Below are 57,671 nucleotides of genomic sequence, written 5' to 3'. Positions count from 1 at the left end.
CAGGGCTGCTTGCCGCGGCCCGGGATCAGGTGCTCGTCCTTGCCGGAGCCGCTGCCGTCGGCGAGGTGGATGTGGGCGAGCCGGTCGCCCATCCGCTCGACCATGGCGAACGCGTCGATCCGGGAGGTGGCGACGTGCGAGAGGTCGATGGTGAAGTGCCGGTACTCCTCGTCGGTGACGTCCCAGCCCGGGGCGTAGGCCAGCACCTCGCGGTCGCGGTAGCGCCACGGGTACATGTTCTCCACCGCGAAGCGGACGTCGGTCTCGCCCGCCATCCGGTTGATGCCCGTCACGAAGTCCCGGGCGTACTGGCGCTGCCAGCGGAACGGCGGGTGGACCACGACGGCGCTCGCGCCGAGCTTCTCGGCCGCCGCCCGGGCCCGGACCAGCTTGGTCCACGGGTCGGTGGTCCACACCCGCTGGGTGATCAGCAGGCAGGGCGCGTGCACGGCCAGGATCGGCATCTGATGGGCGTCGGAGAGACGGCGCAGGGCCTCGACGTCCTGGCTGACCGGGTCGTTCCAGACCATCACCTCGACCCCGTCGTAGCCGAGCTTGGCGGCCAGCTCGAAGGCGACGGCGGTACTCGCCGGGTACACCGACGCGGTGGACAGGACCACCTTGGTGTCGGGGATGTGCAGGGCCGGGTGCGAGGGCAGCACCAGCCGGTCGGTGGTGCGCAGCAGCGGCGGGCGGGCGGCGTCGCGCCGGGCGGCCTTGACCGAGCGCACCGACTGGACGGCGGCCTTGGCGGCGCCGGCGGCCCGGGCGGTGCGGGTCTCCCGGGGGGCGGCGGTCGCGGCGGCCTTCCGCGTCCCCGCGGACTTCCGCGCCTCGGGCTTCGTCCCGGCGGGCTTGCTCGCTTCGGACTTCGTCCCGACAGGCTTCGCCCCCGCGGGTTTCGTCCCGGACGCGCCTCCCGCAGGCTGCTTCGGCTCCGCCGCGGACGGCTTCTCGGCGGCCTTGCGCGCCGTGCTCTTGCGCCCGGTGCGCCGGGCCGCCTCGACGGCCTTCGCGGCCTTCGCCCCGGTGGCGCCCTTGACGGCCTTGCCGAGTTTGCGGCGCGGGCCGTCTGGCCGCGGCTGCCCGTCCCCGGGAGCGCGGCCCTCCCGCGTCCCGTCCTCGCCCGCTGGTTGCGCCACGGGAGACAGCGTAAGCGGACCGCGCTCCGAACGGGACCGGATCCCCGGCCGGCCCCGGCGGGAGCCGCCGGACGGGCCACGGGGCCGACGGTGTGGCGCCCTGCGGCGCGAGGGCCCTACGGGGTGAGGGCCCTACGGGGTGAGGGCCGGGCGGCGACGGTCGGCCGAGCCGTCCATGGCGTCCAGGCGGCGCAGGATGATGCCCTCGCGCAGCGCCCACGGGCAGACGTCCAGCTCGTCGAGGCCGAACAGGTCCATCGCGGCGTCCGCGACCAGCGCCCCGGCCAGCAGCTGCTTGGCGCGGCCCTCGGAGACGCCGGGGATCCGCGACCGCTCCTCGACGGTCATCGAGGACAGCCGCGGCAGCCAGGCGGACAGCCCGCTGCGGGTGAGCCGGCGGTCGGCGTACGGGCCGGCGTCGGCGGGGGCGGCGCCGGTCATCCGGGCCAGCTGCTTGAAGGTCTTGGAGGTGGCGACGGCGTGCTGCGGCGCGCCGAGCCGGGCGACCTCGCCCACGACGGTGGCCATCTCGGCCCGGATGTGGCGTCTCAGCCCGCGCAGCCCGTCCGGGTCGGCGACGTCGCCGGGCAGCCAGCGGGCGGTGAGCCGGCCGGCGCCCAGCGGCAGCGAGCAGGCGACGTCGGGCTGCTCGTCCAGGCCGCAGGCGATCTCCAGCGAGCCGCCGCCGATGTCCAGGTTGAGCAGTCGGCCCGAGGACCAGCCGAACCAGCGCCGGACGGCCAGGAACGTGAGCCGGGCCTCGTCCTGCCCGGACAGCACCTGCAGCTCCACCCCGGTCTCGGTGGCGACCCGGCGCAGCACCTCCTCGCCGTTGGCGGCCTCCCGGACGGCGGAGGTGGCGAACGGCAGGATGTCGACGACGCCCTTGTCCTCCGCGACCCGCAGCGACGAGGCGATGTGGCCGACCAGCCGCTCGACGCCGGCCTCGCTTATCGCGCCGTCGTCGTCGAGCAGTTCGGCCAGCCGCAGTTCGGCCTTGTGCGAGTACGCGGGCAGCGGGGCGGCACCCGGATGGGCGTCCACCACGAGGAAGTGGACGGTGTTGGAACCTACGTCGAGTACACCGAGTCGCATAACTCTCCACGCTACGCGATCCGGCCCCGGGCGAAACCGGTCTCGACCGTCTTCACACCGGCCCCGGCCGTACCTGGCCTCCGGCGGCCGGACGCGTCAGTGGCCGCGCGGTCCGGCCCGGCGCTCGGGGCGGCAGTTGGTGTCCACCCAGCGGCGGGCCCGGCCCGGGGTGTCGGTGATCAGGCCGTCGGCGTCCCGGGCCGACATCAGCTGCCAGGACTCCTCGTCGTCGAGCGTCCAGACGTACACCTCGCGGCCCGCCCTGCGCTCGGCGGCGATCCGGGAGGCGCTGGCCAGCGCCGCGTCCAGGGCGATGCCGCGCAGCGGCAGGTCACCCGGGTCCTCGGCGATCGCGGAGCCCTGGATCAGCACGACCGGCAGGGCGGGCGCGGCGGCGTGGGCCTGGCGCAGGTGCTCCGCCGAGAACGAGTAGAGGACGACCCGGGCACCGCTGCCGGCGGCGATCCGGGCGATCCGGGTGACGTCCTCGGCGCGCTGCCACTTGATCTCCATCAGCAGGGTGGCGTTGCTGTCGGAGAGGCGTTTGAGCAGTTCCTGGAGGGTGGGGACGGGCTCGGTGGGGCCGGGGCCGACGGTCACCCGCAGGGCGGCGATCTGGGCGGCGGTGAGGTCGGCGATGGCGCCCTTGCCGTTGGTGGTGCGGTCCACCGTGGGGTCGTGCATCAGCACCGGGACGCCGTCCCTGGTGGTCTGGACGTCGGTCTCCAGCCAGTCGGCGCCCTGGTCGAGGGCGGTCTCGAAGGAGGCCATGGTGTTCTCGGGGGCGCTGCGCGGGGCGCCCCGGTGGCCGATCACCACCGGGGCGTCGCACAGCGGAGCGGCGGCGGCCGACCGGGCCCGCAGTGCGGGCGCGGAGGCGCACCCGGCGGCCAGGACCGCGAGGGCGGCGAGGACGGCCGTCTGGGCGGCGCGGGGCGAGGCGGTCACGGCTCGGTGCTCCAGTGGTGATCCGGGGTGTTCCAGGGCATCCAATACGGGTCAACGCGAGATCATCAAACTGATCTGACAACCCGACAGTGCCGCGCGGTTCCCTCCAGCCTGCGGTCGGCCGGCCGCCACCGGCGCCGCGGCGCACCCCGGATCACCCGGACGGGTCCGGGCAGGCCGGCCCGAAGGCTCTACCCTTGCCGGGTGGCACCAGCAGAAACGTCCAAGAAGAAGTCCAAGGCCTCCCCCGCCCCCGTCGACCTGGCGATGCCGACCCTGCGCGGCGAGGCCCCGCTCGGCGGCATCCCCCGTGACGAGGTCCCGCTCGACTTCCCGCGCGCCTGGGTCGAGTTCGCCGACCCCGACGACGAGGAGCAGGTGTTCCGCTGCGACCTCACCTGGCTGACCTCCCGCTGGGGCTGCGTCTTCGGCCAGGGCTGCCACGGCATCCGCGAGGGCCGCGGCGAGTCGGACGGCTGCTGCACGCTGGGCGCGCACTACTCGGACGAGGACGACGAGAAGCGCGTCCTCGGCCACGCGAAGCGGCTGACGCCCGAGCTGTGGGAGAACTTCGCGCACGGCACCGACGCCGCTGGCCGGATCAGGTCCGACGGCGGCATCACCATGCTCGACGAGGACGGCGACCGCCAGACCCGCCGGGTGAACGGGGCCTGCATCTTCGTGAACAGCCCCGGCTTCGCGGGCGGCGCCGGCTGCGCGCTGCACGCGCTGGCGCTCAAGGAGGGCCGGGAGCCGCTGGAGACGAAGCCGGACGTCTGCTGGCAGCTGCCGGTCCGCCGCACCTACGACTGGATCGACCGGCCGGACGACACCCGCTACCTCCAGGTCTCGATCGGCGAGTACGACCGCCGCGGCTGGGGCCCGGGCGGCCACGACCTGCACTGGTGGTGCACCGGCAGCCCGGCGGCGCACCAGGGGCCGGACCCGGTGTACGTCAGCTACCGCCCCGAGCTGACCGAGCTGATGGGCAAGGCGGCGTACGACGTGCTGGCCGGCCTGTGCGCGGAGCGGATCGCCACCAAGGGTGACCGCAAGGTGGCCCCGCACCCGGCCGACCCGGTCAAGCGGCCGAAGAAGGGCTGAGCCCGGGAAGCACCGGCCTGCGCAGGCCCGGCCCGCGAAGGGCCGGGCCCTACTTGTCGATGTCCCCGACGACGAAGAACATCGACCCGAGGATCGCCACCATGTCCGCGACCAGCGTCCCGGGCAGCAGCTCGGTCAGCGCCTGGACGTTGTTGAAGGACGCCGAGCGCAGCTTGAGCCGCCACGGCGTCTTGTCGCCGCGCGAGACCAGGTAGTAGCCGTTGATGCCGAGCGGGTTCTCGGTCCAGGAGTAGGTGCTGCCCTCGGGGGCCTTGAGCACCTTGGGCAGCCGCTGGTTGACCGGGCCGGGCGGCAGGGTGGCGATCTTGTCGAGGCAGGCGTCGGCGAGGTCCAGCGAGTTGAGGGTCTGCTCCAGCAGGCACTCGAACCGGGCCAGGCAGTCGCCCTCCTCGCGGGTGACCACGGTGAGCACCTGCCGCAGCTCGTCGGAGCCGTACGCGAGGTAGGGCTCGTCGCGGCGCAGGTCGAAGTCGAGGCCGCTGGCACGGGCGATCGGGCCGCTGACGCCGTACGCCTCGGCCTGGGCCCGGGTGAGGGTGCCGACGCCGGCGGTGCGGGCACGGAAGATCTCGTTGCCGAGGACGAGGTCCTCGAAGACCGGCAGCTGGGAGCGGACGGTGGCGACGGCGGTGCGGACGCGGCCGAGCCAGCCGGCCGGGATGTCCTCCTTGAGGCCGCCGACCCGGTTGAACATGTAGTGCATGCGCCCGCCGGAGGCCTCCTCCAGGACGTGCTGGAGGTCCTCGCGGCCGGTGAAGGCGTGGAAGATCGGGGTGATGCCGCCGAGTTCCAGCGGGTAGGAGCCGAGGAACATCAGGTGGTTGAGCACCCGGTTGAGCTCGGCGAGCAGGGTACGGATCCACACCGCCCGCTCGGGGACCTCCATGCCGAGCATCCGCTCGACGCCCAGGACGACACCGAGCTCGTTGCCGAAGGCGGAGAGCCAGTCGTGCCGGTTGGCCAGCATGATGATCTGCCGGTAGTCGCGGGCCTCGAACAGCTTCTCCGCGCCCCGGTGCATGTAGCCGATCACCGGCTCGGCGGTGATGATCCGCTCGCCGTCGAGCACCAGCCGCAGTCGCAGCACGCCGTGCGTGGCGGGGTGCTGCGGGCCGATGTTGAGCACCATGTCGGTGGTGCCCGCCTCGCCGGTGAAGTTCTCGGCTCCCGCCCCGATGCCGACCGTGGTCTCCCTCATGAGGTCAGAGTCTGCCACCCCGGGAGGGCGGCCAGGGCCTCCGGTACCGGCATGCGGACGGCCTGGGCGAGCCAGCCGAAGGCGCCGAGCCCGGCCGGGTCGGTCAGTTCGGCGCCCTCGCCGGCCCCGCCGAGCGCCCGCAGGTAGCCGACCGGGTCGGTGGAGGCGAGCGCGAGCGGCGGCCGGGCGCCGCTCACGCCGAGGGCGCGCAGGGCGTCCCGCTGGGTTGTCCACAGGCTGTGGAGACCGGGTGCGGCGATGGAGTCCAGGGCGACGTGCGCGGTGACGTCGCAGGAGCCGTCCGGCACCGGCGCCACCTCGCGGCCGCCCCGGAAGCCGGTGAGGGTGCCGAACAGCGGGCGCCGGTCGGCGGTGTGCCCGTAGTCGACGGCGACGGCCAGGCCGCGCTCCAGCCCGGCGACGGCCCGCGCCCAGGCGGCGTCCCGGGGGCCGCCGAGCTCCACGAAGTCCCCGGGGTGCCCGACCGGCCACCAGCGCTCGGCCCAGGCCGCGTCGGCCGCCGAGACGGGCCCGCCGAGCCGCTCCCCGCCGGTCTCGGTGTCCACCTCCCGGTAGCGCAGCACCCCGTCCTCGTCGACCTCGCCGACGTCCAGCGGCACGTTGTCCAGCCATTCGTTGGCGAACAGCAGCCCGGTGAGGCCGCGCGGCACCTCGTCCGTCCACAGGGCTGTGGACGGCAGACCCGCCGGGCGCCCCGCGATCTCCACGCCGTACGGGCGCAGCCGCGCCAGCACCTCGCCGGGCAGTTCAGCCAGCACCCCGGTGAGCAGTTCGCCGCGTCCGGCCCCGACGTCGACGAGGGCCAGCTCCTCCGGACGGCCCAGGGCGGCGTCAACCTCCAGTAGTAGCCGGGCCACCGCGCGGGCGAACCGCGGCGAGGCGTGCACCGAGGTGCGGAAGTGCCCGGCGGGGCCCTCCGGCCTGCGGTAGAAGCCGCCGTCCGGGTCGTACAGGGCCTGCTCCATGGCGGGCGCCCACCGCATCCAAGTCATAGCGCGGGACGCTACCCGGAGCCGTCCGCGCCCTCCCCACCGGTACGGTGCGTCTCCGACCTACGGAGTAGGACGGATCGCCCTACCGGCGGACCTGAACACGCCAGGTGACTGCCTAGGCTGGAGACGTGCATCGACTCAACGCCTGGCTCCGCCGTCACCCCGTGGTGGTCGACGCCGCCTGGGCGGCGGCGGTGCTCTTCCTCGGCCTGCTGCCGAACGACAGTTTCAGCGACGGCTGGCGCTTCGACGCACAGGTCCTGATCGCGGTGCTGCTGCCCGCGCTCATGGTCTTCCGCCGACGCTTCCCCGACGTCACCGTGGCGGCCGCCACCGGCCTGGGCCTCGGCCAGGTGGCCGCCGACGTCCTCCCGGCCGCCTCCTCCATCGCCTACCTGGTGTTCGCGTACACCGGCGCCGCCTTCGGCCAGAAGTGGACGTCCCGGCTGGCGCTGGTCGCCGGGCTGGCCGCCGGGCCCCTGGTGTTCTGGCAGGTCCACCCGCTGAAGACGGTCTCCAACGGCGCCGGGGACTTCCACACCCGCCCGTACTCCTTCGGCGAGGCGGCGCTGATCACCCTGCTGATGAGCACCCCGTTCATCCTGTGCTGGGCGTGGGGGCGGCTGACCAGGGTGCGCCGGGCCTACCTGACCGAGCTGGAGGACCGCGCCGCCCGGCTGGAGCGCGAGCGGGACGCCCAGTCCAAGGTGGCGGTGGCCGCCGAGCGCGCCCGGATCGCCCGCGAGCTGCACGACGTGGTCGCGCACAACGTCTCGGTGATGATCGTCCAGGCCGACGGCGCCGCGTACGTGCTCGACAACTCGCCGCAGCAGGCGAAGGAGGCGCTCGGCACGATCGCGTCCACCGGTCGGCAGGCGCTGGTCGAGATGCGACGCCTGCTGGGCGTGCTGCGCACCGCCGACACCGCCGAGGAGTACGTGCCGCAGCCGGGCGTCGAGGAACTGCCGGAGCTGCTGGAGCAGGTCCGCACGGCCGGGCTGCAGGTGGACTACGCGACCTCCGGGCATCCGCGCGAACTGCCGCGCGGCGTCGAGCTGACGGTCTACCGGATCGTCCAGGAGGCGCTGACCAACGTCCGCAAGCACGGCGGCCCCGACGTGCACGCCCGGGTCGCGGTCGACTTCGGCGAGCGCGAGCTGGCCGTCCTGGTCGAGGACGACGGCCGCGGCAGCACCGACGAGCACCTGGCCACCGGCGGCACGGACGGCCTCGGCCACGGCCTGATCGGCATGCGCGAGCGGGTCGGCATGGTCAGCGGCAGCCTCGACGTGGGCCCCCGCCCCGGCGGCGGCTTCCGGATCCGCGCCATCCTGCCGCTCAAGGCGGCCCACTAACCCCCGGTCCCCCCGACGCCCCCTGAAGGAGCCACCTTGACCATCCGCGTGATGCTCGTCGACGACCAGGAACTGCTGCGCACCGGTTTCCGGATGATCCTGCAGTCGCAGGGCGACATCGAGATCGTCGCCGAGGCCGGCGACGGCGCCCGGGCCCTGGAGCAGCTGCGGCACACCGAGGTGGACGTGATCCTGATGGACGTGCGGATGCCGCGCCTGGACGGGGTGCAGACCACCCGCCGGATCTGCCTGGCCGAGGACGGCAGCCCCGTGCCCAACGCCCCGCACGTGCTCATCCTGACCACCTTCGACCTGGACGAGTACGCCTTCGCCGCGCTCAAGGCCGGCGCCAGCGGCTTCCTGCTCAAGGACGTCCCGCCGACCGAGCTGGTGGCCGCGATCCGCGCGGTGCACGGCGGGGACGCGGTGGTCGCGCCGACCACCACCCGCCGCATGATCGACCGCTTCGCCGAGGTGCTGCCGACCCCGCAGAGCGCGCCCGGTGCGGACGCCCTCGGGCCGCTGACCGAGCGGGAGCGGGAGGTGTTCCTACTGGTCGCCCAGGGGCTGTCGAACGGCGAGATCGCGGCCCGGCTGGTGCTCTCCGAGGCCACCGTGAAGACCCACGTCGGCCGGATCCTGGCCAAGCTCGGCCTGCGCGACCGGGTCCAGGCCGTGGTGCTCGCCTACGAGGCCGGGCTGATCCGGGCCGGGGCGACGGACTGAGCGCCCCGGGGCATCCCCGCGCATCCCCGGGCATCCCGTGGAGCACCCCGTGGAGGACCGGCCGAGCGCCCGTAGAATGGGCCGGTACGTCCGGTACCCGAAGAGGACCGGAACGAGGAGCTAAGGACGAGGGCCGGGCCGTGAACACGTCCGACAGTGCCGACCACGCCGCCGACGGCGGGTTCGCCCCGCTCGCCGACGGCTTCGGCGATCCGCGCCACCTGAACGACCCGAGCCACCCGGGCCACCCCGACGACCCGACCGACCCCGGCAACCGCCCGGCCCGGCTGGCCGTCGGCGTGGTCGGCACCGGCCGGGTCGGCCCGGCGCTGGGCGCCGCCCTGCAGCTCGCCGGGCACACCGTGGTCGCCGCCTCCGGGGTGTCCGCCACCTCCCGCCGCCGCGCCGAGGCACTGCTGCCCGGGGTGCGGATCGTCACCCCGCCGCAGGTGCTGGCCGCCGCCGACCTGGTACTGCTCACCGTGCCGGACGACACGCTGGCCGACCTGGTGGCCGGCCTCGTCGCGACCGGCGCCGTCCGCCCCGGGCAGCTGCTGGTGCACACCTCCGGCGCGCACGGCGTCGGCATCCTGGAGCCCGCCACCCTGGCCGGGGCGCTGCCGCTGGCCCTGCACCCGGCGATGACCTTCACCGGCACCTCCGTCGACCTGGACCGGCTGGCCGGCTGCCCGTTCGGGGTGACCGCCCCCGAGGAGCTGCGGCCGGTCGCCGAGGCGCTGGTGGTGGAGATGGGCGGCGAGCCGGAGTGGGTGCCTGAGCAGGTCCGCCCGCTCTACCACACGGCCCTCGCGCACGGCGCGAACCACCTGGTCACCCTGGTCGCGCAGGCGATGGACCTGCTGCGCACGGCCGGCGTCGCCGAGCCCGGCCGACTGCTCGGCCCGCTGCTCGGCGCAGCCCTGGACAACAGCCTGCGCTCCGGCGACGCGGCCCTCACCGGCCCGGTCGCCCGGGGCGACGCGGGCACCGTGCGGCGCCACCTGGCGCAGCTCAGTACGGTGTCCCCGGACATCCCGGCGGCCTACCGGGCGATGGCCCGCGCCACCGCGCAGCGGGCGCTCGCCAACGGGACGATCGACGAAGCGTCGGCGGCGGCGCTGCTGGACGTACTGAACGAGGAGAATCGCTAATGGCACGCGGAAAGCAGCCGGTCAGGACCCAGCGGGCGCCGAAGGTCCACCGGGCCGTCGTCACCCGCACCGTGGACGACTTCGAGGCCGCGTTCTGGCCGGACGAGCGCCCGGTCGACAACGCCGTCGTGATGACCATGGGCGCGCTGCACGAGGGCCACGCCGCGCTGATCCGGGCCGCCCGCAAGCAGGTCGGCCAGGAGGGCCGGGTGGCGGTGACGGTCTTCGTCAACCCGCTGCAGTTCGGCCCGGCCGAGGACCTGGAGCGCTACCCGCGCAGCCTGGACGAGGACGTGAAGCTGGCCGAGGAGAACGGCGCCGACGTGGTGTTCGCGCCCTCCGTCGACGAGGTGTACCCGAACGGCCAGCCGCAGGTGCGCCTGTCGGCCGGCCCGATGGGCGAGCGCTTCGAGGGCGCCACCCGCCCCGGCCACTTCGACGGCGTGCTGACCGTCGTCGCCAAGCTGCTGCACATCACCGACCCGGACTTCGCGTTCTTCGGCGAGAAGGACGCGCAGCAGCTCGCGATCATCCAGCGGATGGTCGCCGACCTGGACTTCGACGTCGAGGTGGTCGGGGTGCCGACCGCCCGCGAGGAGGACGGGCTGGCGCGCTCCTCGCGCAACCGCTACCTCTCCGCCGACGAGCGCGAGCAGGCCCTCGCCCTCTCCAAGGCGCTGTTCGCCGGCCGGGACGCCGCCGCCCAGGGCCCGAAGGCCGTCCGCGAGGCCGCCTCGGCCGTCCTGGACGCGGCCGAAGGCATCACCCTCGACTACCTCGCCCTGATCGACCCGCACGACTTCAGCGAAGCGGCGGACGACTTCCAGGGCGCGGCGGTGCTGGCCGTCGCCGCGAAGGTGGGTTCCACCCGCCTGATCGACAACGTCCACGTCATCTGCCGCTAGGCCCTGTCCGGCCCCAGGCAGCCGGCCACCCAGCACGGAACCGTTCGGCAAGAGCTCCCCCCTTCAGGCATGCACTCACAGGAGGCGTGACCCGCAATGCTCCGCACCATGCTCAAGTCCAAGATCCACCGGGCCACCGTGACCCAGGCCGACCTGCACTACGTCGGCTCCGTCACGGTGGACGAGGACCTGCTCGACGCCGCCGACCTGCTCCCCGGCGAGCTGGTCCACATCGTCGACATCAACAACGGGGCCCGGCTGGAGACCTACACCATCGCCGGCCCGCGCGGCTCCGGCGTGATCGGCATCAACGGCGCCGCCGCCCGCCTGGTCCACCCCGGCGACCTGGTCATACTCATCGCCTACGGGCAGATGGACACCGCCGAGGCCAAGGGCTACGAACCGAGCATCGTCTTCGTGGACGAGCGGAACCGGATCACCGGCCTGGGCGGCGACCCCGCCGAGGCCCCGGAGGGCACCGGACTGCTCCGCGGCGACGAGGCGTACGGTGACGGCAACGGCGCGGCCCCGACCGCCGCGCGCTGAAGGAGCTACTGACGCCATGTCCGCCACGCACCGCCTCACCGCCCCGGCCCCCGGCTGGACCGCCACCACCGACGTGGTCGTGGTCGGCTCCGGAGTGGCCGGCCTCACCGTCGCCCTCAACGCCCGCAAGGCCGGCCTGCGGACCCTGGTGGTCACCAAGGCGATGCTGGACGACGGCTCCACCCGCTGGGCCCAGGGCGGCATCGCGGCCGCCCTGGGCGAGGGCGACACCCCCGAGCAGCACCTGGACGACACCCTGGTGGCCGGCGCCGGGATCTGTGACGAGGAGGCCGTGCGCACCCTGGTCACCGAGGGCCCGGACGCCGTCCGCCGGCTGATCGCCGTCGGCGCCGCCTTCGACCGCAGCGCCGACGGCGAGATCCTGCTCACCCGCGAGGGCGGCCACCACCGCCGCCGGATCGCGCACGCCGGCGGGGACGCCACCGGCGCCGAGATATCGCGCGCCCTGGTGGAGGCCGTCCGCAGCGACCCCGGCGTCGAGCTGATCGAGCACGCCCTCGTCCTCGACCTGCTCACCGACGCCGACGGGCACGCCGCCGGCCTCACCCTGCACGTGATGGGCGAGGGCCAGCGCGACGGCGTCGGCGCCGTCCGGGCCCGCGCGGTGGTCCTCGCCACCGGCGGCATGGGACAGGTCTTCTCCGCCACCACCAACCCGGCGGTCTCCACCGGTGACGGCGTGGCGCTCGCCCTGCGGGCCGGCGCCGCCGTCACCGACCTGGAGTTCGTCCAGTTCCACCCGACCGTGCTCTGGCTCGGCCCGGAGGCCGAGGGCCAGCAGCCGCTGGTCTCCGAGGCCGTCCGCGGCGAGGGCGCCCACCTGGTGGACGCCCACGGCACCCGCTTCATGCTCGGGCAGCACGAGCTGGCCGAGCTGGCCCCGCGCGACATCGTCGCCAAGGCGATCACCCGGCGCATGCAGGAACTGGGCGCCGAGCACATGTACCTGGACGGGCGGCACTTCGGCGCCGAGATGTGGCAGCAGCGCTTCCCGACCATCTTCGCCTCCTGCCGCGCGCAAGGCATCGACCCGGTCACCGAGCCGATCCCGGTCGCCCCGGCCGCGCACTACGCCTCCGGCGGCATCCGCACCGACCGGCACGGCCGCACCAGCGTCCCCGGCCTGTACGCCTGCGGCGAGGTCGCCTGCACCGGGGTGCACGGCGCCAACCGGCTGGCCTCCAACTCGCTGCTGGAGGGCCTGGTCTTCGCCGAGCGGATCGCCGCCGACCTCGCCGACCGGCACCACCGCGGCACACTGCCCGAGCGCACCGTGGACGTCGCCGCCGCCCGCGCCGCACAGCCGGTCCCGCTGCCCGCCCCCGAGTCGCGCGCCGAGATCCAGCGGCTGATGTCGCGCGGCGCCGGCGTGCTGCGCTCGGCCGCCTCGATGGCCGACGCCGCCGCCGGGCTGGCCCTGCTCGCCGAGCAGGCCCACGCGCACGTCGCCGAGGAGAAGCCCGCCGACCCGCGGGTGGAGACCTGGGAGGCCGCCAACCTGCTGCTGGTCGCCACCGCGCTGGTCGCGGCCGCCGCGCAGCGCGAGGAGACCCGCGGCTGCCACTGGCGCGAGGACTTCCCCGAGCGCGACGACGCCCACTGGCGGCGCCACCTGATCACCACCCTCACCGCCTCCGGCGGCCCCGTCAGCACCCCTGAGGAGCAGTAGAACCATGACCCACTCCCACGAGGAACTCCCCCTGGCCGACGCCCAGGGCGGCTGCGGCGACGGCTGCGCCTGCGGGGACGGCGAGGGCTACGAGACCGGCCTGGACCCGCAGCTGGCCGAGCTGCTGGAGCAGGCCGGACTGGACCCGATCGAGGTCGAGGACATCGCCACCCTGGCGCTGGCCGAGGACCTGGCCGGCGGCGAGGACGTCACCTCGGTGGCCACCGTGCCCGCCGAGGCCGTCGCCACCGCCGACTTCACCGCCCGCCAGGCCGGCGTGGTGGCCGGCCTGCGGATCGCCGAGGCGGTCGTCTCGCTGATCTGCGAGGAGGAGTTCGAGGTCGAGCGGCACGTCCAGGACGGCGACCGGGTCGAGGCCGGCCAGGTCCTGCTGTCGGTCCGCTCCCGCACCCGCGACCTGCTCACCGCCGAGCGCAGCGCGCTCAACCTGCTCTGCCACCTGTCCGGCATCGCCACCGCGACCCGCGCCTGGGCCGACGCCCTGGAGGGCACCGGCGCCGTCGTCCGGGACACCCGCAAGACCACCCCGGGCCTGCGCGCGCTGGAGAAGTTCGCGGTGCGCTGCGGCGGCGGCGCCAACCACCGGATGGCCCTGTCCGACGCCGCCCTGGTCAAGGACAACCACGTGGTCGCGGCCGGCGGCGTCGCCGAGGCCTTCCGGGCCGTCAAGGCCGCCTACCCCGACCTGCCGGTCGAGATCGAGGTCGACACCCTGGAGCAGATCCCGCCGGTGCTGGCGGCCGGTGCCGACCTGATCCTGCTGGACAACTTCACCGTCCCGCAGCTGAAGGAGGCCGTCGAGCTGGTGGCCGGCCGGGCGAAGCTGGAGGCCTCCGGCGGCCTGACCCTGGCCACCGCGCGCGAGGTCGCCCAGACTGGTGTCGACTACCTGGCGGTGGGCGCGCTCACCCACTCCTCGCCGATCCTGGACATCGGCCTCGACCTGCGCGCCTGACCTCTCGTCCCGACTCGCAGAAAGCGCCCCATGCTCCTCACCATCGACGTCGGCAACACCCAGACCACGCTCGGCCTGTTCGACGGCGAGGACGTGGTGGAACACTGGCGGATCTCGACCGATTCGCGCCGCACCGCCGATGAACTGGCAGTGCTGCTACAGGGGTTGATGGGCAACCACACCGCGGTCCGGGAGGCCGCGGTGGAGGGCCTGGCGATCTGCTCGTCCGTTCCCGCCGTGCTCCACGAGCTCCGCGAGGTGACCCGCCGCTACTACGGCGACGTCCCCGCGGTGATCGTGGAGCCCGGCGTGAAGACCGGGGTGCACGTCCTGATGGACAACCCCAAGGAGGTCGGCGCCGACCGGATCGTCAACGCCCTGGCCGCCAACCACCTGTACGGCGGCCCGTGCATCGTGGTCGACTTCGGCACCGCCACCACCTTCGACGCCGTCAACGCCCGCGGCGACTACGTGGGCGGCGCGATCGCCCCCGGCATCGAGATCTCGGTGGAGGCGCTCGGCGTCCGCGGCGCCCAGCTGCGCAAGATCGAGCTGGCCCGGCCCCGCAACGTGATCGGCAAGAACACCGTCGAGGGCATGCAGTCCGGCATCCTGTACGGCTTCGCGGGCCAGGTCGACGGCCTGGTCGACCGGATGGCCAAGGAGCTGTCCAAGGACCCGGACGACGTCCAGGTGATCGCCACCGGCGGGCTGGCCCCCCTGGTCCTCGGCGAGGCCTCCACCATCGACGTCCACGAGCCCTGGCTCACCCTGATCGGCCTGCGCCTGGTCTTCGAGCGCAACCGCCCGGCCTGACCGGCCCCCAGGGCACGCCCTGGGCCCACCGTCGGCGCCCCCCGGTCCGTCCGGGGGGCGCCGACGCGCGTCCTCCCCCACCCCCGCGGCCGATTCCGCCGGGCCGAACGTGGGGCGTCGGCGCGACGTTACCGACAAATCGGATATTCCTCACGTAGTGTCAGCCCATGCCTACGCCACACGGATCGCGCGGCGGCATGGCCTTCAGCGCCGACGAAGTCCGCGTGCTGCGCCGCGCCCTCGCCCAAGCCCTGCACCCCGCCGTCCCCGTCCACCTCCAGCTCCCCGACCGTCCGGTGTTCGCCGGCCCGGGCGCCGAGCTGTGGGCGGAGGACGTCCAGGACGCGCTGCGTCTGACCGAGGCGATCGACGAGGCCGTCCAGGAGGGCGGCCGGCTGCGCGCCTTCCTGCTCGCCGACCTCGGGCGCTACCGGGCGGCCCTGCCCGGCAGCGCCCCCGGCTACCTGGAACGCCTGGAGGAGGCCGTGACCGACGGCTACCTGCCCGGCCCGGAGGACCTCACCGCGCTGCGCGGGCTGACCCGCCAGCCGTGCGGCCACGGCGAACGCGCCCGCCGCTCCCGGCTGGCCGGCCGCTGCCACGCGCTGGCCGAGGCCGCCGTCCGCGAGCGGCTCGCCCTCACCACCGGGCAGCCCCGCCACCTCGTCGTCGTACCGAGCCCCGCCGCACCCCCGAGCAGTCTCCCCACCCCTGTTGGAGGACGGATCACGATGAGCAGCACCGACTCCCCCGCCGAGCGGCCCACCGCCCCCCAGAACCCGCCCCGCCCGCACCGGATGCCCACCCCGGCCGAACTCTTCGGGCGCCGCCCCAAGCCCCCCGCCCACCCCGCGCCCCCGGCCGCGCCGGACCCCGACGAGATCGAACTCGCCACCGGCACCGGCTGAGCCGCCCGCGCCCGAGGAGGGGGACCGCCGACGCGGTCCCCCTCCCGCGTTATCCCGTGGCGGAGCACGGTGTGTGGCTGGCTACCCTTGTGGGGTGAGCGATCAGAGCCCCATCCCCGCGACCGACGACCTTCCCGAGCAGATGCGCGTCCGGCGCGAGAAGCTGGACCGGCTCCGGGCGGCCGGTGTCGACCCCTACCCGGTCGGCTTCCCCCGCACCAGCACCATCGCGGACCTGCGTGCCAAGCACCCGGACCTGGAACCCGACACCGCGACCGGTGAGCGGGCCGGCGTCACCGGCCGGGTGATCCTCTCCCGCACCGGCGGCAAGCTCTGCTTCGCCACGCTGCGCGACGGCACCGGCGACCTCCAGGTGATGTTCTCCCTGGACAAGCTGGGCGCGGAGCGGCTGGCGGCCTGGAAGACGGACATCGACCTGGGCGACCAGGTCGGCGTCGAGGGCGAGGTGATCACCTCCAAGCGCGGCGAGCTGTCCGTGATGGTGGACCGCTGGGAGCTCACCGCCAAGTGCCTGCGCCCGCTGCCGGACAAGCACAAGGGCCTGACCGACCCGGAGGCCCGGGTCCGCCAGCGGTACGTCGACCTGATCGTCAACCCCGAGGCCCGCGAGATCCTGCACCTGCGCAGCAAGGTGGTCCGCTCGATCCGCCGCACCTACGAGGACCGCGGCTACATCGAGGTCGAGACCCCGATGCTGCAGCCGGTGCACGGCGGCGCCAACGCCCGCCCGTTCAAGACGCACATCAACGCGTACGACATCGACCTCTACATGCGCATCGCCCCCGAGCTGTACCTCAAGCGGCTGGTGGTCGGCGGCGCCGAGAAGGTCTTCGAGATCAACCGCAACTTCCGCAACGAGGGCGCGGACTCCACCCACAACCCGGAGTTCACCTCGCTGGAGTCGTACGAGGCGTACGGCGACTACGACACCCAGGCCGAGCTGATCCGCGAGACGATCGTCAACGCGGCCCGGGACGCGCTGGGCACCACGGTGATCAAGGGCCTGGACGCGCACGGCGTCGAGCACGAGATCGACCTGGCCGAGCCGTGGGAGGAGGTCTCCGTCTACCCGGGCATCTCCGCCCGCCTGGGCGTCGAGGTCACCCCGGAGACCGGCGTCGAGGAGCTGCGCAAGCTGGCCTTCGACCACGGCATCCCGTTCGACAAGGACTGGGGCCACGGTCAGATCGTGCTGGAGATGGTCGAGCGCCTGCTGGAGGAGAACGCCGTCCGGCCGACCTTCATCAAGGACTACCCGACCGAGGTCTCCCCGCTGACCCGCCAGCACCGCTCGGTGCCGGGCGTGGCCGAGAAGTGGGACCTGGTGATCTTCGGCACCGAGATCGGCACCGCCTACTCCGAGCTGGTCGACCCGGTCGAGCAACGCGCCCGCCTGACCGCGCAGTCCCTGCTGGCGGCCGGCGGCGACGTCGAGGCGATGCAGATCGACGAGGACTTCCTGCGGGCCCTGGAGTACGCGATGCCGCCCACCGGCGGCCTCGGCCTCGGGGTGGACCGCCTGATCATGCTGCTGACCGGCAAGAACATCCGGGAGACCGTGCTCTTCCCGTTGGTGAAGCCGGAGGCGAAGGCTTCCGCCGCGACGGCGGAGAAGACCGAGGAGGAGTGACTGATGGACTACGTCAGCGCGATCGTGCCGCCGCTGGTCATGGCGATCGGCTTCGGATTCCTGGTGCGGGCCATCATCCGCAGCCAGGGCGGAGCCCAGAAGGCCAAGGAAGACCTCGACTGACCCGCGAGCGAACCCGCGACTGACACCGTCAGCCGCCGAACCACCGACGCGCCGCCATTCCCGATTCCGGGGGTGGCGGCGCGCCGGTTTGGCGCACTTCACAAGATTTGCCCCATTCACTCCCTATCCTGGCCGCACTATGGTCCGGCAACTCGGTGAACTTGAGAACGCCATCATGACCCGGGTGTGGCAGTGGAACCGGCCGGTGACGGTTCGCGAGGTTCTCCTGGATCTGCAGTCGGAACGCGAAATCGCGTACACCACGGTGATGACCGTCCTGGACAAGCTCCACAGAAAGGGCTGGCTGCGCCGCGAGCGGGTCGGCCGGGCCTATCGATATGAACCGGTCTCGTCCCGCGAGGCGTACACCGCTGCGCTGATGAACGACGCGTGGGCCACCAGTGACAATCCGGCCGCGGCCCTGGTGCACTTCTTCGGCCTGATGTCGCCCGGGCAGCGCGAGGCACTGCGGGACGCCTTGCGGGTCACCGCTCTGTTCCCGCCGGATCCGCCCCCCGCCGAATCCGCGGAGCCGGGACCGGATACCGGGGAGACCCCGCCGGGCGCGACACGATAACGTCCCGGCCATGGAGGTCACCATCCGCCGTGCGCGGACCACGGACGTGCGGACCGTACGCGGGCTCATCGACGCCTACTCACGCGACGGCATTCTGCTCGACAAGCCCACAGTCACACTGTTCGAATCCGTCCAGGAGTTCTGGGTCGCCGAACGCGACGACACCGGTGCGGTGGTGGCCTGCGGCGCCCTGCACGTGATGTGGGAGGACCTGGCCGAGGTCCGCACGCTCGCCGTCGATCCGTCCTGCCGGGGCTTCGGGGTCGGACATCTGCTGCTGGAGAAGCTGCTGCAGACCGCGCGCTGGCTCGGCGTCCGTCGGATTTTCTGCTTGACGTTCGAGGTTCCGTTCTTCGCGAAACACGGTTTCGTCGAGATCGGAGAGCTTCAGGAAACCGATGATGGTACGACAGACCCGGCGGCGATCGCTACGGATGTCTATGAAGAACTTCTCCGCTCGTACGATGAAGGTGTCGCGGAGTTCCTTGACCTGGAGCGGGTGAAGCCCAACACACTGGGCAACTCGCGCATGCTGCTGCACCTCTGAGCGGGTCCGCGCCGGTCAAGGGTTTGTGTTTTCCGGAGAAAGGCGCTTTCCTTTCCTTAGGCAATGGGTCGTTTAGCGGAAAGGGAAGCCCGTGGCACAGAGGGTGCAGGTCATTCTTGAAGACGATCTCGACGGTGGTTCGGCGGACGAGACGGTGACGTTCGCGCTCGACGGCGTTGCCTACGAGATCGACCTGAAGAGCGTCAACGCGGACAAGCTGCGCGGTCTGCTGGCGCCGTACGTGGAGAAGGGCCGCAAGCAGAGCGGCCGGCTCGCCGGCCCGCGGCGCCCGGGTCGCGGCACCGCGCCGCGCCCCTCCGGCAGCGCGCCGGACACCGCGAAGATCCGCGCGTGGGCCAAGGAGCAGGGCATGGAGGTCAACGACCGCGGCCGGGTGCCGAGCACCGTCCGCGAGGCCTACGACAAGGCCAACGCGTCCTGACCCCGGCGCCGCCGGAACGCCGGAGCGGATGCGGGGCCCCGGCGGCCGCACACGGCGCCGACGACACACGCGCGGGGCGCGGAGGACTCTCCTCCGCGCCCCGCGGCGCGCACCCCGGGGGCCGCAGGGCCACCGGTACCGGGGGGCGTCCGGGGCGCGGGCTCGGGCGGCGGAACAATCACGAGCTGTGCAACGCTGTAAGGGCGAAGCGGTAACGCCGGCACCACCGGGCGGCGTACCTGCCGCACCGGCCGTGCCGAACCGCCGTCGCCGCGACGCGACTTCTCGCCAGGCGAACACCGCCACCGCGGAAACTGCGCGAGAAGCGCCCCGATACCGGGTATGAATGCAGGTGGACGGGTTCTTCGACCCGTCCAGGGGCAGTATGCGTGACCGGCCGGAGACGGCCCGGCTCCGCCCCGGCGGCTCCTGTTCGCCGATGGCGTAGCGGTATCCGGTGCATCCGGGCCACCTGTGGGAACACCGTTTCCCAGCATCAGGTTGGGATTGGTGTCGGCTGGTCGCGCAGCATCTCGCTCCCGTACCGGGGAGTGAATCCGTGGGCCGCGCCGCTGAGCGGGACTAGCATGCGGAAGGACAGGGCGGGGACCGACCCCGAACTGCCCGACCGCTCTGAGGAGCGATAAACGATGTTCGAGAGGTTCACCGACCGCGCGCGGCGGGTTGTCGTCCTGGCTCAGGAAGAAGCCCGGATGCTCAACCACAACTACATCGGCACCGAGCACATCCTCCTGGGTCTGATCCACGAGGGCGAGGGCGTCGCCGCCAAGGCCCTGGAGAGCCTCGGGATTTCCCTTGAGGCCGTGCGCCAGCAGGTCGAGGAGATCATCGGCCAGGGGCAGCAGGCCCCGTCCGGCCACATTCCCTTCACCCCGCGGGCGAAGAAGGTCCTGGAGCTGTCGCTCCGGGAGGCACTGCAGCTCGGCCACAACTACATCGGCACCGAGCACATCCTGCTCGGTCTGATCCGCGAGGGCGAGGGCGTCGCCGCCCAGGTCCTGGTCAAGCTGGGCGCCGACCTCAACCGGGTGCGCCAGCAGGTCATCCAGCTGCTCTCCGGCTACCAGACCGGCGGCGGCAAGGAGTCGGCCACGGCCGGCGGGCCCGCCGAGGGCACCCCGTCGACCTCGCTGGTCCTGGACCAGTTCGGCCGCAACCTCACCCAGGCCGCCCGCGAGGCCAAGCTCGACCCGGTCATCGGGCGCGAGAAGGAGATCGAGCGGGTCATGCAGGTGCTGTCCCGCCGCACCAAGAACAACCCGGTCCTGATCGGCGAGCCCGGCGTGGGCAAGACCGCCGTGGTCGAGGGCCTGGCGCAGGCGATCGTCAAGGGCGAGGTCCCGGAGACGCTCAAGGACAAGCAGCTCTACACGCTGGACCTGGGCGCCCTGGTGGCCGGCTCGCGCTACCGCGGTGACTTCGAGGAGCGCCTGAAGAAGGTGCTCAAGGAGATCCGCACCCGCGGCGACATCATCCTGTTCATCGACGAGCTGCACACCCTGGTCGGCGCGGGCGCCGCCGAGGGCGCCATCGACGCCGCCAGCATCCTCAAGCCGATGCTGGCCCGCGGCGAGCTGCAGACCATCGGTGCCACCACCCTGGACGAGTACCGCAAGCACCTGGAGAAGGACGCCGCGCTGGAGCGCCGCTTCCAGCCGATCCAGGTCGCCGAGCCGTCGCTGCCGCACACCATCGAGATCCTCAAGGGTCTGCGCGACCGCTACGAGGCCCACCACCGGGTCTCCATCACGGACTCCGCGCTGGTCGCCGCCGCCACCCTGGCCGACCGCTACATCTCGGACCGCTTCCTGCCGGACAAGGCGATCGACCTGATCGACGAGGCCGGCTCCCGAATGCGCATCCGCCGGATGACCGCGCCGCCGGACCTGCGCGAGTTCGACGAGAAGATCGCCGACGTGCGCCGCGAGAAGGAGAGCGCGATCGACGCGCAGGACTTCGAGAAGGCCGCGTCCCTGCGCGACGACGAGAAGCAGCTCCTCCAGGCCAAGGCCAAGCGCGAGAAGGAGTGGAAGGCCGGCGACATGGACGTCGTCGCGGAGGTCAACGAGGAGCTCATCGCCGAGGTCCTGGCCACCGCCACCGGCATCCCGGTCTTCAAGCTGACCGAGGAGGAGACCTCGCGGCTGCTGCGCATGGAGGACGAGCTGCACAAGCGCGTCATCGGCCAGAAGGACGCCATCAAGGCGCTCTCCCAGGCCATCCGGCGCACCCGTGCGGGCCTCAAGGACCCGAAGCGCCCCGGCGGCTCGTTCATCTTCGCCGGCCCGTCCGGCGTCGGTAAGACCGAGCTGTCCAAGACGCTCGCCGAGTTCCTCTTCGGCGACGAGGACGCGCTGATCGCGCTCGACATGTCCGAGTTCTCCGAGAAGCACACCGTCTCCCGGCTCTTCGGTTCGCCCCCCGGGTACGTGGGCTACGAGGAGGGCGGCCAGCTGACCGAGAAGGTCCGCCGCAAGCCGTTCTCCGTCGTCCTCTTCGACGAGGTCGAGAAGGCCCACCCGGACATCTTCAACTCGCTGCTGCAGATCCTGGAGGACGGTCGCCTGACCGACTCCCAGGGCCGCGTGGTCGACTTCAAGAACACCGTCATCATCATGACGACCAACCTCGGCACCCGGGACATCTCCAAGGGCTTCAACCTGGGCTTCGCGGCCACGGGTGACTCCACGACCGGGTACGAGCGGATGAAGGCGAAGGTCGGCGAGGAGCTCAAGCAGCACTTCCGCCCCGAGTTCCTGAACCGCGTCGACGACATCGTGGTGTTCCACCAGCTGTCCGAGGAAGACATCATCCAGATCGTCGACCTGATGATCGAGAAGGTGGACGGCCGCCTCAAGGACAAGGACATGGGCCTGGAGCTCAGCGTCGAGGCCAAGAAGCTGCTGGCCAAGCGCGGCTACGACCCGATCCTGGGCGCCCGGCCGCTGCGCCGCACCATCCAGCGCGAGATCGAGGACCACCTCTCCGAGAAGATCCTCTTCGGCGAGCTGCGGGCCGGCCACATCGTGGTCGTCGGTGTCGAGGGTGAGGGCAAGGAGGCCAAGTTCACCTTCCGCGGTGAGGAGAAGTCGGCCGTCGCGGACACCCCGGCCGCGGTCGCCTCGTCCGGTCCGGACCTGACGAAGTAGCAACATTTAACAGACAACTTCACAGCTACCGAGCCCCCGGCGTCAGCGCCGGGGGCTCGGCGCGTTCCGGGCGGCCTGACCGGGGGCGCCCCTGGACGAGGGCGGATGGCCCCGCGGCGGGCTGGTGCGGGTGCGTCCGATTTCTCAGTAAGCTTTAACGGACATACGGTTGACATATGGTCAGCTGATGGGAAGTTGCGCAGGATAGCGCCGTGGCCATGTCATGGTCAAGGGCTATCTTTTCTGTCCACGCTTGTATCAAATGACGTCCACCTGTCTTTCATTTTGGTTTGCCGGGCTTTGGCCAAGAGCTGGCCCCGGTCGGGGAGGACGTCACAACGTTGAAGAACATCAGGAGATCCGCTGCGGCTGCCACGGCCGCAGCGGTCATAGTCACTCTCGGCGCGGGCCTGTTCCCGGCCACCGCCGTCGCCGCGGGCTCGGCTCCCGCGCCCAGGGACCCGGCCGACGCCGTCCAGTCCGCCAACATCGAACACAACCTGCCGGGCCCGCTGACCGAGAAGGTCGAGGCCGAGCAGAAGGCCGCCACCGAGCAGCTGATCGCGGGCACCGCCCAGGTCGAGCAGCACAACGGCAGCAGCAGCATCAAGCTGGGCAAGGACAAGTACGTGGAGCTCGGTCGCGAGCGCACGGACAAGATCTTCACCATCCTGGTCGACTTCGGCGACCAGGTGGACAACACCACCAAGACCGCCGACGGCAAGGTCATGTACGGCGGTGAGCCCGGCCCGAAGCACAACGAGATCGAGAAGCCGGACCGCGCCAACGACAACTCGACCGCCTGGCAGGCCGACTACAACCAGCAGCACTTCCAGGAGCTGTACTTCTCCAAGGACAAGCCCTCGCTGAAGACCTTCTACGAGAAGCAGTCCTCGGGCCGCTACTCGGTCGACGGCGTGGTCTCGGACTGGGTGCGGGTGCCGTGGAACGAGGCCCGGTACGGCTCGGACTACTGCGGCTCCAACGTCTGCGACAGCGCCCAGGACCTGATCCGCGACGCCGTGGACATCTGGTACAAGGACCAGATCGCCAAGGGCCAGACCAAGGAGCAGGTCAAGGCCACCCTGGCGTCGTACGACCAGTGGGACCGCTACGGCTCCCACAACGACGGGAACTTCAACCAGCCCGACGGGTACATCGACCACTTCCAGATCGTGCACGCCGGTGAGGACAAGTCGGCCGGCGGCGGCAAGCAGGGCAACAAGGCCCTGTGGGCCCACCGCGCGTACGCCTACGGCAACCTGAACGGCCAGGCGGGCCCGGCCGACAACAAGCTCGGCGGCGTCCAGGTCGGCGACTCCGGCTTCTGGATCGGCGACTACACGATGCAGCCGGAGAACGGCGGCCTCGGCGTCTTCGCCCACGAGTACGGCCACGACCTCGGTCTGCCGGACCTCTACGACACCGCCGGCACCGGCATCGACAACTCGGTCGGCTTCTGGTCGCTGATGTCCTCCGGTTCCTGGCTCGGCGAGGGCAAGGGCGCCATCGGCGACATGCCGAACGACCTCGACGCGTGGAGCAAGCTCAAGCTCGGCTGGCTGAAGTTCGACAAGGCCAAGGCCGGCACCGAGTCGACCCACCACATCGGCCCGGTCGAGTACAACAGCAACCTGCCGCAGGCCCTGGTCGTCGAGCTGCCGAAGAAGACCATCCCCACCGACATCAACAAGCCCGCTTCGGGCAAGAGCGAGTGGTGGAGCGGCAGCGACGACAACCTGAACGTCACGCTCACCCGTGACATCGACCTGACCGGCAAGACTAAGGCCAGCCTGAACGCCAAGGCCTGGTACGAGCTGGAGGCGAACTTCGACTACGCCTTCGCCGAGGTCTCCACCGACGGCGGCACCAACTGGACCGCCCTGGACGGCACCTGGAACGGCAAGCCGATCGCGAAGGACGCCGGCGGTCGCGCGGCCCTGACCGGTCTCACCGCCGCCTGGGGCGACGTGTCCTTCTCGCTGGACGCCTACGCCGGCAAGCCCGTCAAGGTCCGCTTCCACAACACCACCGACGGTGGCCTGCACTACCGCGGCTTCGCCGTCGACGACATCTCGGTGACCGCCGACGGTTCGACGATCTTCAGCGACGACGTCGAGAACGGTGACAACGGCTGGGTGGCCAAGGGCTTCACCCGCTTCGCCGGCAGCTACACCAAGGACTACGGGCAGTACTACATCGCGGAGAACCGCCAGTACGTCTCCTTCGACCAGACCCTGAAGACCGGCCCGTACAACTTCGGTTGGGGCAACAGCCGGCCGAAGTGGGTCGAGTACTACCCGTACCAGCCCGGTCTGCTGATCTGGTTCTGGGACGAGTCGCAGCCCAACAACAACGTCAGCGCCCACCCGGGCCACGGTCTGATCCTGCCGATCGACTCGCACCCGACCCCGCTCAAGTGGAGCGACGGCGCCCTGCTGCGTCCGCGCATGCAGGGTTACGACTCGACCTTCGGCTCGCGCAAGACCAGCCAGCTGACCCTGCACAAGAACGGCGTCGAGACGATCGTCCCGAAGGCCAAGGGTGTCGACGAGTTCTCGGACCTGAAGTCGTGGTGGTCCAAGGACAACCCGTACAGCGGCGTGGACGTCCCGAAGACCGGTACCAGCATCGAGGTCGAGAACGAGTCCTCGAACTACCTGGAGACCTGGATCCGGGTCCGCCCGGTCGACAACTGATCGGTCGAGCAGTAGCGATCAGCCTGTGACCAGGCGGTTCTGACCCACCACGTCCGGCCCGTCCCCGCATCGCGCGGGGGCGGGCCGGACGCTTTTCCTGTCAGGCCCCGCCGCGGCTCCCGCCGGCCCCGGCGCCCCGGGCCGGCAGCCGGTCCAGGAAGGCGGCGGCCGCCTCGGCGACGTCCGCCGCCGTCCAGTCGAGCGCGGACGACGACACCGTGACCTCGGTCATCGCCAGGCCCGGCAGGTCCCGCTCGCGCCAGCCGCCGAACAGCGCGACCCCGGCCTCCTCGGCCAGCCCCAGCCCGGCCTCGTCCAACTCCCCGGCGGCGTACGGCAGCCAGAGCTGGAACTGGTGGGTGTGCGGCGGGGCCGGGTGCACCCGGGCGCCGGGGACCGCCGCGAAGGCCGCGTCCAGCGCCTCGGCGACCACCTTGGCGTGCGTCACGTACCGCTCCAGCAGCGGGAGTCGGGCGTCCAGCCCGGCCAGCGCGGCGAGCGCCGCCGGCCACTGCTGGTAGAGCTGGCCGCCGTACCGGTGCCGCCAGGCCTTCGCGGTGCGGACGAAGCCCCGCGAACCGGCCAGCGCGGCGCCGCTGATGCCGCCGAGCGTCTTGTAGAAGGACACGTAGACCGAGTCGGCCAGCGCGACGATCTCCGGCAGCGGGTGCCCGAGGTGGAACACCGACTCCCAGAGCCGGGCACCGTCCAGGTGCAGGGCCGCGCCGCACTCCTCCCGGACGACCCCGGCCAGCGCCGCCAGCTCCGCCCAGTCGGGCAGCACGAACCCGGCCTCGCGCAGCGGCAGCTCCAGGCTGAGCGCGGCGTACGGCTCGTCGAAGGAGCGCAGCTCCTCGACGGTGGGCTGGCGCGGGGCCGTGGTCGGCCAGACGCTGCGCAGGCCGGTCAGCACGCCGAGCGCGTGCCGCTCGTGCTGGTCGGTGTGGGCCAGCGGGTGGGTCGCGACGGTGCGCAGCCCGGCCGCCTCGGCGTGGATGCGCAGGGCGACCTGCTGGGCCATGGTGCCGGTGGGGAAGAAGGCCGCGTCCTCGGTGCCGAGCAGGTCGGCGACCTTGTGTTCGAGGGTGCGGACCACGCCGTCGCCGTACTGGTCCGGGCGGTGGTCCAGGTCGTGGCCGCCGCCCTCCCCCGCGAGGGCGGCGAGGCGTTCGCGCATGCTCTGCGGCCGGTCGCCGGACAGGATCCGCTCGCAGCCGCGCAGGGCGGCGAAGCGGCGGTCCGGCAGGCTCGGGCGGTCATTGCCGTCGAGGTCTTCGCTCCTGTTGCCATACATGCGTCGATGGTCCCCCAGCGGGCCCGCCAGGTCAGCGGGGCGGACGGCGGAAAGGGGTGCGCAGCCGACCCAAACCCCGGACGGGCGTGGCGCTGGTCACACCGGCCGGGCTCCCGTCGGACGCGGTACGACCGGCGGTAGTAGCCCGGCCGCGGGCAGGGGCGGCCCACCGCGGGCCGGTGGTAGACGATCAGATCTCATGATCATTACTCCGTCAGCTTGAATCTCCGGCTCGACGCTGACTACACGCCGTAGTACGTCACGCCGTTTGGGACTCCGCTCGGTGACCGTTACACCTGAGTGGTCCCCCGCTCAGCACGCGCCCGAACGGGCACTTCGTGCTGCCCTCGTCCACCGTGAGGTACGGCTACCGATGTCCTCTGTCCCGCCCGTGGGGCCGGTCCTGCGCCGGCTCGCCGCCCGTACGGCGGCCCAGGCGGCGGCCTGGCAGCTCCGGCTCGGCCATGCCGCCCGCACCCATGCCGCGCCGCTGCGCGCGCTCGCCGCGCCCCGGCAGCCGCTGCCCGGCGGGCACCCGCAGGCCGAACGGGAGCGCGCGGTGGTCGCCGCCGGGGCTGCCGCGGTGCTGCTCGCCGGCGCACTGCTGGTGGCCGCGCCCGGCAGCGCCTCGGCGCAGACCGTCCGGCCCACCACGCCCGGCAGCTCGGCGTTCACCGCGCCGCAGGCCGCCGTGCCCAGCCCGGGGCTGGTCCAGGTGGCCGGGCCGAGCCCGTACCGGCTGCCGAATGACGGCGACTCGGCGCAGGAGTTCGTGGCGGTGGCCGCCAACCTGCTGCCGGTGGAGCCGCCGGTCGCCGACGCGCCCGCCGAGGCCCCCGCTTCGGAGCCCGAGGCCGCGCCCGCACCGGAGCCCGCTCCGGCCCCGGGGTGGTCGGCCCCGGCGCCGGACGCGCCGACCAGCAACCCGTACGGGGTGGCCAACTCCGAGTACGCCGCCGGGTACCACACCGGGGTGGACTTCGCGGTCGACCCGGGCACGCCGCTGCTGGCGGTCGGGAACGCGACCGTGGTGTCGTCCGGCTGGGACGGCTCGTACGGCAAGGAGGTCGTGCTGCGGCTGGAGGACGGGCACTACGCGCAGTACGCGCACCTGTCCTCGCTCGGGGTCTCACCGGGGGATCAGGTGTCGGCGGGCGAGCAGATCGGGCGGTCCGGGAGCACCGGCAACTCGACCGGGCCCCACCTGCACTTCGAGATCCGCACCAGCAACCGCTACGGCGCGGTGGTGAACCCGATCGCGTACCTCGCGGGGCACGGCGTCACCGCGTTCTGAGTCCGGCCCCGGCTACCGGTCGGCCCGGCCGGCCGTTCTCTCAGGAATGGGCGGGGGCCGGGTGGCCGATCCGGCCGCCGATCTCCAGCGCGACCTCCCGGGCCGCCCCGATCGCCTCCTCCAGGGTGGCGGCCGGCGGCGAGGCCTCGCCCCACACGTTGTCGCCGTGGTCGCAGTCCGCGGCGTCCTGCTTGAGCAGGAACATCGCCGAGTGGACGGTGAACAGCGACATCGTGGCGCGCAGCCGCTCCCGGAAGTCGGCCTCCGGCCCGTGCACCAGCTGGATCATCGTGATCATGCGGTCCTTGAACGCCAGACCGGCCGCAGACTCGCGCAGCGCGGGCTGGTTCTCGTGGAAGAAGCGCAGCAGCGGCGCCCGCTCGGCCATCCCGTCGGCGAAGCGGCGGATCAGCTCGTCGCGCATCTCCGGGCTCCAGGACTGCTGCCGGCCCCACGCGATGGTCTCGTCGATCGGCGCGGCCATCCGCTCCACGATGCCCAGGACGATGTCGTCCTTGGTCTTGAAGTGGTAGTAGAGCGCGGCCTTGGTGACACCGAGGCGGTCGGCGATCTCGCGCAGCGAGGTCTGCTCGTAGCCCTGCTCGGAGAAGAGTTCCAGGGACACCTCGATGATGCGGGACCGCGTGTCGCTGCGGGGGCTGTGCGGAGTGCCCATGGCCTGCCTCATGAGTGCGTCGGTGACTGCTGCGGACCCCGGTGGCGTCCGCCCCGGGCCCATTCTCCCTGCCCAGGTAGCCGGGCGGGAAACTGGCTTGACGGCCGGCTAGTAAACAACTTACCGTGCCGACGGTCCACAAACTAGCCGGGCGACAAGTAAGTGAATCACTGCGCGGCCTCCGCCCGTCCGAAACACCCCTCCGGGAGACACCACCTCATGTCACAGTCCAAGACCACCGGCCCGGTACCGGAGGAGAAGTCCGCCGAGGAGGAGCAGCCGCGGTCACCCCGCGAGATTCGCCTCGTCATGGTCGGCCTGGTCGTCACCATGCTGCTGGCCATGCTCGACAACCTGATCGTCGGCACCGCGATGCCGACCATCGTCGGCGACCTCGGCGGTGCCGAGCACCTGTCCTGGGTCGTCACCTCGTACACCCTGGCCACCGCCGCCTCCACCCCGATCTGGGGCAAGCTCGGCGACCTCTACGGCCGCAAGGGCACCTTCCTCACCTCGATCGTGATCTTCCTGGTGGGCTCGGCGCTGTCCGGCCTGTCGCAGAACATGAACGAGCTGATCGGCTTCCGCGCCCTCCAGGGCCTGGGCGCCGGCGGTCTGATGGTCGGCGTCATGTCGATCATGGGCGCGCTGGTCGCGCCGCGTGACCGCGGCAAGTACCAGGGCATGTTCGCGGCGGTCATGGCCCTCGCCACCATCGGCGGCCCGCTGGTCGGCGGCTTCATCACCGACCACCTGAGCTGGCACTGGACCTTCTACATCAACCTGCCGCTCGGCGTGATCGCGCTCGCCGTGGTCGTCGTCACCCTGAAGCTGCCGAAGGTCCGCAACAACGCCCGGATCGACTACTGGGGCGCCATCCTGCTCACGACGGGCATCACCTCGCTCGTCCTGATCACCACCTGGGGCGGCCAGCAGTACGACTGGGGCTCCAAGCAGATCCTGGGCCTCGCCGCGCTCGCCGCCGCGACGCTGATCGCCTTCTGCTACGTCGAGCAGCGGGTGCAGGAGCCGATGCTGCCGCTGAGCCTGTTCAAGAACCTGAACTTCACCCTGGTCTCGATCATCGGCTTCATCGTCGGCTTCGTGATGTTCGGCTCGACCGTCTTCCTGCCGCTCTACCAGCAGATCGTCCAGGGCGCCTCGGCCACCAACTCCGGCCTGCTGCTGATGCCGATGATGTTCGGCATGCTGGTCGTCTCGCTGGTGGTCGGCCAGGCCGTCACCAAGACCGGCAAGTACCGGATATTCCCGATCATCGGCACCATCGTGATGACCGTCGGCATGGTGCTGCTCTCCACCATGGGCACCACGACCAGCAGCTTCACCTCCGCCTGCTGGATGGTCGTGCTCGGTGCCGGCATGGGCTTCCTGATGCAGATCACCATGCTGGTCGCGCAGAACAGCGTCGAGCTCAAGGACATGGGCGTGGCCAGCTCCACCGCCACCCTGTTCCGCACCATCGGCGGTTCCTTCGGTGTCGCGCTGTTCGGCGCCCTGTTCAACAACCGGGTCACCGACACCATGAAGGAGCGGCTGGGCGACCACGCTGCGGCCGGCGGTGGCGCTGTGAAGGACCCGGGCCAGATGAGCCCGGCGGACCTGCGCAAGCTCCCCGAGAACATCCAGGACGCCTACCACCACGCGGTGTCCAACGGCATGCACACCGTCTTCCTGTGGGGTGCGGGGGTGGCCGTGGTCGCCATCGCCGCCGCGGTGTTCATGCGCGAGGTGCCGCTGCGCGGCACCGGCACGGGCAAGGCGGACAAGTCCGCCGAGGCCTCGCTGGAGGCGGCGGCCGTCTGACCGCCCTTCCGCCGACACGACGGCGCCCCCGGAGGAAATCCTCCGGGGGCGCCGTCCCGCATTCGTGGCCGACTACTGGGGAAGCCGGTAGACGCCCTGCTCGACGGGCTCCACCAGCCCGTCCGCGACCAGGCCGTCCAGCGCCCGGGCCCGCTGCACCGCGTCCGGCCAGACCGCGTCCAGCCGGGCCTGCGGCACCGAGCCGTGCGACTCCCGCAGCACCGCGAGCAGCTTGCCGCGCACCTGCCGGTCCGTCCCCTCGTAGGTCTGGCCGCGCCGGGCCGGGCCCTCGTACGGCGGGCGGCCGGCCCGCTGCCAGGCGCAGTGGGCGAACAGCGGGCAGCCCCCGCACTCCGGGCCGCGCGCGGTGCAGACCAGCGCGCCCAGCTCCATCACGCCGACCGCCCAGGTGGCCGCGGTCTCGGCGTCGTCGGGCAGCAGCGCCGTCGCCGTCCGGCGCTCGGCGGCCGTGGTGGCCTGGGCCGGGTACTCGACGCCGGACACCGCGCGGGCGAACACCCGGCGGACGTTGGTGTCCAGCACCACGTGCCGCTGGCGGAAGGCGAAGGAGGCGACCGCGGCGGCCGTGTACTCCCCCACCCCGGGCAGCGAGAGCAGGGTGGCGTGGTCGTCCGGCACCTCGCCGCCGTGCTCCTCGGTGATCGCCACCGCGGCCGCGTGCAGCCGCAGCGCGCGGCGCGGGTAGCCGAGCCGGCCCCACATCCGGACCGCCTCGCCGGGCGCCTCGGCCGCGAGGTCGGCCGGGGTGGGCCAGCGGGTCAGCCACGCCTCCCAGGCGGGCAGCACCCGCTTCACCGGAGTCTGCTGGAGCATGAACTCGCTCACCATGATCGCCCAGGGCGTCGCCTCGGGCGTCCGCCAGGGGAGGTCGCGTTTCTCGGCCTCGTACCAGTCGAGGACGGTCGCGTGCAGCAGCGGCAGGGGCATCGGCAGCCGGACGGCGTCCGGCGCGGCGCCTGCCGGGGGGACGGGGGCGGGGGTGACGGTGATGGCAGCCATGGCCCTTCGATCCTCCCATGGCGACGGGCGCGACCGAAGCGGAGAAAAGAACTCCGGATACCCCTGCGAATCCCCCGGAGAACCACCGCTTCGGAGCTCCCTCGAACGGCGCAAATGGCGGATCATGTGAAGGAAGGGGCGACTGTGCGGTGTTGGTGCGTCAAGCGGCACACACAGTCTCGTAGAGTTTGGGCGTGCCCTCTCTGCGTCAACCCGTGGGACCGCTGCCGGCCTCGATCTACTGGCGTCGGCGCGTCGTCGTGCTCGTCGCCGTCGTGGCGGTCGCCGCCCTGATCGCCTGGCTGATGATCGATCAGGACGGGGGCGGTGACGGCGGCTCATCGAGCAAGGCCGCGCAGGCCGTTCCGTCCCAGAGCCAGACCCCCGCCCAGTCCATCACGCCCGGCGCGTCCCCGAGCGGCCCCGCGGCGCGCCCCGGCGGCGGCAGCGGCGGCGGCAGCGGCGGCAATGCGAGCGGCGGCCCGGTGGCCGGCTCCGGCGGCGGCGAGGTCAGCCTCAGCACCGGCGGCACCGGCGGCGGCGCCAACCCGGCTCCTGCCACCGGCGGGGGCACGGGCGGCGGCGCGGCGGCGGGCGGCGGCGGTGCGGCCGGCGGTTCCGGCGGCGCGGGCGGCTCGGGCGGCGGCGCCCCGGTGGTGAACACGCCCGAGGTGATGGCGCTTCCGGTCTGCGTCTCCTCGCAGGTCACCCTGGAGCTGGCCAGCGCGCAGAACTCGTACCAGCCCAAGGACAAGCCGCGGCTCTCGCTCACCGTGAAGAACGCCTCCGGCGCCAACTGCCGGGTGGACCTCGGCCGGACGGCCTCCGCGATCACCGTGACCGCCAGCAACGGCGACCGGGTCTGGTCCTCCGGCGACTGCCCGTCCGACCGCGGCAGCAGCTGGGTGCAGATCCCGGCCAACAACGGCCTGACCGAGACCTTCACCTGGGACCGCAGCCGCAGCAAGCCGCAGTGCGCCACCGCCGACCCGGCGCCCCCCGCCGCGGGCACCTACCTGGTGGTCGCCGACCTCACCGGGCTCTCCGGCGGCCAGGTCTCGGCGCGCTCCTCGATCCGCCTGGACAGCTGAACCCCCCTCAACTCGACTCGAAGCCCCCGGCCGACGGCCGGGGGCTTCGGTGCCTTGCGGGCCGGTCGGGGTGCTCCGGCCGAGACGGCTCGGCGGGGGTGGACTCGGCGGGGTGCGCGACGGCCCCCGGGGGCGTTCCCCGGGGGCCGTGCGCGGCGGTGCGTCAGGTCGGACGTGGCGCCCGGTCAGACGTAGCGCTCCAGGATGGACGATTCGGCGAGCCGGGACAGGCCCTCGCGGACCGAGCGGGCCCGGGTCTCGCCGACGCCCTCGACCGTCTGCAGGTCGTCGATGCTGGCGGCGAGCAGCTTCTGCAGGCCGCCGAAGTGCTCGACCAGGCGCTCTATCACCGTGTTGGGCAGGCGCGGGATCTTCGCCAGCAGCCGGTAGCCGCGCGGCGAGACCGCCGAGTCCAGCGACTCCGGGGAGCCCGAGTAGCCGAGCGCCTTGGCGACCGTCTGAAGGTCCAGCAGCTCGGCGTGGGTGAGCGCCTCCAGGTCGGCCAGCACCTCGTTGACCGTCCGGCCCTTCTTGGCGGCCCGCTCCGGGAAGTAGTCCCTGGCGACCAGTTCGCGCTCCGGCTCCACGCCCGCGATCAGCTCGTCCAGCTGGAGCGAGAGCAGCCGGCCGTCGATGCCGAGCTCCAGCACGTAGCCGGCGATCTCGGTGGCGATCAGCCGGACCATCTCCAGCCGCTGGGCGACGGCGGTGACGTCCCGGACCGTCACCAGGTCCTCGATCTCCAGCGCCGACAGCGTGCCGGCCACCTCGTCCAGGCGCAGCTTGTAGCGCTCCAGGGTGGCCAGCGCCTGGTTGGCGCGGGACAGGACGGTGGTGGAGTCCTCCAGCACCCGGCGGATGCCGTTGACGTACATCGCGATCAGCCGCATCGAGTGCGAGACCGCCACCACCGGGAAGCCGGTCTGCCGGTTGACCCGCTCCGCGGTGCGGTGGCGGGTGCCGGTCTCGTCGGTGGGGATGGTGGAGTCCGGCATCAGGTGCACGCCGGCCCGGACGATCTTGGTGATGTCCTTGTCCAGCACCACCGCGCCGTCCAGCTTGCACAGCTCGCGCAGCCGGGTCGCGGTGAACTCGACGTCCAGGACGAAGCCGCCGGTGCAGATCGACTCGACCGTCTTGTCGAAACCGAGCACGATCAGGCCGCCGGTGTTGGCCCGGAGCACCCGCTCCAGGCCGTCGCGCAGCCCCGTGCCGGGTGCGATGGCACTGAGGGAGGCCCGCAGCAGGGCCTCCTCACGGGAGGCCTTGTCCGCCCCCCGGTCGCTGGCTGCCACGTGACTCCTCCGGTCGACCCCGTGCCGCGCGCCTCGCGCCGTGCGCCGGTCCGCGGTCTGTTGCTCTGTCGCTCAGTACCGCTCGGTACTGCCTTCTGGCCAATGAGACTGGGGAAAGTCTAACTGCGTGCGGCATCGACAGGGCTTGGGTCAGCGCAGTTCGTCGGAGTCGAGCGGCTCCCAGCCCTCCATCAGCTCCTCCGGGTGCGCGACGACCCGGGCCGCGCGCGGGGCCGGCGGCGCCGACGGCGCCTCAGCACGCGCCTCGGCACGCGGCTTGGCGGCGGCCCGGCGGCGGCCCGGGATGGCCCGCAGCGCCTCGCCGATGTCGGCCACCTCGACCACCTTCATGCCCGGCGGCACCTTGCCCGGATCCGGCGGGACGAGGGCGTGCGTGAAGCCCAGCCGGTGCGCCTCGGCGAGCCGCCGCTGCACCCCCGTCACCCGCCGTACCTCGCCCGCCAGGCCGACCTCGCCGATCGCCACCAGGTTGCTGGGCAGCGGGGTGTCCGAGGAGGAGCTGGCCACCGCGAGCGCGATCGCGAGGTCGGCGGACGGCTCGCTCAGCTTCACCCCGCCCACCGTCGCGGTGTAGATGTCCTGCTTGCCGAGCTTCACCCCGCCGTGCCGCTCCACCACGGCCAGGATCATCGCGATCCGGGGCGACTCCAGGCCCGAGGTGGTGCGCCGCGGGGACGGGATCTGCGAATCCACCATCAGCGCCTGCACCTCCGCCACCAGCGGGCGCTTGCCCTCCAGGGTGACGGTGAGGCAGGTGCCCGGGACGGGCTTGTCACGCCTGGTCAGGAAGAGGCCGGACGGATCGGCCAGGCCGACGATGCCCTCGTCGTGCAGCTCGAAGCAGCCCACCTCGTCGGTGGCGCCGTAGCGGTTCTTGATCCCGCGGATGAGCCGCAGCCGGGCGTGCCGGTCCCCCTCGAAACTGAGCACCACGTCCACCAGGTGCTCCAGCAGGCGCGGGCCGGCGATCTGGCCGTCCTTGGTGACGTGGCCGACCAGCAGCGTCGCCATGCCGCGCTCCTTGGACACCCGGATCAGCGCGCCCGCCACCTCGCGGACCTGGGCCGGACCGCCGGGGGCGCCGTCCAGCTCGGCGGAGGCGATGGTCTGCACCGAGTCCAGAATCAGCAGACCGGGGTTGACCGCGTCGATGTGCCCGAGCACCGCGCCGAGGTCGGACTCGGCGGCGAGGTAGAGGTGCTCGGAGAGCGCGTTGATCCGGTCCGCGCGCAGCCGGACCTGACCGGCCGACTCCTCGCCGGTGACGTAGAGCGTGCGGTGCCGGTCGGTGGCGGCCTTGGCCGCGACGTCCAGCAGCAGGGTGGACTTGCCGACGCCGGGCTCACCGGCCAGCAGGACGACCGCGCCGGGGACCAGCCCGCCCCCGAGCACCCTGTCCAGCTCCGGCACGCCCGTCGAGCGGGCCGTCGCGACCTGGCCGTCCACCTGGCCGATCGGACGGGCCGGCGAGCTGACCGGGCCCGCGGCCGTCGTCCGGATCGGCACCGCGCCGTACTCCTCGACCGTGCCCCAGGCGTTGCACTCCGGGCAGCGGCCGACCCACTTGGGCAGCTGGTTGCCGCACTCGGTGCAGCGGTACGCCGGGCGCGGCTTGGCGGTGGTCTTGGTACGGGCAGCCATGCGGCCCACCGTAGCGCCTGGGTCCGACAACGCCTTGCTCCACCGGAGCCGGGCCCAAACCCACACAGATGGGCGATGTTGTTACCCGAAAGAAGTACATACACGGCGAACGGCCGGGGTGTGCCGCCCGCCGTCTCTACCGTCGGACGGGTGACAACGCGTACTGAAGGGCCGCCGGCCGCCGTGCTGGCGGCGTACGACCGGCAGGTGGACGGCCTGTTCACCTACTGCCTCTCGGTGCTGTGCGAGCACGACGCGGCCACCGGCGCCCTGCGCGAGGCCCGCGAGCTGGCACGGCGGCACGGCGCCCGGCTGACCGAGCCCGGGCTGGTCCGGGCCTGGCTGTTCTCGCTGGCCCGGTACTGCTGCCTGCGGCGGCTCGCGGGCGGCGCCGGGCGGGACGCCACGGCGGAGCCGACCGAGGCCGAGGCGGCCCGGCGGCGGCGCGAGCTGGCCTCGCTCGCCTGGCCGGAGGCGGCCGGCACCGACCCGGAGCAGCGCGAGGCGCTGGAGCTGTCCGTCCGGCACCGGCTGACCCCGCACGAGGTGGCGGCGGTGCTGGGCCTGCCGTTCGAGCGGACCCGCGCGCTGCTCGCCGCCGCCGAGGCGGAGGTGGCCAGGACCAGGGCGGCGCTGCTGGTGCTCGGGGTGGGCAGCTGCCCGGAGCTGGACCGGCTCGGCGGGGCCGGGGCGGAGTCCTGGCGGGACTGGGTGCTCGGCCCGGCGCTGCGCCGGGAGCTGGTGCAGCACGTGGTGGACTGCCCGACCTGCCGGGGGACGGCGGGGCGGGTGGCCGGCGAGGTGGCGGAGGGCGCGGCGGGGATGTCCGGGCTGCCGCTGCTGGCGGCTCCCGCCCCCGCCCCGGCGCCTTCTCCGGCGCCCTCGGGCGAGGGAGCGGCGTACCTGCCGTCGGTGATCGGCCACCTGCCGTCGGCGGTCGGTGCGGTGCGGCGGGCGGGGGCGGCGCCGACGGCCGAGTCGGGGCTGCGGTTCGACCAGGGCGGCTTCCCCCGGCACCGGGCGCCGGACGCGGGCCGGGCGCTGGCGGTGCGTCGGCGGGTGGTGACCACCGGGGTGCTCGCGGCCGTCCTGGCGGCGCCGGTGGTCGCCCTGTGGGCGGGGCACCGGGGCAGCGGGGCGGGGACGGCGGCCGCGGTGTCCGCGGTGCGGGTCGAGGAGGCCGGGCGGACGGGCGGGCAGCAGCCGTCGAAGCCGTGGCCGACGGCGGGCGCACCGGCGGGCACGGGGGTGCCGGGGGTGCCGGGGATGGAGTTGGCGGGTGCGGGGACGGTGGGTGCCGGGGTGATCGGTGCAGAAACGTTGCCCCTCGGCTTTCCACGGCTGACCCTCCAGGGCCCGGCGGTCCCGGTACCGGCCCGCGGGGCGACCCCGATCGGCAGTCCGGCCCTGGTCGCCGCCCCCGCCCCCGCCGTCGGGCGGGCACCCGCGGCCGGGGGCGGCCCGGGCGGAGCCGAACCGGCCCCGGCCGGACTCCTCACCGTCGAGGCCGCCGAGTACGGCAGCCGGACCATCCTCACCCTCACCGACTCCGGCACCACCGAGATCCACTGGCACGCCGTGACGGACGCCGCCTGGCTGCGGCTCAGCCGCGACTCCGGCACCCTCGCACCGGGCCAGCGGATCACCGTGACCGTCACCGTGGACGAGGACCTCGCGCCCACGGCGCACTGGACCGCCCGGATCGCGCTGCCGCCCTCGCAGGCGGTCGTCACCCTGGAGGGCGGACCGCACAACCGGGGCGGCTCGGCCTCCTCCCCCGCCGCCCCGGGGGCGTCGTCGTCGGCCACGGCGGACCCACGGCCGGGCGGTTCCCCGCAGCCGTCGGGGACGGCCACGGCGGCTCCGTCCCCGTCGGGGTCGCCGTCGTCCGGCGCTCCCTCGGCGTCGGCGTCGCCCTCGCCCTCGCCTTCGTCGTCGGCGTCGGCGTCGGCGTCGGCGCACCCGTCCTCGCCACCGCCCTCGGGCACCCCGACGGGCACCGCGCCGGGCACCGCGACCCCGGCTCCGCACTGAGCGTCCGGTGCCCCCCTCGACGTCCGCGCCCGGCGGCGACGGCGGTCAGCTCCGGTCGATCGGCGGCACCCGGTAACTGCCGTCCAGCACGGCCGGCTTCGGCTGGTAGAGCCGGATGATCGGCCGGAACTCGCCGACCGGGGCGGGCAGCCAGTTGGCCGCCTCCACCTCGTCCTCGGGCTGCTCGTGCTGGAGCGTCAGGGTGAGCGAGCCGTCCGCGCCGTACACCAGGCCCGGGGTGCGGTTGCCGATCGCGTAGCGCTCGATCGGGTTGTCCACCAGGTAGTAGTCCGGCAGCGCGTACATCGTGACGGACCAGAACGCCTCGGCGGGCGGTGGCTGGTCGAACCGCAACGTGTAGCGGTGCGCGCCGCTGAGCGGGCGGCCGCCGGAGTCGTCGTAGGTCATCGCGAACGACGCCTCGTAGGCGTGGTTGCCCCAGAGGCCGGCCCGGGCGGCGGCGGCCCGGCTGAGGTAGCCGGCGCGGCGGTCGGGGATGCGCCACTCGGGGTCGTCGAGGGTGCCGGGGCCCAGGTGGTCGATGTTGTAGTCGAACAGGTGGAGCGCCGAGCGCCACTCGCCGGGCGGGTGGTCCTCGGGCGGGCGGGTGGCGTCCTCGACCCGTTCGCGGCCGGCGGCCAGGCCCTTGGCCAGCGCGAGGGTCCAGTCCGCGGCGGCCGCGCGGTACGGCGAGATGCCCTCGTCGAGCAGGCCGAGCGGGGCGAAGCGCTGCTGGTACTCGACGTCCGGACCGGCCGGCGGGAAGGCCTGCATCCAGACCCGCAGCCGCTCGAAGAAGGCCAGCCGCTCGGGCACCTCCGGATCGGGCTCGGGCAGTCCGGCGACCAGCCCGCCGGGCTCCAGCGGCTCCAGGGTGAGGGCCTTCTGGAGGGCCTTGACCCGGGGGAGGTCGTCCGGCCCGGTGCAGGCGAAGCGGCCGACGATGGTCGCCACCCTGGTCGGCGCCTCGATCACCCGGGCCGGGTCGGGCGGGGTGCCGTGCCAGCCGGGCGGGACGATCAGCCAGGTCTGCTCGCCGGTACCGGTGGCGCGGCTGCCGACGTAGGCGACGTTGTCCGTCCACGCGCCGACGACCTGCAGCACGTAGTAGGCGCCCGCGGTGTCCGGGACGCGCAGTACCTGCGGGCCTTCGGAGAGGTCGAGCTGGGCGATCGAGTAGAGGGTGTCGTTGTTGACCGAGACGAAGTGGTCCTTGGGCCCGGCCAGCCGGGTGGCGTGGCTGAAGTGGTTGAACGACGCCGCCGGCAGGGTGCCCAGGCCGCCCCGGGAGAAGCGCTCGACCATGGTGAGGTCGGCGACGAGCGGGTAGCCGTAGACGTAGGCGTCGGCGGCCAGGGCCTCCAGCTCGGGGTGGTTCATCGGGGTGTCCTTCGTCCGGTCGGCGCGGTCTCTGGGGCGCGGTCTCTGGGGGGCGGTCTCTGGGGTGCGGGTCTCTGGGGTGCGGGTCTCTGCGGTGTCTCTGGGATGCGGGTCAGCTCGGGTCGAGCGGCGGGAGGCGCCAGCGGCCGTCGAGGGCGGACCGGTCCGGGCCGTGGAGCCGGACGACGACCGTGAACGGGCCGTCCGGGGCGGGCAGCCAGTTGGCGGAGTGCTGGGCGTCGGCGGGCCGCTTGTGCCGGAGGTGGAGGGTGAGCCCGCCGTCCGGGTCGCGGACCAGGCCGGGGGTGCGGTCGCCGATCGCGTAGCGGTCCAGGGTGTTGTCGACCAGCAGGCGGTCCGGGAGCGCGTACATGGTGGCGGACCAGAAGTACCGGGCCGGCGGCAGGTCGTCCGGGCCGAAGCGGACGACGTAGTCGCGGTCGCTGGCGTTCGGCGGCCGGTTGCCCGCGCTGTCCGCCGCCCAACCGCCGTACCAGGTCTCCTCGGTGGGCAGCCCGTAGCGGCCGAGCCTGGTGCCGAGGGCCTGGCGGAGGAAGTCCCCGCCGATCCGCTCACGGGTGCCGAAGAGTGCGGCCGGGCTGGTGGGTTCGGATTCGGCGGCGGCGCGCTCCAGCCGTGCGCGGCCGTCCGCGATGCCGCGCACGATCTCGGCCCGGACCTCGATCGGCAGCGTGGCGGGCTCGAACTCGCCGCGCCCGTCGACGCCGAGGTCGGTGAGGCGGCCGCGCAGGTCGACCTCGGCGGGCGGCAGCTCGACGGGCCCGCGGAGCGGGAAGAAGCCGAGCAGGAAGTCGAGGAAGCCGAGGAACTCGACGGTGTCCAGCACCTCCTCGCGCCAGACCGGCCAGACAGGCTCCGGCGCGGGGGCGGGCGCCGGGGTGCCGGCGTACTCGTGCAGCGGGCGCAGCCGGTACTGCTGCTGGACGGCCTTCAGTTCGGCGACGTCCGCGGGGGTGTCGCCGGTGAGGTGGGTGCGGCCGAGGATGCCGACCAGGCGGGTGGCGGTGCGGAGCACGCCCCGGACACCGGGCGGGGGCTCGCCCTGCCAGTCGGGGCCGGCCACCAGGTAGTCGCCGGCCTCCTGGCCGGTGCTCCGGGCACCGACGAACCCTGCGTACACGGTGTCGAGTTCGTGCAGCGGGAGGACGTAGTAGCGGTCCGTGGCCGGGACGGACACCACCCACGGCTCGGCGCGCAGGTCGAGCCAGGCCCAGGAGTGCAGGGTGTCGTTGTCGGGGGAGGCGACGTCGGTGTCGGCCGGGGTGAACGGCTGCGAGCGGTGGCGGAAGACGCCGAAGCCGCCGACGTACCCCGGGTCCGCGTCGTCCAGTGCCTGTGCGTACAGGGTGCGGTAGTTCCGCAGGATCGGGTAGCCACGGATCCAGGCCTCGGCGGCGGTCGCGCGGATCGTGGCCGGGTCCACGAGTGCCGGGTTGGCCATGCTCGTCGCTCTCCCCAGTACGCGGAAGGCCGGCGGCGCAGGCGCACACCGGAATTCTGGACATACGAGTACATAGGGGATGCTATGCGGGGCGGGGCGGGTCAGCATGTCGGGTGGTCCGATGCTTCCCGGGCGCCCGCGGGCTACCGGCTACCGACGCTGAGGCGCCGGGCCCGGAGCGGGAAGTCGGGCCGGCCGACTTCCCGCTTCCGACGAACCCGGTCAGCCGAGTCCGGTCGGACCGGCCAGTCTGACCAGCCCGGTCAGTGGCTGCGGCGGGTGACCAGTTCGGCCAGCACCAGCAGTTCGTCGGCCGCCGACGGCTCCGGGACGGCCGTGGCCAGCTGCGCCATCGCCGCCGCCATCCGCTCGCAGGACTCGCCCTGCGCCCAGCCGCGGCCGCCGGCGCCTTCGACGGACGCCGCGCACTGCGCCAACTCCTCGGGGCTGAGCTGGCGTTCGAGGGCGTACAGCCCGGCTAGCCGGGCCCCCTCGGGGGTGCCGGAGCCCAGCGCCGCGACCACCGGCAGCGACTTCTTCCGGGCGACCAGGTCCGCGCCCACCGGCTTGCCGGTCACCGCCGGATCGCCCCAGATGCCGATCAGGTCGTCGATCAGCTGGAACGCCAGGCCGATCTCCCGGCCGAAGCCGTCCATCGCCTGCGCGGCCTCCTCCGACCCGCCGCCGTACAGGGCGCCCATCGCGCAGGCGGCGCCGAGCAGGGCGCCGGTCTTGGCCTCCGCCATCGCCAGGCACTCGGCGAGCGAGACGTCGCTGCGCTGCTCGAAGGCGCAGTCGATCTGCTGGCCCTCGCACAGCTCGACCACGCAGTCGGTGAGCCGGCGGACCGAACCGCGGGCGGCCGGGTGGGCGTCCTCGGCGAGCAGGCGCAGTGCCAGCGAGTGCATGGCGTCCCCGGCCAGGATGGCCTCGGTGGTGCCGAACACCCGCCAGGCGGTGGGCCGGTGGCGGCGTGTCTCGTCCCGGTCGATGACGTCGTCGTGGAGCAGCGTGAAGTTGTGCACCAGCTCGACGGCGGCGGCCGCGGCGGTGGCCTCGGCGGTCGTGCCGCCGAGCGCCTGGGCGGCGGCGAGGACCATGGCGGGCCGGATCGCCTTGCCGGAGGGGGCCTCGACGGGCGAGCCGTCCGCCTCCCACCAGCCGAAGTGGTAGCCGGCGACCTTGCGCATCGCGCCGGGCAGTGAGTCGACGGCGGCCCGCAGGACCGGGTCGACCAGGTTGCGGGCCCGGGCGAGGACGTCCGCCGCCTCGTTCCCCTCTTTGTGGTCCCGCTCCAGTGTGGAGCTCGTCATGGGTTTCTCCCCCTGTCGGCCTGCGGTGAGGCGGCCTGGTGTGAGGTGCCGGTCGTGGGTCGGCCGACCCGGTCGGTGGCCGGATCGACCGGCGGCCGGGCCAGTCGGCAGTCGGGCCAGTCGGCGGCCGGCCCGCTTTCCGGACGTGCCGCGGCGCGCCGCCCGGCCGGGGTGTGGGTCCCCCGGCCGGGCGGCGTGGAAATTCCGAACGGCTCCGGTCGGTCGGTGCCCGGCCCCGGGCCTGGGCGCGTGCCCGGATATCGCGCGCCCGGCCGGAATGGCGGAGCCGCGCCCCGGACAGCGCCTAGCGCTGCGCGACGTCCACGTTCTCCAGGACGCCGACCGCGTCCGGGACGAGAATCGCGGCGGAGTAATAGGCGCTGACCAGGTAGGAAATGACGGCCTTGTCGTCGATTCCCATGAACCGCACCGAAAGGCTCGGCTGGTACTCGTCCGGAATTCCGGTCTGGTGCAGGCCGACGACGCCCTGGTTGTCCTCGCCGACGCGCAGCGCCATGATCGAGCTGGTGTGTCCGCCGCTGATCGGGATCTTGTTGCACGGGAAGACCGGCACCCCGCGCCAGGCCGTGACGTGCTTGCCCTCGACCTCGACCGTGCCGGGGACGAGGCCGCGCTTGTTGCACTCGCGGCCGAAGGCGGCGATGGCCTTGGGGTGGGCGAGGAACATCTTGGTGCCGCGGCGGCGGCTGAGCAGCTCGTCCATGTCGTCCGGGGTGGGCGGGCCGGAGTGGGTCTGGATCCGCTGGTCGTACGCGGCGTTCTCCAGCAGGCCGAACTCGGGGTTGTTGACGAGCTCGTGCTCCTGGCGCTCGCGCAGCGCCTCGATGGTCAGCCGGAGCTGGTGCTCGGTCTGGTTCATCGGCTGGTTGTAGAGGTCGGCGACGCGGGAGTGCACCTTGAGGATGGTCTGCGCGACGCTCAGCTCGTACTCGCGGGGCTTGAGCTCGTAGTCCACGAAGGCGCCGGGCAGCTCGTACTCGCCCTGGTGGCCGGCGGAGAGGTCGATCGCGGCCTCGCCGTGCTTGTTCTGCGCCTGCTGGAAGCCGTTCAGGTACTCGATGACCTGCAGTTGCAGGGCCTCGGAGCGGTCGTGGAGCTCCTGGAAGGCGGGCCAGGAGAGTGCCATCACGGTGCCGGAGGTGGCGGCCCGGACGGTGTACGGCCAGGCGCCGTCCTCCTGCTGGAGGGCCTCGTCGCCGAGGTGGTCGCCGTCGGCGAGGGTGCCGACCACCGTCTCCTCGCCGTACTTGCCGGTGCCGAGCCGTTCGAGCTTGCCGTGCGCGATGAGGAAGACCTCGTTGATCGTCGAACCGGCGGAGACCAGTACGTCGCCGGCGGCGAACTCCCGCTGGACGAAGCGCCCGGCCAGCTCCGTCAGGACGGCCTCGTCCTGGAAGCCGTGCAGCACCGGCACCTCGGCCAGCGTCGGCGGGACGATCCGCACCTCGGAGCCGGTCTTGACGAAGCTCACCCGACCGCGGCCGACCGAGTAGCGCAGACGGCGGTTGACCCGGTAGGTACCGCCGGACACCTGCACCCAGGGCAGCGTCCTGAGCAGCCAGCGCGGGCTGATGCCCTGCATCTGCGGCGCGGACTTGGTGGTCGTGGCGAGGTTCCGCGCACCCGCCGTGCTCAGACTCTGCTGCTGCCGGATCTCCGGTTGCGCGCTGGGCGCGGGAACACCGGCATTGGTTTCGGTCGACATAGGGGGAGCCCTTCGCATGCCCGATGAAGTGTCGCCTTGCGCATTCATGTTGCAGCTTCATGGTGGGCCCATTCGGGTGCATGCCGCAATCACTCGTTCGAGTGGTTCGGGATAACCGAACAAATAGTACGACTGGATCACCCGATCGATATCTGTTCGACTGATTATTCGAACTTATCGGGAATACCGCCTCCCATCTTCCCCCATCGACACCCCTTCCGTCGCCACCCCTTGACGCCCGCGCACCCGGCGCCCCTCCCGTCCGGGCCCGGGGAGCCGGCCGCTAAGGTGCCACCTCACAGGGCCGCCAGGCCAGTTGACGAGCACGGCCGACCACGAGCCCTGACCCTTCGTCACCCCATGCCCTGGGAGGCAGTCTTGACAGCCCCCGTCCGTGTCTGGCTCAACCGCACCTACGCCGAGAACGTCTTCTTCATCGAACAACTCCGCACCGCCCCTCGCCCGGTGGCGGTCCACGCGACCCACGCCGACCCCGACTCCCCGGTGCTCGCCGCCGCCGACCACGGCGCCCTGGAACCCGCCGACCTGCCCGCCGACGCCTACGTCGGCTACGCGCTCGACTACTGCGCCCGGCACTCCATAACCGTCTTCCTCCCGCAACTGCACCAGCTCGCCATCGCCCTCGCCCGGCCGGAGTTCGAGGCGATCGGCACCACCCTGCTCTGCCCGCCGGCCACCGCCGTCGCCACCTACACCAGCAAGGCCGACGGCTACCGGGCGATCGCCGCCGCCGGACTGCCCACCCCGCCCTGGTGGCGGGTGCGCACCGCCGACGAACTGCTCGACGCCGTCGACCGGATCGAGGCCGCCGGGCACACCGCCTGCCTCAAACCCACCACCGGCGCGGGCGGCGCGGGCTTCCGGGTGCTCACCCGGGAGCCGTACGGGCCGCGGCGGCTGCACGGCTGGGACCACCGGGTCCAGGTCGAGCAGGTGGCCGCCGCCCTGTCCGCCCGACCGGGCCCGGGGGGCGAGCGGGACGAGCCCGTCGACCTGCTGGTGATGCCCTACCTGGACGGGCCGGAGGTCTCGGTGGACTGCCTCGCCGACCGGGACGGCCACCCGCTCACCGTGGTCGGCCGCACCAAGGCGGGCCGCCGCCGCGGCTTCACCACCGATCCGCGGTACCTGGAGCCGGTCCGGCGCCTGGTCGGGGCGAGCCGGATGGCGTACCTGTCCAACATCCAGTTCCGCGAACTGGCCGGGCGACCGGTGGTGATCGACGTCAACACCCGGCCCGCCGCCGGGCTCCACCAGCTGCGACTGTGCGGCCTCAACCTGCCCTGGGACGCCGTCCGGCTGGCGCTCGGCGAACGGCCGGAGCCCACCGGGGTGGATCCGGACGTGCACGGCGTCGAGTACACGCTGGTCTCCGGCATCCAGCCGGTGCAGCAGCGCCGGGCGCCCGCCCCGGTCTCCCTCGTCCGGCAGCGGTAGCCCGGACGCGACGGCGGGCGGCTCGTGCGGGGCTCACGGCTCGCGGATCTCGGTGCGGCCGCGCCGACGGCAACCCCGGTGCTACAGCGGGCCGTTCCAGTCGAGCGTCGGCTCCAGCACGCCCTCCAGGGTGAGCAGCCAGCGCTTCACGTCGATCCCCACCCGGCCGCCGCCGAAGCCGCCGATCCCGTCCGCCGCCACCACCCGGTGGCAGGGCACCAGCAGGGCGACGGGATTGGCGGCCATCATCTGGCCGACCGTCCGCGCCGCCAGGCCGGGCTCGGCCACGTCCTCGAACACCCCGCTGAGGGCCGCCAGTTCGCCGTAGGTGATGGTCCGGCCGTACGGCACCTCCTGCCAGAGCGTGCGCAGCACGGTGCGGTGCGGGCCGGAGCTCAGGCTCCAGTCGATCGGCAGGCCCAACTCACGGCTGCGGCCCGCCAGATAGGCGCCGATCCGGTCCCGGACGGCGGCGGTCTTCGACGCGTCGGTGCACGGCGGCAGTTCGCCCTCCCGCCCGCCGTACCCGGCCGCCGCCACGCCCAGCGGCGTCACGGCGATGTGCATCGGGCCGCTGGGCAGCGGCGTCTCCACGGTCAGCCAGGACATCGACCAGGACTGCGGCACGCTCGGGCCCCCACCCTCCGCCGGACCGGCCGCCGGCCACCCCGGCGCCCGCGGGGCGCACGACGTCCGCCCGCCCCGCACGCCATCGTACGGCGGGCGGGGCGGCGTGCCTCCGGCGTCGGCGGGCACCGGAACCGTCGGCTGCGGCGCGGGCAGCGGGGCCGTCAGCGCCGCCCCTTCAGCTCGGCCGCGAGCGCCCGGGACCAGTGCGACAGCTCGGCGCGGTCCGGCGCCCGGCCCTCGCACAGCAGGGTGAGCTGCGCGTCGTTGATCCGGTTCGGCCCCGGGATCTCCAGCAGGTACGCCAGCTCCGCCAGTACGGTGGCGAGCCGCTCGGCGTCCGTGCGGTCCAAGGTGGCCGCAGACTCGTGGTGGCTGATGGTGAGCGAACCGGGCATGGTCAAACCTCCTCCGTCCACCCCCACTCCCTCCACCGTACGACCGGTCCGGCCGCGGCGCCCGCCGCGGGCGGCGGGGGTGCGACGGCCGGACCTGGTCGCGCTCCGGAGCCGGCCGGGCGCGGTGGGCCGCACCGGGGCCGGGGGTGCGCCCCGGAGCCGTTCGGGGGCGGGTGGTCGGCGGATCACGGGAAGGTCGGACCAGCGCGGGTCAGGGCGCGCCCTCCTGGTCGCCGTGACGCCCGTCCTCGCCCGGGCGCCCGTCCTCGCCGTGCCGGTTCCCCTCCCAGCGGCGGTTCCGGACCGCCGGCACCGCCAACACCACCGTACCGGCCACGAGTTGCCAGACCGCACCGAGCAGCAGCACCTTGGCCACGCCGATCCGGTCCGCCGCCGGCCCGGCCGCCGCCAGCCCGAGCGGCCCCAGCACGAACGCGCCGAGCGCCCCGAAGGAGTTGACCCGGCCGAGCACCTCCGGCGGCACCCAGCTCTGCATCGTCGTGCTGAGCAGCGTCCCGCTGACCGCCGAGCCGCCCCCCGCCACCAGCGCGCCGGCCACCACCCACGGCAGCGGCGCACCGGCCGCGAGCGCGGCGGAGGGCAGCGCCCAGGCCAGCGTGGCCACGGTGGCCACCGCGAGCGGCCGCTCGGGCCGGCGCCCGAGCATCACCAGCCCGCCCAGCACCGCGCCGACGCCGTACACCCCCATCACCAGGCCCCAGGCCCGGGCGCCGCCGAGGTCCCGCTGCGCGGTGAGCGGGCCGAGCACCAGGAACGGCGCCCAGACCAGCAGGTTGAACAGGCCCATCTGGACGGTGGTGATCCAGAACCACGGCCGGGAGGCGAACTCCGACCAGCCGTCCCGCAGTTCGGCGAGCATCGACTGCTCGCCTCCGGCCGCGTCCGCCGCCCGGTCGGGCAGCCGGAGCCTGGCCAGGGCGAACGCGCCGACGCCGTACGTCACCGCGTCGGCCAGCAGGACCACCGCCGGGCCCTGCGTCGCCGTCACCAGGCCGGCCGTCGCGGGCCCGGCCACCGTGGCCACCGAACGGGCCAGCCCCAGCAGGGTGTTCGCGTCGGCCAGGAGCTCCTTCCGGCGCACCAGGCCGGGCACGATCGCCCCGAGGGCCGGCAGGAACAGCCCCTCCCCGATCCCCCACACCGCCACCAGCGCGACCATCGCCCAGACCGGCGCCCGCCCGGCCGTCAGCAGCGCGGCGAACACCGCCTGGACGAGCCCGCGCAGGACGTCCGAGCCCAGCATCACCCGGCGGCTGCCGAACCGGTCCGCGATCACCCCGCCGGCCAGCAGCACCAGCACCACCGGCAGGATCCGGGCCGCCATCACCCACCCCAGGTCGGTTCCGCCACCACCGCCGTCGAGCACCGCGAAGGCCACCGCCACCGGCGCCATCGAGGAGCCGAGGAGGGAGGTCGAGTAACCGACGAAGAACCACGCGAAATCGCGCTCGCCCAGCACGGCGAGCCGGTCTCCCAGCCGCCGGCGGCGACCCGGGATCCGTTCCACATCCACTGCCATGGGCGGCAGTCTGCCTCCGGACGGGAACGGCGTTCAAGGGTTTCCCGGGGAAAAGTTGAGTCTTTTGGCATCAATATTTCGCGCTCTGCCGACTGCCGCAGTAAACGGCCTCAAATATGGCCGTTCACCTGCGATTTACTGCGCTCCATGGATAGCCTTGAGGAGTCCGGACCGAGACGATTTACTGCGGAAGAGGCCCCGCCATGGCAGAGCTCCCCCCGGTCGAGTACGCCGTCGCCGTCGAGCGCTACCTGGCCGCCTCCGGGCTCGCCGAAGGCTCCCGGCGGATCTACCGGATCGCCCTGAACACCTGGGCCTGGGCCCTCGCCGACCGCCCCGCCCCCACCGGCCCCGAACGACGGCGCGCCCGGCCGCCCGTCCTCCCGCTCGCCCTGCTCGACCACCCGGACGCCGCCCGCCGCCTGCGCACCGCCGCCGACCGCCGCCGCGCCGACACCGACCCGCGCACGCTCAACCGCGAACTCTCCACCCTGCGCGCCGCCGTGGCCTGGTGGCGGGCCCAGCGCTGGCTCGACGACGACCCCACCACCGACCTGCACCCCGCCCCGCGGCCCGGACCGACCGCCACTCCCCTGACCCCCGACGACCTGCGCGCCCTCTTCGCCCTCCGCGCGCCCCTGCGCGAACAGTCGCTCTGGCACCTGCTCCACGAGTCCGGCGCCGCCATCGACACCGTCCTCGCCCTCGACACCGACCACCTCGACCTGCCCCGGCACCGCACCCTCCACCGGCCCGGCCGCACCCCCGTCCACTGGCGGAGCGGCACCGCCCGGCTGCTCCCCCTCCTCGTCGCCGGCCGCACCGCCGGCCCGCTCTTCCTCACCGACCGCCGCGCCCCCGCCGGCACCCCCGCCCCCGACCGCTGCCCCCACACCGGCCGCGCCCGCCTCTCGTACCGCCGCGCCGCCGAACTCCTCACCGCCCACACCGCCCCCTTGACCCCCGGCGCCCACGGCTGGACCCTGCGTCAACTACGTCCCGGCACACCTCCGTCACCGGATTCCGACGGCCGGGCACGACACCCTGGCACCCCCGATCGAAGGGACCCCGCGTGATCCCCGACAACGAGACCCGGCGGCGCCGGGAGGCCGTCAGCCGACTCGCCACGGAACAAGCGGTGTTGATCGAGACCGCGGAGAGCTCCGGCACCGGCTTCCTGGTCGCCCCCGACACCGTGCTGACCTGCGCCCACGTCGTCCGCTCCGACCCGCACCCGGCGGTGACGGTGCACGGGCGCACGCTCCGCGCCGAGGTGGTCGCCCGGGAACCGCGGCAGGACCCGGACGGCGGCATCTACGCGTACCCGGACCTCGCGGTGCTCCGGCTCCCCGAACCGCTGGACACCGCGGGCGTCTGGCTCGCCGACCAGGTGCCCCCCGGCGGCTCGGACGTGATCGTCCACGGATTCAGCGACGCGACCCTGGACGCCGGCATCCACCGGGACACCCTGTACCTCTCCGTCGTCGGCCGCTCCGGCGAAGCGGGCCACTTCGTCCGGCTCAGGAGCGACCAGGTCGTCCAGGGGTTCAGCGGCAGCCTCGTGCTCGACCCCGCCACCGGGCGGGTGTGCGGAGTGCTCAAGACCTCCCGCGACGAGACGGCCGTCCTGGGCGGCTGGATGGTCCCCGTCGACGCGGTGCGGGCCTGCTTCCCCGAACTGGCCCGGCGCAACGGACTCGGCCACCGGCCCGGCACGGCCTGGTACGACCTGGCGATGGACCGGGCCGGGCGCCAGGTCCGGCTCTTCGGGGCGTACGGGCACCACCGCCCCCGCCAGACACCCCGGCCGACCCCCGCCCAGCTGCTGACGCAGGGCGCGATGCCCTTCGTGGACCGCCCGGAACTCGCCGAACTGCGGGCCTGGTGCGCCGACGGGACCCCGCTGCTGCTGCGCCTGCTCCACGCGCCGGGCGGCTCCGGCAAGACCAGGCTCGCCGCCGAACTGTGCCGGCTGATGGCCGAGGACGGCTGGCTCGCGGGCTTCGTGCAGCGCAGCAGCCTCGCGGGAGCGGGGTGGCTGGACGAGCTGACCACCGCCCTCGACGACGGTCTGGCGGTCCTCGCCGTCTTCGACTATGCCCAGGCCCGGCTGGAGGACATCCGCGCCCTGGTGGACCACGTCTCGCGGTTCGGACCCGAGCAGCCCCGGCTGCGCCTGCTGCTGCTCGCCCGCACGGCCGAGCCCTTCTGGCGGGCGCTGCAGAGCGGCGTCGACGACTGGGCGCTGGCCGACGCCAGCGTCGTGGAGCTCCCCAGGACGATCCCCTCCGTCCCTTCCGCTGCTTCCGCTGCTTCCGCCGGGGACGCCTCGTCCGCCGCGCTGGTCGTCTCGGCCTTCGAGGTCTTCGCCCGACGACTCGGCCACGACCGCCTGCCCGTACCGAGGAGCCTTCCGTCGCGCGCCGGGCGGGAGGACTCGCTGCTCGGCGTGCTGGCACTCGCGCTGGACGCCGTCCTCACCCTCGCCCGGGGAAGCAGCTGGTCCGGGCACGGCGATCCGCTGGAACGGCTCTGCGACCACGAGGTCCGGGTCTGGCACGCGCAGCTCACGGCGTGGCTGCCCGCGGAGCCGGCCCTGGCCGGCGAGGCCGGCCGGCTCCTGGCGGAAGGGCTCCTCCTCGTCCCGGTCCTCGCCCCCGGGCGGCGCTCGGACCGGCTGATCGCCCTGCTGGAACGGGTCCGGGCCGAGGCGTTCCCCCACCAGCCGCCCCTCAACATGAACGTCGTCAACGCCCTCCTGCGCATGCTCTACCCGGCCGAGGACGGCCTGGTCGCCCCCGTCGGCCCGAGCCGGATCGGCGAGATCCTGGTCCGCCGGGTGCTGAGCACGCCGGAGAGCTCGGGACGCTCCGAGGAGTACCTGCTCGCCCTGCTGGACCCGCCGCACCCCGCCTCGCCGCAGCAGCGGATCGCGGCGGCCACCGAGACCGTGGAGATCCTCGCCCGCGCCCGCGGCTGCACCGGGGTGGGGCGGGTCGTGGACCACCCCGCCCACCCGGCCCTGGACGCCGCACTGGCCCGGAGCATCGCCGAGCGGCCCGACGCGCTCCTGCCGGCCCTGGCCGCCAACGGCGCCGTACTGCCGCACGCCGAACCGCTGGCGGCCCTCATGCTGCCCGCCGTGCGGGCGTGCGAACCGGACGTCCTCGCCGCCGTCGAGAGCCGGCTGCCCGGCTACCCCTCCAGCCTGTCGCCGGTGGCGGCGCTGGTCCTGAAGCGCCTGCTGGACCAGCCGGACCCCGAATTCGGCGAGGAGGACCAGCTGCGCAGGCTGCGCCGCCTCATCAGCTACAGCCTCCGGCTCGACGAAACCGCCCCGGACGGGCCGGCCGCCGACGGACCGGCCCCAGGCGTACTCGCCTCGGACGGACTCACTCCTCGCGTCCTCCCCTCGGACGGCGTCCGGCCCGGCGACTCGGCGCTGACCGCCGCCCAGCAGGCCGTCCGCCTCAGAAAGTGTTGGGTAATTGATCAACTTCGTGGCGTGATGCACTGGCGGTGATCGTCGCGGTCGAGGCATCCGCGACGATCACCGCCATGTGTGTCTGCGCGTGCAAGCCTTCCTACGACTCGTCGTTGACGGATGCCCAGTGGCTGGTGATCGAGCCTCTGCTGCCCGAGCGGGATCCGCGTCGGGGAGGGCGGCCGTTGAAGTTCCCGCGCAGGCTGGTCGTGGACACCGTGTTGTACGTGCTGGTCAGCGGATGTGCGTGGCGCCTGGTGCCGCACGATCTCGCGCCGTGGGACGTGGCCTACCGGTGGTTCCGCGCCTGGACGGCCGACGGCACGTGGAACCGGGTCCACGAGACACTGCGCGAGCGGGTCCGGGTGGCGGACGGGCGGGATCCGCAGCCCTCGGCGGCGGTGCTGGACTCGCAGTCGGCCCGCAGCCACCAGGGCGGCGAGGCGATCGGCTACGACGCGGGAAAGCGCGTGCGGGGCCGCAAGCGGCACCTGCTCGTGGACACCTGCGGGCTGGTCCTGCGGGCGGTGGTGCACTCGGCCTCGGTGCAGGACCGGGCGGGCGCGAAGCTCGTCCTCTCCGGCATCCGGGAACTGTTCCCACAGGTCGGGCTCGTCTGGGTCGACGGCGGCTACGTCAACATCGTCGATGCGGGCCTGGTCGGCTGGGCGGCGGAACGCGAGAACCTGGAGATCGTCGCGGTGCCGCGCAACGCGGATGTGAAAGGCTTCCAGGTGCTGCCCCGCAGGTGGGTGGTCGAGCGGACATTCTCCTGGCTGGGACGGTGCAGACGGTTGGCACGGGACTACGAGCGCAAGACCGCGCACGCCGAAGCAATGATCAAGGTCGCCATGATCCGGCTCATGGCCGCCCGCCTCGCCGGCGAGGAGGTCGAACCACGCGGCCCCATCGAGACCGAAGCAGCCCGCCGCCTCGCCGACGACCTCAAGAACGAGTGATCACCCGATTACCCAACACTTTCTCAGCCGGGACCTCGTCCGGCAGACCGGACGCCACCTCCCCGAGTACGCGAGGGCGCTCCACAACGTGAGCCTCCTGCTGCACCGCGCCCACCGGACCGAACCCGCGCTCGAACACGCCAGGTCGGCCGTCGCCCGCTACGAGGAACTCCTCGCCGGGGCGGACGAGGACGACACCCTGCGCCAGACGTACCTCCTGGACACCGCGACGGCGCTGAGCACCCTGGCCCTGGTGCGGATGGAGGACGGCCAGGTGAGCGCGGCCCTCGACGCGGCCGCGCACGGCGTCGAGCTGTGCGAGGAGGCCGAACCGGGGGCCCGGCAGGACGACACCCTGCTGACCTGCCTCCAACTCCTCGCCCGGTGCGGGCAACTGGCCAGCCGGCCCGTCGAGGCGGTGGCGGCCGGCTACCGGGCGCTCGCGCTGCTGCGCGAGCTCGCCGACCAGCAGCCAGGCCGCTACCTGGCCAGGCTCCCGGAGGCGTTGCACCGGCACGCGATCGGCCTCGTCCGGGCCGGACGGGACGACGAGGCGTACCGCGCACTGCGCGAGGCCGCACAACTGCGCGCCACCCTTCCGCCCGGCGACCGGCAACGGCTCGCCGCGCAACGGTCCTCGCTCCAGATGCTGGTCCAACTCTCTTCGGAGATGACCGAGTTCACCGACGAGCGCGCACACTGGGTGGAGCAGCTGGCGACCATGGGCAATCATGGCAGGTGAGGCCGCCGCCACCTGCGGCCCTACGACGGCAGGTAGGAGCATGATGCCCACGGACTCTCAGGACCTCGCCGCACCCGCCCCGATCCGACGCCGCCAGGCCGTCGAGGTCTTCGGGAACCGCTTCGGCCGGCTCTACAACGACGAGGTCGTCGCCCCGGGCGGCACGGCCGGCAACTACCTCCGGTGGCAGTGGTCGCAGACCGGCGTCGTCGTGGTGGCGACCGGCCCCGACGGCATCGCGCTGGTGCCCTCCTACCGCTACCCGGTCGGCGCCGCCTCGCTGGAGTTCCCGCGCGGCGGCTGCGAGCCCGGCGAACCCCCGGAGGAGGCCGCCGCACGCGAACTCAGGGAGGAGACCGGCCTCGTCGCCTCCACCGTGGAGAGCCTCGGCCTGATCCACGCGGACACCGGCCTGATCGAGAACGGCATCCACGTCTGCCGCGCCACCGTGCTCCCCGGAGGCACCGCCACCGCCCGCCCGGAGGCCATGGAATCGGTGACCGACCCGGTCTGGGTCTCCCCCGACCTGATGGCGCACTGGCTGCGGCAGGGCCGGATCACCTGCGGCGTCACCCTGGCCGCCTTCGCCCTCCTCCAGGCCCACCCCGACCCGCAGACCGGGACCGTCAGAGGGTGACCACCCGCTCGAAGGGGTCGAGCTCGCGCAACGGCCGCGGCTGGGCCCGGTGCTGCGGGTCCGGGCCCGCCGCACCCGGGCCGTTCACCACGTGGAGCGACAGGTCGCGAACGCCGTCGGCCGCCGGGGAGACCACCTCCAGGCCGGCCCCCAGCCGACCGGCGACCGGGTCCTCGTCCAGCCCGAAGCGCATCAGCCGGACCTCGCCCCGCAAGTGCTCCCACGCCAGGCCCCCGACGCGGCGGAAGGTGCGCTCGAACGCCTCCAGCGTCCACGAACTGAACTCCTCGACCGCCGAACGCAGCACCGCCGTGTCCGGCTGGATCCCCCGGCGCAGCCGCCCCAACTCCGCGACCAGGGCCACCCGGGAAGGCTGCTCGATCGCCTCGAACACCACCTCCACCGGGAGTTGGGACAGCAGCAGGTTGTCGAGCATCACCGCCGGGAACCCCGCGTACTCGACAAGCCGTCGGCTCCGGAAGACCAGGATGGTGCCCTCGCCGTCGCGCGGGCCGGCCATGCCGACACCCAGGGCCTGCGGCAGCGCCCGCCGGTAGGACTCGCCGGCCCAGTCGTCCACCGACTGGAGCACGAGGACGAGTTCGGCACTGCCCCCGGGGTGCGCGCTCCGGTAGCCGGCCAGCCAGTCCCGGAGCTGCTTGTAGAGCAGCGGATCCTGCTCGGCGACCCAGGCCCGCGCGGCTTCGAGGGCCTCCCGCGCGCTCCCGGCGAAGTCCCGCTCGGTGGCCTCGATCCGCGCCAGGACACCGGACTTGAACGCGGCGGCGACGGCCGACCCGTCGTACGGCACCGTGTGCGCGGACGACACCCCGGTCAGCCGCTCCACGTAGGCGACGTCGGGCGCGTTCTCCACGCCCTCGGCCCGGTGGCCGTCGCTGATCCGGTGCAGGGTCCCGCCCGCCCGCAACGCGACCCGCAACCGGCCGGCCTCCAGGAGAGCACCGAAGTCCGACAGCGCCGCCGTCCCCGGGGACCAGCGGACCTTCCGCGCCTCCTCGGCGTCCACGAGCGCCCGGAAGTACCTGTTGTTGAGGCCCTGCGAGTCGCCGATCAGCAGGGTGTCGGCGAAGAGGACGTGCAGCAGGACCCGCGACCGCAGGTCCGAGGCCCGGTCGATCGGCGCCGCCGCGTGCGGCTCCACATCGGAGAGGTAGATGCGTTCGGCACCCGCCGCCCGCTGTCCCATATCCATGGCCTGCCACCCCTCGGCGCCCGATACAGTTCCCCTCGCGAAGAAGAAGGATAGGCCCACGACCCGGGCCGGACACCGGTTTTCCGGCAATTCGACCCCGGCAACGACACCCCTTGGAGGAGAAATGTCAGAGCTTGTCCAAGTAGTGACGCCCGAGGGGACGTTCTGGGCCCGCATCGAGGAACAGCGCGGCCCCAGGGACGTCGCCCTGCGCCGCCCCAGCTACCAGCTGGACGACCTCGCGAGCACCCTCCAGACCGTGGTCGGCAACGTACGATCCGGCCTCCGGGCGGCCGCCCCCGACGAATTCACACTCGAATTCGGAATCGAGCTCTCCGTCAAGACGGGAGTCCTCGTCAGCGCAGTGACCGGAGTCGACGGAAAGGCCAGCCTGAAGGTGACGGCAACCTGGCACAAAAGCAGCGAGCCCGCCCTTTCCGCCCCGCCGAACGACCCGGAGGAATCGGAGGATTCCGACGACCCGGCCGAACCCACCGAACCCGCACCCGAACCCAGCTGACCAACCACCCCACGACCCGCGGGCAACGCAGAAGGGCCAGCCCCACCGGATCACCCCGGCGAGCTGGCCCTTCGCGCTGCGAGCCCCCTGTCGGGTTCGAACCGACGACCCCCGCTTTACAAGCCCCGCCCGGATCCTGATGGGGCGTGATGCCTGATGCCGCATGGCGCTTAACCTGCAGGTCAGCGCCACGTCACAGGTTTCGTGATCCAGCTCCGCTTGGCTCCTGCCATCCCGTCCGCTCACGCAGCGCTCACACACCCGCTCCAAGCGGCTCCCGCCCTGGACTCGTCCTTGTCATTCCAGCCCCCAAGCCTCACTTGCCTCACTAGACTGCCGGGATCCACGCCGGTCCTTCGGCGCACCCTGATGCAAGCCTGAGCAGAGAGCGGGTAGCGGATGAACCTCGCCACCATCGAGCGAATGGTACGAGAGGGCGATCTGAGCATGGAGGCCCTCAAATATCTGATCGATTGTCGCGGCGAGTGCGAATGGCTTGATTTCAAGCAGGAACTGCATCTGGAAAACGATCACGGCGCGGCATCCTTTACCAGAGATGCCCTAGCCATGAAGAATACCGGCGGCGGGTACATCGTGGTCGGCGTTCAGGATAAGAGCTGGGTACCTGTGGGCCTGGCCAGCGAGCTTCCCTACGATGCGAAGCTCCTTCGCGACAAGATTCGCCGTGCAGCGGGAATCGAGATCGCCGTCGACATTGTGCAGCATCAGCTTCGCTACACCGGAGAACCTCGCTGGTTTGCAGTAATTTTTATCCGCTCCGCCGCCAAGCGGAAAAAGCGACGCACGCCCACCCTCGTAAAGCACGACTTTTGCATCAAGGAATCCTTCGGCCTTCGGCGAGGCGAGATCTATTTCCGCCGCGGCGACTCCACCGTTCGAATCGACAACAGCGAGGAGCTTGAGGAGCTACTCGATGACCTCGAGGAACGTGCAGACCAAGACAGTCTTGACAAAGAAACCAAAAGCCCATTTGCGGTTGACTCGGGAACTTATCGACTCCTTGAGAAGGACTACCGGTTCTTTGTTGGACGTAACAATCTCCGAGAGCAGCTCGTTTCCGCAGTGACAAGAGATCCACGCATCTGGATAATTAATGTGCACGGACCTGGCGGAGTCGGAAAGTCCGCACTTGCCACATGGGCCGCATACCATTTTTACGAGGACCGAACCTTCGAGGCCATCCTTCAACTGACCGCCAAGGAAACGGTTCTAACCGCTGGTGGCATCACTCGATCCGAGAGCAGGACCCTCTATTCACTCGAAGGGTTGCTCGACCAAATCCTTAGACTCTTCAGCGAGGAGCCTCCTGACGCCCTGGAGGAGAAGAAGAGCACAGTCATTGAGTGGCTTTCCGTATGGCCAACTCTAATTGTGCTCGACAATCTAGAGACAGTAGACGACGGAAGGATTATCTCTTTCGTCCAGGAACTCCCTCCAGAGTCGCTGGCAAAGGTCATCATCACTAGTCGGCGCAAGACTGGCGGGTGGGAATACCCGGTAACTGTTCCCGAGCTAAATAATGCCGAGACGCGCGAGTTTGCGACGGTGAAGGCAGAAGAGCTCCAGATCAATCTGCAACTAACGGATCGCCGGATCGAGCAGATCAACAAAGCGTGCGGAGGACTCCCTCTGGCCATTCAGTGGGCACTCGGGCGATACAAATTGCGAGGAGACCTCGACAGCGCACTGAAAGATGTCAAGGGAGAGGATTCGCCAGTACTGGAATTTAGCTTCCGCAACATCTGGGATGTTCTATCGCAAGACGCGAAGCGGGCCTTGTCAGTAATGTACATTTTCGACACCCCTCCCGGGATCCAGCTTCTTGCCCTTGCCGCGGAGATGTCGCACGACCGCCTGGACACAGCCTTGCGAGAGCTGGAGGAAGCGACGCTTGTGAGTCGCCAGCTCCACCCTGCGGACGGGCAGGCGGTATTCGTGAGTCTACCCATCACGCTTGCTTTCGCCGGCCGTCAGCTCTCGCAGTTCGGCACTCTGGAGACCGACGCGCGACGCCGGGTACAGCAATATACGCAGCAGATGGAGCTAAAATCATGGGAAGTAGAACGTTTCGTTAGCGTTTTCGAGCGATACGGAATTCAGACCGACAACGAGAAGCGTGGCGCAATTCTATGCCGCCGCGGAGAATCCGAAACATTCTCAGGAAACCTCGAGTCCGCAGATGATCTGTTCAAGCAGGCTCGCGAGGTCGCTCCAACGAGTGCATACGTATTTGCCATGAGCGCCAACTACGAGCTGGCCAGAAAACGAATTGGCCAGGCGATAAACTTTGCCAATATTGCATGCAGCCGAGCAAATAAACTCACTGGGGGGCTCGCATATAGTGTGAAGGCTCGAGTGTGCGACGCCCAGCGTGACAAGTATGGACGGGTAAACGCTCTGCGTCGAGCGGTAGAGTTCTCGCCCAGCGATCTCGTGTTGCGTCACCAACTTGGCGTTGCACTAAGTCGCGCTGGAGAAACCGACGCCGCCATCAGGGCGTTCACAAAGATCATCGATGATGAGTCCATGAAGGAGGTCCCGAGTGAAACACTCCTCATGGCCATCAAGACCCGAATCATCAATTACAGGCGTCTTGGGCGCGTCGACGAGGCACGAGAGGATCTGGTGCTAGCCAAGGCCCTGCTGGCCCAGCATCCACACCTGAGCTCACAGGCTCACCACATCGCTGAGCTTGAATAGGTGCCCGCGGGGGTCGTGCCTGCTCTGCCCGCAGGAGCAGGCACGACTTGCCCCTACAGCTGGCATACCAAAATCCCGCCAAGGCACGTGATCTTGAAGAAGCCTCGGGCATCGATGGTCGCAGCAGCGATCTCAGCCGCTCGGCTGACGGTCTCATGGAACGGGACACCGCATTGGGCTGCCCACGCCTCGTAGGAAGCTAGGTGGGCGACGATCGGCGCAGGATCGGTGATCTCGATAATTCCGGGCAGTTCCCGCACCTGGACGTCTTTGAACGCCGTCCCGAGGTAGCCGCGGGCCTTCTCCAGGGAGAAGCGGGAGCTTAGCGAGACTCGCGCCGGCCCCTCCGGAATCCCGAGGACGTCTCCTGCAGCCTTGGCCCAGAGCTGGTCCAGCTCCCGCTTGTCGGTGTCGCTGTTGGTCGAGGCAATGAGCACACCGCCAGACCGGAGGACGCGGGCCAGCTCCTTGATCGTGGCCTCAATATCGCTGACGTGG

General features: G+C 72.4%; 47 protein-coding genes (2 of these 47 running past the window's edge). 28 read left to right on the top strand and 19 right to left on the bottom strand.

What is annotated here, in order from left to right; all coding sequences use genetic code 11:
* The 3 genes from OG556_RS19975 to OG556_RS19965 all read right to left on the bottom strand — a co-directional run.
* Nucleotides 1–665 carry the 5' portion of a sugar phosphate isomerase/epimerase family protein gene (locus OG556_RS19975; protein ID WP_371522769.1) on the bottom strand. The gene continues 163 nt to the left of window position 1, outside the view, so 665 of the gene's 828 nt are visible here — the first part of the coding sequence; its start codon is at nucleotides 663–665; the stop codon falls past the left edge of the window.
* A 609-nt stretch (nucleotides 666–1,274) separates the two neighbouring features.
* Nucleotides 1,275–2,237 carry a Ppx/GppA family phosphatase gene (locus OG556_RS19970; protein WP_371518292.1) on the bottom strand — a complete coding sequence of 321 codons (963 nt, stop codon included), beginning with the start codon at nucleotides 2,235–2,237 and terminating at the stop codon, nucleotides 1,275–1,277.
* Nucleotides 2,238–2,333: 96 nt separating this feature from the next.
* Nucleotides 2,334–3,185, bottom strand: a complete 852-nt coding sequence (locus OG556_RS19965) for a glycerophosphodiester phosphodiesterase (RefSeq protein WP_371518290.1) — start codon at nucleotides 3,183–3,185, stop codon at nucleotides 2,334–2,336.
* A gap of 267 nt (nucleotides 3,186–3,452) precedes the next feature.
* Between OG556_RS19965 and OG556_RS19960 the strand changes: the two genes are divergently transcribed.
* The gene (locus OG556_RS19960; protein WP_371522767.1) at nucleotides 3,453–4,289 is read left to right on the top strand and encodes a hypothetical protein; all 837 of its coding nucleotides are present in this window, start codon (nucleotides 3,453–3,455) and stop codon (nucleotides 4,287–4,289) included.
* A 49-nt stretch (nucleotides 4,290–4,338) separates the two neighbouring features.
* Here OG556_RS19960 and OG556_RS19955 read toward each other — a convergent pair whose 3' ends face one another.
* Nucleotides 4,339–5,508 carry an NADH-quinone oxidoreductase subunit D gene (locus tag OG556_RS19955; RefSeq protein WP_371518288.1) on the bottom strand — a complete coding sequence of 390 codons (1,170 nt, stop codon included), beginning with the start codon at nucleotides 5,506–5,508 and terminating at the stop codon, nucleotides 4,339–4,341.
* Nucleotides 5,505–6,521: an SAM-dependent methyltransferase gene (locus OG556_RS19950; protein WP_371518286.1), complete on the bottom strand. Its 1,017-nt coding sequence runs from the start codon at nucleotides 6,519–6,521 to the stop codon at nucleotides 5,505–5,507. Before OG556_RS19950 ends, OG556_RS19955 begins: the two co-directional genes overlap by 4 nt.
* Before the next feature lie 128 nt (nucleotides 6,522–6,649).
* On the opposite strand from OG556_RS19950, the gene OG556_RS19945 reads away from it, so the two are divergent.
* The 15 genes from OG556_RS19945 (at nucleotide 6,650) to OG556_RS19875 (ending at nucleotide 24,803) form a co-directional block, all read left to right on the top strand.
* Nucleotides 6,650–7,876: a sensor histidine kinase gene (locus tag OG556_RS19945; protein WP_371518285.1), complete on the top strand. Its 1,227-nt coding sequence runs from the start codon at nucleotides 6,650–6,652 to the stop codon at nucleotides 7,874–7,876.
* Nucleotides 7,877–7,912: 36 nt separating this feature from the next.
* A complete protein-coding gene (locus OG556_RS19940) occupies nucleotides 7,913–8,602 on the top strand; it encodes a response regulator transcription factor (RefSeq protein ID WP_350878413.1) in 690 nt (229 codons plus the stop codon).
* Nucleotides 8,603–8,823: 221 nt separating this feature from the next.
* Entirely contained in the window at nucleotides 8,824–9,753 is a 930-nt protein-coding gene (locus OG556_RS19935; RefSeq protein ID WP_371522765.1) for a Rossmann-like and DUF2520 domain-containing protein, read from the top strand.
* A complete protein-coding gene (gene panC, locus OG556_RS19930) occupies nucleotides 9,753–10,658 on the top strand; it encodes a pantoate--beta-alanine ligase (RefSeq protein ID WP_371518284.1) in 906 nt (301 codons plus the stop codon). The genes OG556_RS19935 and panC overlap by 1 nt, the downstream gene beginning before the upstream one ends.
* A gap of 96 nt (nucleotides 10,659–10,754) precedes the next feature.
* A complete protein-coding gene (gene panD, locus OG556_RS19925) occupies nucleotides 10,755–11,204 on the top strand; it encodes an aspartate 1-decarboxylase (protein ID WP_371518283.1) in 450 nt (149 codons plus the stop codon).
* Nucleotides 11,205–11,220: 16 nt separating this feature from the next.
* Nucleotides 11,221–12,894 carry an L-aspartate oxidase gene (locus OG556_RS19920; protein WP_371518282.1) on the top strand — a complete coding sequence of 558 codons (1,674 nt, stop codon included), beginning with the start codon at nucleotides 11,221–11,223 and terminating at the stop codon, nucleotides 12,892–12,894.
* Between the two features lie 4 nt (nucleotides 12,895–12,898).
* On the top strand, nucleotides 12,899–13,870 hold the full coding sequence (gene nadC / locus OG556_RS19915; RefSeq protein ID WP_063348830.1) for a carboxylating nicotinate-nucleotide diphosphorylase: 972 nt from the start codon (nucleotides 12,899–12,901) through the stop codon (nucleotides 13,868–13,870).
* 30 nt (nucleotides 13,871–13,900) lie between these two features.
* Nucleotides 13,901–14,686: a type III pantothenate kinase gene (locus OG556_RS19910; protein WP_350878407.1), complete on the top strand. Its 786-nt coding sequence runs from the start codon at nucleotides 13,901–13,903 to the stop codon at nucleotides 14,684–14,686.
* Nucleotides 14,687–14,853: 167 nt separating this feature from the next.
* On the top strand, nucleotides 14,854–15,594 hold the full coding sequence (locus tag OG556_RS19905; protein ID WP_363589008.1) for a hypothetical protein: 741 nt from the start codon (nucleotides 14,854–14,856) through the stop codon (nucleotides 15,592–15,594).
* Between the two features lie 94 nt (nucleotides 15,595–15,688).
* On the top strand, nucleotides 15,689–17,245 hold the full coding sequence (lysX, locus tag OG556_RS19900) for a bifunctional lysylphosphatidylglycerol synthetase/lysine--tRNA ligase LysX (protein ID WP_079135798.1): 1,557 nt from the start codon (nucleotides 15,689–15,691) through the stop codon (nucleotides 17,243–17,245).
* Nucleotides 17,246–17,507: 262 nt separating this feature from the next.
* On the top strand, nucleotides 17,508–17,945 hold the full coding sequence (locus tag OG556_RS19895) for a BlaI/MecI/CopY family transcriptional regulator (RefSeq protein WP_363589010.1): 438 nt from the start codon (nucleotides 17,508–17,510) through the stop codon (nucleotides 17,943–17,945).
* Between the two features lie 10 nt (nucleotides 17,946–17,955).
* The gene (locus OG556_RS19890) at nucleotides 17,956–18,492 is read left to right on the top strand and encodes an amino-acid N-acetyltransferase (protein ID WP_350878402.1); all 537 of its coding nucleotides are present in this window, start codon (nucleotides 17,956–17,958) and stop codon (nucleotides 18,490–18,492) included.
* 91 nt (nucleotides 18,493–18,583) lie between these two features.
* Nucleotides 18,584–18,934 carry an Lsr2 family protein gene (locus OG556_RS19885; RefSeq protein WP_350878401.1) on the top strand — a complete coding sequence of 117 codons (351 nt, stop codon included), beginning with the start codon at nucleotides 18,584–18,586 and terminating at the stop codon, nucleotides 18,932–18,934.
* A gap of 650 nt (nucleotides 18,935–19,584) precedes the next feature.
* The gene (locus tag OG556_RS19880; RefSeq protein ID WP_350878400.1) at nucleotides 19,585–22,104 is read left to right on the top strand and encodes an ATP-dependent Clp protease ATP-binding subunit; all 2,520 of its coding nucleotides are present in this window, start codon (nucleotides 19,585–19,587) and stop codon (nucleotides 22,102–22,104) included.
* Between the two features lie 341 nt (nucleotides 22,105–22,445).
* A complete protein-coding gene (locus OG556_RS19875) occupies nucleotides 22,446–24,803 on the top strand; it encodes an immune inhibitor A domain-containing protein (protein ID WP_371518281.1) in 2,358 nt (785 codons plus the stop codon).
* Between the two features lie 100 nt (nucleotides 24,804–24,903).
* Here OG556_RS19875 and OG556_RS19870 read toward each other — a convergent pair whose 3' ends face one another.
* Nucleotides 24,904–26,097 (bottom strand): low specificity L-threonine aldolase, encoded by a 1,194-nt coding sequence (locus OG556_RS19870; protein ID WP_371518280.1) that lies wholly within the window; start codon nucleotides 26,095–26,097, stop codon nucleotides 24,904–24,906.
* Between the two features lie 373 nt (nucleotides 26,098–26,470).
* Between OG556_RS19870 and OG556_RS19865 the strand changes: the two genes are divergently transcribed.
* Nucleotides 26,471–27,391 (top strand): M23 family metallopeptidase, encoded by a 921-nt coding sequence (locus OG556_RS19865; protein ID WP_371518279.1) that lies wholly within the window; start codon nucleotides 26,471–26,473, stop codon nucleotides 27,389–27,391.
* A gap of 40 nt (nucleotides 27,392–27,431) precedes the next feature.
* Here the strand turns inward: OG556_RS19865 and OG556_RS19860 are convergent, their stop codons facing one another.
* Nucleotides 27,432–28,067: a TetR/AcrR family transcriptional regulator gene (locus tag OG556_RS19860; RefSeq protein WP_371518277.1), complete on the bottom strand. Its 636-nt coding sequence runs from the start codon at nucleotides 28,065–28,067 to the stop codon at nucleotides 27,432–27,434.
* A gap of 219 nt (nucleotides 28,068–28,286) precedes the next feature.
* On the opposite strand from OG556_RS19860, the gene OG556_RS19855 reads away from it, so the two are divergent.
* Nucleotides 28,287–29,891, top strand: coding sequence for an MDR family MFS transporter (locus OG556_RS19855; RefSeq protein ID WP_371518276.1), 1,605 nt, complete (start codon nucleotides 28,287–28,289; stop codon nucleotides 29,889–29,891).
* 72 nt (nucleotides 29,892–29,963) lie between these two features.
* Here the strand turns inward: OG556_RS19855 and OG556_RS19850 are convergent, their stop codons facing one another.
* On the bottom strand, nucleotides 29,964–30,839 hold the full coding sequence (locus OG556_RS19850) for an A/G-specific adenine glycosylase (protein WP_371522763.1): 876 nt from the start codon (nucleotides 30,837–30,839) through the stop codon (nucleotides 29,964–29,966).
* Nucleotides 30,840–31,105: 266 nt separating this feature from the next.
* Between OG556_RS19850 and OG556_RS19845 the strand changes: the two genes are divergently transcribed.
* Nucleotides 31,106–32,002 (top strand): hypothetical protein, encoded by an 897-nt coding sequence (locus tag OG556_RS19845; RefSeq protein WP_371518275.1) that lies wholly within the window; start codon nucleotides 31,106–31,108, stop codon nucleotides 32,000–32,002.
* Nucleotides 32,003–32,187: 185 nt separating this feature from the next.
* On the opposite strand, the gene disA is transcribed toward OG556_RS19845, so the two are convergent.
* Nucleotides 32,188–33,246: a DNA integrity scanning diadenylate cyclase DisA gene (disA, locus tag OG556_RS19840; RefSeq protein ID WP_350878493.1), complete on the bottom strand. Its 1,059-nt coding sequence runs from the start codon at nucleotides 33,244–33,246 to the stop codon at nucleotides 32,188–32,190.
* A 201-nt stretch (nucleotides 33,247–33,447) separates the two neighbouring features.
* Nucleotides 33,448–34,959: a DNA repair protein RadA gene (radA, locus tag OG556_RS19835; protein WP_350878393.1), complete on the bottom strand. Its 1,512-nt coding sequence runs from the start codon at nucleotides 34,957–34,959 to the stop codon at nucleotides 33,448–33,450.
* A 150-nt stretch (nucleotides 34,960–35,109) separates the two neighbouring features.
* Here radA and OG556_RS19830 point away from each other — a divergent pair, with 150 nt between their 5' ends.
* Nucleotides 35,110–36,993: a hypothetical protein gene (locus tag OG556_RS19830; RefSeq protein WP_371518274.1), complete on the top strand. Its 1,884-nt coding sequence runs from the start codon at nucleotides 35,110–35,112 to the stop codon at nucleotides 36,991–36,993.
* 45 nt (nucleotides 36,994–37,038) lie between these two features.
* Here the strand turns inward: OG556_RS19830 and OG556_RS19825 are convergent, their stop codons facing one another.
* The 4 genes from OG556_RS19825 to OG556_RS19810 form a co-directional block, all read right to left on the bottom strand.
* On the bottom strand, nucleotides 37,039–38,373 hold the full coding sequence (locus tag OG556_RS19825) for a DUF1254 domain-containing protein (protein ID WP_371518273.1): 1,335 nt from the start codon (nucleotides 38,371–38,373) through the stop codon (nucleotides 37,039–37,041).
* A gap of 112 nt (nucleotides 38,374–38,485) precedes the next feature.
* A complete protein-coding gene (locus OG556_RS19820; RefSeq protein ID WP_371518272.1) occupies nucleotides 38,486–39,835 on the bottom strand; it encodes a DUF1254 domain-containing protein in 1,350 nt (449 codons plus the stop codon).
* Nucleotides 39,836–40,098: 263 nt separating this feature from the next.
* Nucleotides 40,099–41,148 carry a family 2 encapsulin nanocompartment cargo protein polyprenyl transferase gene (locus OG556_RS19815; protein ID WP_371518271.1) on the bottom strand — a complete coding sequence of 350 codons (1,050 nt, stop codon included), beginning with the start codon at nucleotides 41,146–41,148 and terminating at the stop codon, nucleotides 40,099–40,101.
* Nucleotides 41,149–41,452: 304 nt separating this feature from the next.
* A complete protein-coding gene (locus tag OG556_RS19810) occupies nucleotides 41,453–42,874 on the bottom strand; it encodes a family 2B encapsulin nanocompartment shell protein (RefSeq protein WP_371518270.1) in 1,422 nt (473 codons plus the stop codon).
* Between the two features lie 378 nt (nucleotides 42,875–43,252).
* Here OG556_RS19810 and OG556_RS19805 point away from each other — a divergent pair, with 378 nt between their 5' ends.
* Nucleotides 43,253–44,332, top strand: coding sequence for an ATP-grasp domain-containing protein (locus tag OG556_RS19805; protein ID WP_371518269.1), 1,080 nt, complete (start codon nucleotides 43,253–43,255; stop codon nucleotides 44,330–44,332).
* 81 nt (nucleotides 44,333–44,413) lie between these two features.
* On the opposite strand, the gene OG556_RS19800 is transcribed toward OG556_RS19805, so the two are convergent.
* The 3 genes from OG556_RS19800 to OG556_RS19790 form a co-directional block, all read right to left on the bottom strand.
* Nucleotides 44,414–44,959 (bottom strand): methylated-DNA--[protein]-cysteine S-methyltransferase, encoded by a 546-nt coding sequence (locus tag OG556_RS19800; RefSeq protein ID WP_363582181.1) that lies wholly within the window; start codon nucleotides 44,957–44,959, stop codon nucleotides 44,414–44,416.
* Nucleotides 44,960–45,123: 164 nt separating this feature from the next.
* Nucleotides 45,124–45,357 (bottom strand): hypothetical protein, encoded by a 234-nt coding sequence (locus OG556_RS19795; RefSeq protein ID WP_063348809.1) that lies wholly within the window; start codon nucleotides 45,355–45,357, stop codon nucleotides 45,124–45,126.
* A gap of 211 nt (nucleotides 45,358–45,568) precedes the next feature.
* Complete coding sequence (locus OG556_RS19790) at nucleotides 45,569–46,897, bottom strand: MFS transporter (RefSeq protein ID WP_371518267.1); 1,329 nt, start codon at nucleotides 46,895–46,897, stop codon at nucleotides 45,569–45,571.
* 203 nt (nucleotides 46,898–47,100) lie between these two features.
* Between OG556_RS19790 and OG556_RS19785 the strand changes: the two genes are divergently transcribed.
* The 5 genes from OG556_RS19785 (at nucleotide 47,101) to OG556_RS19765 (ending at nucleotide 52,719) form a co-directional block, all read left to right on the top strand.
* Nucleotides 47,101–47,973: a hypothetical protein gene (locus OG556_RS19785; RefSeq protein ID WP_371518265.1), complete on the top strand. Its 873-nt coding sequence runs from the start codon at nucleotides 47,101–47,103 to the stop codon at nucleotides 47,971–47,973.
* Nucleotides 47,970–50,420: a trypsin-like peptidase domain-containing protein gene (locus tag OG556_RS19780; RefSeq protein WP_371518263.1), complete on the top strand. Its 2,451-nt coding sequence runs from the start codon at nucleotides 47,970–47,972 to the stop codon at nucleotides 50,418–50,420. The genes OG556_RS19785 and OG556_RS19780 overlap by 4 nt, the downstream gene beginning before the upstream one ends.
* A 35-nt stretch (nucleotides 50,421–50,455) precedes the next feature.
* Nucleotides 50,456–51,340 carry an IS5 family transposase gene (locus OG556_RS19775; RefSeq protein ID WP_331722408.1) on the top strand — a complete coding sequence of 295 codons (885 nt, stop codon included), beginning with the start codon at nucleotides 50,456–50,458 and terminating at the stop codon, nucleotides 51,338–51,340.
* Nucleotides 51,341–51,428: 88 nt separating this feature from the next.
* Complete coding sequence (locus OG556_RS19770) at nucleotides 51,429–52,082, top strand: hypothetical protein (RefSeq protein WP_371518261.1); 654 nt, start codon at nucleotides 51,429–51,431, stop codon at nucleotides 52,080–52,082.
* A gap of 43 nt (nucleotides 52,083–52,125) precedes the next feature.
* Nucleotides 52,126–52,719: an NUDIX hydrolase gene (locus OG556_RS19765; RefSeq protein WP_371518259.1), complete on the top strand. Its 594-nt coding sequence runs from the start codon at nucleotides 52,126–52,128 to the stop codon at nucleotides 52,717–52,719.
* Here OG556_RS19765 and OG556_RS19760 read toward each other — a convergent pair.
* On the bottom strand, nucleotides 52,709–53,932 hold the full coding sequence (locus OG556_RS19760; RefSeq protein ID WP_371518257.1) for a hypothetical protein: 1,224 nt from the start codon (nucleotides 53,930–53,932) through the stop codon (nucleotides 52,709–52,711). The genes OG556_RS19765 and OG556_RS19760 overlap by 11 nt on opposite strands.
* Before the next feature lie 124 nt (nucleotides 53,933–54,056).
* Between OG556_RS19760 and OG556_RS19755 the strand changes: the two genes are divergently transcribed.
* Both OG556_RS19755 and OG556_RS19750 read left to right on the top strand, forming a co-directional pair.
* Nucleotides 54,057–54,452 (top strand): CU044_2847 family protein, encoded by a 396-nt coding sequence (locus tag OG556_RS19755; protein ID WP_371518255.1) that lies wholly within the window; start codon nucleotides 54,057–54,059, stop codon nucleotides 54,450–54,452.
* A gap of 399 nt (nucleotides 54,453–54,851) precedes the next feature.
* Entirely contained in the window at nucleotides 54,852–57,173 is a 2,322-nt protein-coding gene (locus OG556_RS19750) for an RNA-binding domain-containing protein (protein ID WP_371518253.1), read from the top strand.
* A 53-nt stretch (nucleotides 57,174–57,226) separates the two neighbouring features.
* Here the strand turns inward: OG556_RS19750 and OG556_RS19745 are convergent, their stop codons facing one another.
* A protein-coding gene (locus OG556_RS19745; protein ID WP_371518252.1) for a class I SAM-dependent methyltransferase crosses the window boundary here: on the bottom strand, nucleotides 57,227–57,671 show its 3' portion. It continues 374 nt past the right edge of the window; only the last 445 of its 819 coding nucleotides appear in the window; the start codon falls outside the window, past its right edge; the stop codon is at nucleotides 57,227–57,229.

It is taken from the genome of Kitasatospora sp. NBC_01300 (assembly GCF_041435235.1).
In the GTDB taxonomy this organism is placed as follows: Bacteria; Actinomycetota; Actinomycetes; order Streptomycetales; family Streptomycetaceae; genus Kitasatospora.
Note: the sequence above shows the minus strand (reverse complement) of the source record. Positions and strands in the feature narration are given on the sequence as shown.

Coding starts and splice junctions, on each gene's coding strand:
- OG556_RS19970 (WP_371518292.1), bottom strand. CDS start 2,237: ATGCGACTCGGTGTACTCGACGTAGGTTCCAACACCGTCCACTTCCTC.
- OG556_RS19960 (WP_371522767.1), top strand. CDS start 3,453: ATGCCGACCCTGCGCGGCGAGGCCCCGCTCGGCGGCATCCCCCGTGAC.
- OG556_RS19955 (WP_371518288.1), bottom strand. CDS start 5,508: ATGAGGGAGACCACGGTCGGCATCGGGGCGGGAGCCGAGAACTTCACC.
- OG556_RS19950 (WP_371518286.1), bottom strand. CDS start 6,521: ATGACTTGGATGCGGTGGGCGCCCGCCATGGAGCAGGCCCTGTACGAC.
- panC (WP_371518284.1), top strand. CDS start 9,753: ATGGCACGCGGAAAGCAGCCGGTCAGGACCCAGCGGGCGCCGAAGGTC.
- panD (WP_371518283.1), top strand. CDS start 10,755: ATGCTCCGCACCATGCTCAAGTCCAAGATCCACCGGGCCACCGTGACC.
- OG556_RS19920 (WP_371518282.1), top strand. CDS start 11,221: ATGTCCGCCACGCACCGCCTCACCGCCCCGGCCCCCGGCTGGACCGCC.
- nadC (WP_063348830.1), top strand. CDS start 12,899: ATGACCCACTCCCACGAGGAACTCCCCCTGGCCGACGCCCAGGGCGGC.
- OG556_RS19910 (WP_350878407.1), top strand. CDS start 13,901: ATGCTCCTCACCATCGACGTCGGCAACACCCAGACCACGCTCGGCCTG.
- OG556_RS19905 (WP_363589008.1), top strand. CDS start 14,854: ATGCCTACGCCACACGGATCGCGCGGCGGCATGGCCTTCAGCGCCGAC.
- OG556_RS19895 (WP_363589010.1), top strand. CDS start 17,508: ATGGTCCGGCAACTCGGTGAACTTGAGAACGCCATCATGACCCGGGTG.
- OG556_RS19890 (WP_350878402.1), top strand. CDS start 17,956: ATGGAGGTCACCATCCGCCGTGCGCGGACCACGGACGTGCGGACCGTA.
- OG556_RS19880 (WP_350878400.1), top strand. CDS start 19,585: ATGTTCGAGAGGTTCACCGACCGCGCGCGGCGGGTTGTCGTCCTGGCT.
- OG556_RS19870 (WP_371518280.1), bottom strand. CDS start 26,097: ATGTATGGCAACAGGAGCGAAGACCTCGACGGCAATGACCGCCCGAGC.
- OG556_RS19865 (WP_371518279.1), top strand. CDS start 26,471: ATGTCCTCTGTCCCGCCCGTGGGGCCGGTCCTGCGCCGGCTCGCCGCC.
- OG556_RS19860 (WP_371518277.1), bottom strand. CDS start 28,067: ATGGGCACTCCGCACAGCCCCCGCAGCGACACGCGGTCCCGCATCATC.
- OG556_RS19855 (WP_371518276.1), top strand. CDS start 28,287: ATGTCACAGTCCAAGACCACCGGCCCGGTACCGGAGGAGAAGTCCGCC.
- OG556_RS19850 (WP_371522763.1), bottom strand. CDS start 30,839: ATGCCCCTGCCGCTGCTGCACGCGACCGTCCTCGACTGGTACGAGGCC.
- radA (WP_350878393.1), bottom strand. CDS start 34,959: ATGGCTGCCCGTACCAAGACCACCGCCAAGCCGCGCCCGGCGTACCGC.
- OG556_RS19825 (WP_371518273.1), bottom strand. CDS start 38,373: ATGAACCACCCCGAGCTGGAGGCCCTGGCCGCCGACGCCTACGTCTAC.
- OG556_RS19820 (WP_371518272.1), bottom strand. CDS start 39,835: ATGGCCAACCCGGCACTCGTGGACCCGGCCACGATCCGCGCGACCGCC.
- OG556_RS19815 (WP_371518271.1), bottom strand. CDS start 41,148: ATGACGAGCTCCACACTGGAGCGGGACCACAAAGAGGGGAACGAGGCG.
- OG556_RS19810 (WP_371518270.1), bottom strand. CDS start 42,874: ATGTCGACCGAAACCAATGCCGGTGTTCCCGCGCCCAGCGCGCAACCG.
- OG556_RS19795 (WP_063348809.1), bottom strand. CDS start 45,357: ATGCCCGGTTCGCTCACCATCAGCCACCACGAGTCTGCGGCCACCTTG.
- OG556_RS19790 (WP_371518267.1), bottom strand. CDS start 46,897: ATGGCAGTGGATGTGGAACGGATCCCGGGTCGCCGCCGGCGGCTGGGA.
- OG556_RS19785 (WP_371518265.1), top strand. CDS start 47,101: ATGGCAGAGCTCCCCCCGGTCGAGTACGCCGTCGCCGTCGAGCGCTAC.
- OG556_RS19775 (WP_331722408.1), top strand. CDS start 50,456: ATGTGTGTCTGCGCGTGCAAGCCTTCCTACGACTCGTCGTTGACGGAT.
- OG556_RS19765 (WP_371518259.1), top strand. CDS start 52,126: ATGCCCACGGACTCTCAGGACCTCGCCGCACCCGCCCCGATCCGACGC.
- OG556_RS19760 (WP_371518257.1), bottom strand. CDS start 53,932: ATGGATATGGGACAGCGGGCGGCGGGTGCCGAACGCATCTACCTCTCC.
- OG556_RS19755 (WP_371518255.1), top strand. CDS start 54,057: ATGTCAGAGCTTGTCCAAGTAGTGACGCCCGAGGGGACGTTCTGGGCC.
- OG556_RS19750 (WP_371518253.1), top strand. CDS start 54,852: ATGAACCTCGCCACCATCGAGCGAATGGTACGAGAGGGCGATCTGAGC.